Origin of the sequence: Ferrovibrio sp., assembly GCF_025869515.1 — a bacterium.
Taxonomy (GTDB): domain Bacteria; phylum Pseudomonadota; class Alphaproteobacteria; order Ferrovibrionales; family Ferrovibrionaceae; genus Ferrovibrio.
In genome coordinates this window covers 1-53084 of record NZ_JAOZVR010000082.1, presented here as the reverse complement: position 1 = coordinate 53084, position 53084 = coordinate 1, and the positions used below count along the sequence as shown (strand labels likewise).

At 64.6% G+C, this 53084-nt stretch carries 59 protein-coding genes; 48 read left to right on the top strand and 11 right to left on the bottom strand.

Translation table 11 applies throughout. The features are described 5' to 3' along the window. Positions 1–83: 83 nt before the first annotated feature. From rpsJ to rplQ, 27 genes are all read left to right on the top strand, one after another. Positions 84–392: a 30S ribosomal protein S10 gene (gene rpsJ / locus OJJ21_RS13230; protein ID WP_297687003.1), complete on the top strand. Its 309-nt coding sequence runs from the start codon at positions 84–86 to the stop codon at positions 390–392. 14 nt (positions 393–406) lie between these two features. After that, on the top strand, positions 407–1087 hold the full coding sequence (gene rplC / locus OJJ21_RS13225; protein ID WP_297687001.1) for a 50S ribosomal protein L3: 681 nt from the start codon (positions 407–409) through the stop codon (positions 1085–1087). A 24-nt stretch (positions 1088–1111) separates the two neighbouring features. After that, a complete protein-coding gene (gene rplD / locus OJJ21_RS13220) occupies positions 1112–1732 on the top strand; it encodes a 50S ribosomal protein L4 (RefSeq protein ID WP_297687008.1) in 621 nt (206 codons plus the stop codon). Beyond that, on the top strand, positions 1729–2022 hold the full coding sequence (locus tag OJJ21_RS13215) for a 50S ribosomal protein L23 (protein WP_297686999.1): 294 nt from the start codon (positions 1729–1731) through the stop codon (positions 2020–2022). Before rplD ends, OJJ21_RS13215 begins: the two co-directional genes overlap by 4 nt. A 4-nt stretch (positions 2023–2026) precedes the next feature. Beyond that, positions 2027–2863 (top strand): 50S ribosomal protein L2, encoded by an 837-nt coding sequence (gene rplB, locus OJJ21_RS13210; RefSeq protein ID WP_297686997.1) that lies wholly within the window; start codon positions 2027–2029, stop codon positions 2861–2863. A 19-nt stretch (positions 2864–2882) separates the two neighbouring features. Next, positions 2883–3161, top strand: a complete 279-nt coding sequence (gene rpsS / locus OJJ21_RS13205; protein WP_297686995.1) for a 30S ribosomal protein S19 — start codon at positions 2883–2885, stop codon at positions 3159–3161. A gap of 2 nt (positions 3162–3163) precedes the next feature. Then, on the top strand, positions 3164–3628 hold the full coding sequence (gene rplV, locus OJJ21_RS13200; protein ID WP_297686993.1) for a 50S ribosomal protein L22: 465 nt from the start codon (positions 3164–3166) through the stop codon (positions 3626–3628). Next, complete coding sequence (rpsC, locus tag OJJ21_RS13195; protein WP_297686991.1) at positions 3628–4335, top strand: 30S ribosomal protein S3; 708 nt, start codon at positions 3628–3630, stop codon at positions 4333–4335. The genes rplV and rpsC overlap by 1 nt, the downstream gene beginning before the upstream one ends. Before the next feature lie 16 nt (positions 4336–4351). Then, entirely contained in the window at positions 4352–4771 is a 420-nt protein-coding gene (gene rplP, locus OJJ21_RS13190) for a 50S ribosomal protein L16 (protein WP_297686989.1), read from the top strand. Positions 4772–4774: 3 nt separating this feature from the next. Next, entirely contained in the window at positions 4775–4975 is a 201-nt protein-coding gene (rpmC, locus tag OJJ21_RS13185) for a 50S ribosomal protein L29 (protein WP_297686987.1), read from the top strand. A gap of 11 nt (positions 4976–4986) precedes the next feature. Beyond that, positions 4987–5223 (top strand): 30S ribosomal protein S17, encoded by a 237-nt coding sequence (gene rpsQ, locus OJJ21_RS13180; protein WP_297686985.1) that lies wholly within the window; start codon positions 4987–4989, stop codon positions 5221–5223. A 34-nt stretch (positions 5224–5257) separates the two neighbouring features. Continuing rightward, entirely contained in the window at positions 5258–5626 is a 369-nt protein-coding gene (gene rplN / locus OJJ21_RS13175; protein ID WP_297686983.1) for a 50S ribosomal protein L14, read from the top strand. A gap of 3 nt (positions 5627–5629) precedes the next feature. Then, entirely contained in the window at positions 5630–5953 is a 324-nt protein-coding gene (rplX, locus tag OJJ21_RS13170; RefSeq protein WP_297686981.1) for a 50S ribosomal protein L24, read from the top strand. An 11-nt stretch (positions 5954–5964) separates the two neighbouring features. After that, complete coding sequence (gene rplE / locus OJJ21_RS13165; RefSeq protein ID WP_297686979.1) at positions 5965–6510, top strand: 50S ribosomal protein L5; 546 nt, start codon at positions 5965–5967, stop codon at positions 6508–6510. Positions 6511–6530: 20 nt separating this feature from the next. Then, positions 6531–6836 (top strand): 30S ribosomal protein S14, encoded by a 306-nt coding sequence (rpsN, locus tag OJJ21_RS13160; protein WP_297686977.1) that lies wholly within the window; start codon positions 6531–6533, stop codon positions 6834–6836. A 12-nt stretch (positions 6837–6848) separates the two neighbouring features. Next, positions 6849–7244, top strand: coding sequence for a 30S ribosomal protein S8 (gene rpsH / locus OJJ21_RS13155; protein WP_297686958.1), 396 nt, complete (start codon positions 6849–6851; stop codon positions 7242–7244). 10 nt (positions 7245–7254) lie between these two features. After that, positions 7255–7788, top strand: a complete 534-nt coding sequence (rplF, locus tag OJJ21_RS13150) for a 50S ribosomal protein L6 (protein ID WP_297686956.1) — start codon at positions 7255–7257, stop codon at positions 7786–7788. A gap of 29 nt (positions 7789–7817) precedes the next feature. Further along, positions 7818–8171: a 50S ribosomal protein L18 gene (gene rplR, locus OJJ21_RS13145; RefSeq protein ID WP_290817390.1), complete on the top strand. Its 354-nt coding sequence runs from the start codon at positions 7818–7820 to the stop codon at positions 8169–8171. Positions 8172–8187: 16 nt separating this feature from the next. Then, positions 8188–8763, top strand: coding sequence for a 30S ribosomal protein S5 (gene rpsE, locus OJJ21_RS13140; protein WP_297686954.1), 576 nt, complete (start codon positions 8188–8190; stop codon positions 8761–8763). Positions 8764–8768: 5 nt separating this feature from the next. Then, entirely contained in the window at positions 8769–8978 is a 210-nt protein-coding gene (rpmD, locus tag OJJ21_RS13135) for a 50S ribosomal protein L30 (protein WP_297686951.1), read from the top strand. A 47-nt stretch (positions 8979–9025) separates the two neighbouring features. Beyond that, a complete protein-coding gene (gene rplO, locus OJJ21_RS13130; protein WP_297686949.1) occupies positions 9026–9541 on the top strand; it encodes a 50S ribosomal protein L15 in 516 nt (171 codons plus the stop codon). A gap of 83 nt (positions 9542–9624) precedes the next feature. After that, entirely contained in the window at positions 9625–10971 is a 1347-nt protein-coding gene (secY, locus tag OJJ21_RS13125) for a preprotein translocase subunit SecY (RefSeq protein ID WP_297686947.1), read from the top strand. Continuing rightward, positions 10971–11621 carry an adenylate kinase gene (locus tag OJJ21_RS13120; protein WP_297686945.1) on the top strand — a complete coding sequence of 217 codons (651 nt, stop codon included), beginning with the start codon at positions 10971–10973 and terminating at the stop codon, positions 11619–11621. The genes secY and OJJ21_RS13120 overlap by 1 nt, the downstream gene beginning before the upstream one ends. 187 nt (positions 11622–11808) lie before the next feature. Then, a complete protein-coding gene (gene rpsM / locus OJJ21_RS13115) occupies positions 11809–12186 on the top strand; it encodes a 30S ribosomal protein S13 (protein ID WP_297686943.1) in 378 nt (125 codons plus the stop codon). Positions 12187–12222: 36 nt separating this feature from the next. After that, on the top strand, positions 12223–12615 hold the full coding sequence (gene rpsK, locus OJJ21_RS13110; RefSeq protein ID WP_144257922.1) for a 30S ribosomal protein S11: 393 nt from the start codon (positions 12223–12225) through the stop codon (positions 12613–12615). Positions 12616–12757: 142 nt separating this feature from the next. Then, positions 12758–13774 carry a DNA-directed RNA polymerase subunit alpha gene (locus OJJ21_RS13105; RefSeq protein WP_297686940.1) on the top strand — a complete coding sequence of 339 codons (1017 nt, stop codon included), beginning with the start codon at positions 12758–12760 and terminating at the stop codon, positions 13772–13774. A gap of 35 nt (positions 13775–13809) precedes the next feature. Continuing rightward, entirely contained in the window at positions 13810–14232 is a 423-nt protein-coding gene (gene rplQ / locus OJJ21_RS13100) for a 50S ribosomal protein L17 (RefSeq protein WP_297686938.1), read from the top strand. 66 nt (positions 14233–14298) lie between these two features. Here the strand turns inward: rplQ and OJJ21_RS13095 are convergent, their stop codons facing one another. Further along, positions 14299–14736: a PAS domain-containing protein gene (locus tag OJJ21_RS13095; protein WP_297686936.1), complete on the bottom strand. Its 438-nt coding sequence runs from the start codon at positions 14734–14736 to the stop codon at positions 14299–14301. A 102-nt stretch (positions 14737–14838) separates the two neighbouring features. On the opposite strand from OJJ21_RS13095, the gene OJJ21_RS13090 reads away from it, so the two are divergent. From OJJ21_RS13090 to OJJ21_RS13070, 5 genes are all read left to right on the top strand, one after another. After that, a complete protein-coding gene (locus OJJ21_RS13090; RefSeq protein ID WP_297686934.1) occupies positions 14839–16281 on the top strand; it encodes a Do family serine endopeptidase in 1443 nt (480 codons plus the stop codon). A 65-nt stretch (positions 16282–16346) separates the two neighbouring features. Further along, entirely contained in the window at positions 16347–17636 is a 1290-nt protein-coding gene (locus tag OJJ21_RS13085) for a replication-associated recombination protein A (RefSeq protein ID WP_297687005.1), read from the top strand. A gap of 142 nt (positions 17637–17778) precedes the next feature. After that, positions 17779–18159 (top strand): hypothetical protein, encoded by a 381-nt coding sequence (locus OJJ21_RS13080; protein ID WP_297686932.1) that lies wholly within the window; start codon positions 17779–17781, stop codon positions 18157–18159. Positions 18160–18191: 32 nt separating this feature from the next. Continuing rightward, positions 18192–19175, top strand: a complete 984-nt coding sequence (locus OJJ21_RS13075; protein WP_297686930.1) for an RluA family pseudouridine synthase — start codon at positions 18192–18194, stop codon at positions 19173–19175. Beyond that, positions 19160–20488: a DUF3422 domain-containing protein gene (locus tag OJJ21_RS13070; RefSeq protein WP_297686928.1), complete on the top strand. Its 1329-nt coding sequence runs from the start codon at positions 19160–19162 to the stop codon at positions 20486–20488. The genes OJJ21_RS13075 and OJJ21_RS13070 overlap by 16 nt, the downstream gene beginning before the upstream one ends. Here OJJ21_RS13070 and OJJ21_RS13065 read toward each other — a convergent pair. Further along, on the bottom strand, positions 20485–21354 hold the full coding sequence (locus OJJ21_RS13065) for a LysR family transcriptional regulator (RefSeq protein WP_297686926.1): 870 nt from the start codon (positions 21352–21354) through the stop codon (positions 20485–20487). The genes OJJ21_RS13070 and OJJ21_RS13065 overlap by 4 nt on opposite strands. A 79-nt stretch (positions 21355–21433) precedes the next feature. Between OJJ21_RS13065 and OJJ21_RS13060 the strand changes: the two genes are divergently transcribed. Further along, positions 21434–22039 (top strand): cysteine hydrolase family protein, encoded by a 606-nt coding sequence (locus OJJ21_RS13060; protein ID WP_297686925.1) that lies wholly within the window; start codon positions 21434–21436, stop codon positions 22037–22039. Positions 22040–22043: 4 nt separating this feature from the next. Here the strand turns inward: OJJ21_RS13060 and OJJ21_RS13055 are convergent, their stop codons facing one another. Both OJJ21_RS13055 and queF read right to left on the bottom strand, forming a co-directional pair. Beyond that, positions 22044–22832 (bottom strand): hypothetical protein, encoded by a 789-nt coding sequence (locus OJJ21_RS13055; protein ID WP_297686923.1) that lies wholly within the window; start codon positions 22830–22832, stop codon positions 22044–22046. 7 nt (positions 22833–22839) lie between these two features. Beyond that, a complete protein-coding gene (gene queF / locus OJJ21_RS13050) occupies positions 22840–23352 on the bottom strand; it encodes a preQ(1) synthase (RefSeq protein ID WP_297686921.1) in 513 nt (170 codons plus the stop codon). Between the two features lie 150 nt (positions 23353–23502). Between queF and OJJ21_RS13045 the strand changes: the two genes are divergently transcribed. The 10 genes from OJJ21_RS13045 to OJJ21_RS13000 all read left to right on the top strand — a co-directional run bounded on the left by OJJ21_RS13045 (position 23503) and on the right by OJJ21_RS13000 (position 38197). Next, entirely contained in the window at positions 23503–23844 is a 342-nt protein-coding gene (locus OJJ21_RS13045) for a hypothetical protein (protein WP_297686919.1), read from the top strand. 133 nt (positions 23845–23977) lie between these two features. Further along, positions 23978–24700, top strand: a complete 723-nt coding sequence (locus tag OJJ21_RS13040) for an HAD-IA family hydrolase (protein WP_297686917.1) — start codon at positions 23978–23980, stop codon at positions 24698–24700. A 12-nt stretch (positions 24701–24712) separates the two neighbouring features. Next, positions 24713–26797, top strand: coding sequence for an AsmA family protein (locus tag OJJ21_RS13035; protein WP_297686915.1), 2085 nt, complete (start codon positions 24713–24715; stop codon positions 26795–26797). 22 nt (positions 26798–26819) lie between these two features. Beyond that, the gene (locus OJJ21_RS13030; RefSeq protein ID WP_297686913.1) at positions 26820–27521 is read left to right on the top strand and encodes an ATP12 family protein; all 702 of its coding nucleotides are present in this window, start codon (positions 26820–26822) and stop codon (positions 27519–27521) included. A 115-nt stretch (positions 27522–27636) separates the two neighbouring features. Then, positions 27637–28872, top strand: coding sequence for a pentapeptide repeat-containing protein (locus tag OJJ21_RS13025; protein WP_297686911.1), 1236 nt, complete (start codon positions 27637–27639; stop codon positions 28870–28872). A 173-nt stretch (positions 28873–29045) separates the two neighbouring features. Further along, the gene (locus tag OJJ21_RS13020; RefSeq protein WP_297686909.1) at positions 29046–30578 is read left to right on the top strand and encodes an acyl-CoA carboxylase subunit beta; all 1533 of its coding nucleotides are present in this window, start codon (positions 29046–29048) and stop codon (positions 30576–30578) included. A gap of 11 nt (positions 30579–30589) precedes the next feature. After that, complete coding sequence (locus tag OJJ21_RS13015) at positions 30590–32590, top strand: acetyl/propionyl/methylcrotonyl-CoA carboxylase subunit alpha (RefSeq protein ID WP_297686907.1); 2001 nt, start codon at positions 30590–30592, stop codon at positions 32588–32590. A gap of 195 nt (positions 32591–32785) precedes the next feature. After that, positions 32786–34252 carry a caspase family protein gene (locus tag OJJ21_RS13010; protein ID WP_297686904.1) on the top strand — a complete coding sequence of 489 codons (1467 nt, stop codon included), beginning with the start codon at positions 32786–32788 and terminating at the stop codon, positions 34250–34252. Then, positions 34249–35742: a caspase family protein gene (locus tag OJJ21_RS13005; RefSeq protein WP_297686902.1), complete on the top strand. Its 1494-nt coding sequence runs from the start codon at positions 34249–34251 to the stop codon at positions 35740–35742. The genes OJJ21_RS13010 and OJJ21_RS13005 overlap by 4 nt, the downstream gene beginning before the upstream one ends. A gap of 211 nt (positions 35743–35953) precedes the next feature. Continuing rightward, a complete protein-coding gene (locus tag OJJ21_RS13000; RefSeq protein ID WP_297686900.1) occupies positions 35954–38197 on the top strand; it encodes a methyl-accepting chemotaxis protein in 2244 nt (747 codons plus the stop codon). Positions 38198–38415: 218 nt separating this feature from the next. Here OJJ21_RS13000 and recG read toward each other — a convergent pair whose 3' ends face one another. Further along, positions 38416–40527, bottom strand: coding sequence for an ATP-dependent DNA helicase RecG (recG, locus tag OJJ21_RS12995; RefSeq protein ID WP_297686898.1), 2112 nt, complete (start codon positions 40525–40527; stop codon positions 38416–38418). A gap of 108 nt (positions 40528–40635) precedes the next feature. Between recG and OJJ21_RS12990 the strand changes: the two genes are divergently transcribed. Next, entirely contained in the window at positions 40636–40902 is a 267-nt protein-coding gene (locus tag OJJ21_RS12990; protein WP_297686896.1) for a succinate dehydrogenase assembly factor 2, read from the top strand. 4 nt (positions 40903–40906) lie between these two features. Then, positions 40907–44443: a transcription-repair coupling factor gene (gene mfd, locus OJJ21_RS12985; protein WP_297686894.1), complete on the top strand. Its 3537-nt coding sequence runs from the start codon at positions 40907–40909 to the stop codon at positions 44441–44443. Here mfd and OJJ21_RS12980 read toward each other — a convergent pair. Beyond that, the gene (locus OJJ21_RS12980; RefSeq protein WP_297686892.1) at positions 44440–44967 is read right to left on the bottom strand and encodes a PAS domain-containing protein; all 528 of its coding nucleotides are present in this window, start codon (positions 44965–44967) and stop codon (positions 44440–44442) included. The genes mfd and OJJ21_RS12980 overlap by 4 nt on opposite strands. A gap of 2 nt (positions 44968–44969) precedes the next feature. Further along, entirely contained in the window at positions 44970–45617 is a 648-nt protein-coding gene (locus tag OJJ21_RS12975) for a DsbA family oxidoreductase (protein ID WP_297686890.1), read from the bottom strand. Positions 45618–45728: 111 nt separating this feature from the next. Here OJJ21_RS12975 and OJJ21_RS12970 point away from each other — a divergent pair, with 111 nt between their 5' ends. Genes OJJ21_RS12970 through kefC form a run of 3 tightly spaced genes read left to right on the top strand, consistent with a single transcriptional unit; the run spans position 45729 to position 48925 of the window. Next, positions 45729–46490 carry an SDR family oxidoreductase gene (locus OJJ21_RS12970; RefSeq protein WP_297686888.1) on the top strand — a complete coding sequence of 254 codons (762 nt, stop codon included), beginning with the start codon at positions 45729–45731 and terminating at the stop codon, positions 46488–46490. 22 nt (positions 46491–46512) lie between these two features. Beyond that, positions 46513–47118, top strand: coding sequence for an NAD(P)H-dependent oxidoreductase (locus OJJ21_RS12965; RefSeq protein WP_297686886.1), 606 nt, complete (start codon positions 46513–46515; stop codon positions 47116–47118). Position 47119: 1 nt separating this feature from the next. Continuing rightward, the gene (gene kefC, locus OJJ21_RS12960) at positions 47120–48925 is read left to right on the top strand and encodes a glutathione-regulated potassium-efflux system protein KefC (protein ID WP_297686885.1); all 1806 of its coding nucleotides are present in this window, start codon (positions 47120–47122) and stop codon (positions 48923–48925) included. A gap of 18 nt (positions 48926–48943) precedes the next feature. Here the strand turns inward: kefC and OJJ21_RS12955 are convergent, their stop codons facing one another. The 4 genes from OJJ21_RS12955 to OJJ21_RS12940 are packed head-to-tail and all read right to left on the bottom strand — an operon-like array spanning position 48944 to position 52987. Next, on the bottom strand, positions 48944–49621 hold the full coding sequence (locus OJJ21_RS12955) for a hypothetical protein (protein WP_297686883.1): 678 nt from the start codon (positions 49619–49621) through the stop codon (positions 48944–48946). Between the two features lie 56 nt (positions 49622–49677). Further along, positions 49678–51201, bottom strand: a complete 1524-nt coding sequence (locus OJJ21_RS12950; RefSeq protein WP_297686881.1) for an AMP-binding protein — start codon at positions 51199–51201, stop codon at positions 49678–49680. After that, positions 51198–51758, bottom strand: a complete 561-nt coding sequence (locus OJJ21_RS12945; RefSeq protein WP_297686879.1) for an ureidoglycolate lyase — start codon at positions 51756–51758, stop codon at positions 51198–51200. Before OJJ21_RS12945 ends, OJJ21_RS12950 begins: the two co-directional genes overlap by 4 nt. Beyond that, complete coding sequence (locus OJJ21_RS12940; RefSeq protein ID WP_297686877.1) at positions 51755–52987, bottom strand: MFS transporter; 1233 nt, start codon at positions 52985–52987, stop codon at positions 51755–51757. The genes OJJ21_RS12945 and OJJ21_RS12940 overlap by 4 nt, the downstream gene beginning before the upstream one ends. Positions 52988–53084 lie beyond the last annotated feature (97 nt).

The window sequence follows — 53084 nt, the reverse complement described above, 5'->3', positions numbered from 1 at the left end:
CGCGAAGGCGGCCGTACCGTCGGCGCCGGCGTCGTCGCCAAGGTCATCGCGTAAGTACCGAGCGTCAGACAGGACACAGGACAATGGATAGTCAGAATATCCGCATCCGCCTCAAGGCGTTCGATCATCGGGTGCTCGATCAGAGCACAAGCGAGATCGTCTCCACCGCCAAGCGCACTGGTGCGCGCGTGCGTGGCCCGATCCCGCTGCCGACCCACATCGAGCGGTTCACCGTGAACCGTTCGCCGCACATCGACAAGAAGTCGCGCGAGCAGTTCGAGATCCGCACCCACAAGCGTTTGCTCGACATCGTCGATCCGACGCCGCAGACCGTGGACGCGCTGATGAAGCTCGACCTCGCCGCCGGCGTGGATGTCGAGATCAAGCTGTAAGGGGAATTGGACCCATGCGGACCGGATTGGTTGCACGCAAGCTGGGGATGACCCGGCTGTTCTCGGAGGACGGCACACATGTGCCCGTCACCGTGCTGAAGGTGGACAATTGCCAGGTGGTGGCGCAGCGCACCGCTGAGAAGGATGGCTACACGGCTCTCCAGCTCGGCGTCGATGCCGCCAAGCCGAAGAATGTCACCAAGGCCCTGCGCGGCCACTTCGCCAAGGCGAATGTCGAACCCAAGCGCAAGCTTGTAGAGTTCCGCGTTCCGGCCGAGGCGCTGGTGGAAGTCGGTGCCGAACTGTCGGTGGAGCATTTCATCGTCGGCCAGTTCGTCGATGTGACGGGCACGACGATCGGCAAGGGCTTTGCCGGTGTCATGAAGCGGCACAATTTCCGCGGCCTCGAAGCCAGCCACGGCGTGTCGGTCAGCCATCGTAGCCACGGTTCGACCGGTCAGCGCCAGGATCCGGGCAAGGTGTTCAAGGGCAAGAAGATGGCCGGCCATATGGGCGACCGTCAGCGCACCCAGCAGAACCTGCAGATCGTGCGCACGGACGCTGATCGCGGCCTGATCATGGTCAAGGGCAGCATTCCCGGCTCCGAGGGTCAGTATGTGGTGGTCCGTGACGCGGTGAAGAAGCCGCGCGCCAAGGATCTGCCGATGCCGGCCGCTCTCAAGGCCGCCAAGTAAGGGTAGATGATCATGGCTGAGACAATCGAAGTCGCCGTGACGACGCTGGAGAACAAAGACTCGGGCAAGCTCGCGCTGTCCAAGGACGTGTTCGGCCTGCCGCCGCGCGCCGACCTGCTGCAGCGCTACGTGATCTGGCAGCTTGCCAAGCGCCAGCAGGGCACGCACAAGACCAAGACCTATGGCGAAGTTGCAGGCTCGACCCGCAAGATCGTCAAGCAGAAGGGGTCGGGCGGCGCCCGCCACGGCGGTGTTCGCGCTCCGCAGTTCCGCGGCGGTGGCAAGGCTTTCGGCCCGGTGCCGCACAGCCACGCCATCGACCTGCCGAAGAAGGTCCGCAAGCTGGCGCTGAAGACCGCGCTGTCGACCAAGCTGGCCGAAGGCAAGCTGAAGATCGTCGATAACGCCGTTCTCTCGGTCGGCAAGACCAAGGAGCTGGCCGGCAAACTGAAGGGCATGGGCCTGGAGAGCGCGCTGGTCATCGACGGCAAGGTGCTGGACGAGAATTTCGCCCGCGCCATCCGTGCGATCCACAACGTCGACGTTCTGCCGGAGCAGGGCGCCAACGTGTACGACATCCTGCGCCGTGACACCCTGGTTCTGACCAAGGCCGCGGTCGAGGCTCTGGAGGCTCGCCTGAAATGACCAACGTGAACCACTATGATGTGATCCTCGCGCCGGTGATCACCGAAAAGGCGACCCGTACTTCCGAGTACAACCAGGTCACCTTCAAGGTGCCGCTGACCGCCACCAAGCCGCAGATCAAGGCCGCCGTCGAGGCGCTGTTCAAGGTCAAGGTGAAGGCTGTCAACACGCTCCGCAGCAAGGGCAAGGTTAAACTGTTTCGTGGCGAACCGGGCCAGCGCTCGGATTGGAAGAAGGCGATGGTTACCCTCGCCGACGGCCACAAGATCGACGTGACGACGGGGATCTAAAGCCATGGCGTTGAAGACTTACAAGCCAGTTACGCCGTCGACCCGCGGCCTCGTGCTCATCGACCGTTCGCAGCTCTACAAGGGCCGTCCGGTCAAGGAGCTGACCGAGGGCCTGAAGAAGACGGGTGGCCGCAACCATTTCGGTCGTATCACGACCCGTCACATCGGTGGTGGCCACAAGCGCCGCTACCGCATGATCGACTTCAAGCGCCGCAAGTTCGATATCGGCGCCGTGGTCGAGCGGATCGAGTATGATCCGAACCGCACCGCCTTCATCGCGCTGATCAAGTACGATGACGGTGAGCTCGCCTACATCATCGCCCCGCAGCGCCTGAAGGCCGGCGACCGCGTGGTGTCGGGCGAGAAGGCCGACATCAAGCCGGGCAATGCGATGCCGCTGAAGTCGATCCCGGTCGGCACCATCATCCACAATGTGGAGATGAAGCCGGGCAAGGGTGGCCAGATGGCCCGTTCGGCCGGCAGCTTCGTGCAGCTGGTCGGCAAGGATCAGGGCATGGCCCTGGTGCGCCTGGCTTCGGGTGAGCAGCGTCTGGTGCAGGCCGAGTGCATGGCCACCATCGGCGCCGTGTCCAACCCGGACAACCAGAACACCAAGCTTGGCAAGGCTGGCCGCAAGCGCTGGATGGGCGTTCGCCCGACCGTTCGCGGCGTCGCCATGAACCCGATCGACCATCCGCATGGTGGTGGTGAAGGTCGCACTTCTGGCGGTCGTCATCCGGTGACCCCGTGGGGCAAGAACACCAAGGGTAAGCGCACGCGTAACAACAAGCGGACGCAGAATATGATTCTGCGCCGTCGCCCGCCGGGCAAGCACAGCTGATCGGGCTAGGAGGTACATCGTGACTCGTTCTGTCTGGAAAGGCCCGTTCGTTGACGGGTATCTGCTGAGCAAGGCCGACAAGGTTGCGTCGTCGGGCCGCAAGGAGGTCATCAAGACCTGGTCGCGGCGTTCGACGATCATGCCGCAGTTCGTCGGCCTGACCTTCGGCGTTCATAACGGCAACAAGTTCATCCCGGTGAACGTGACCGAGGATATGGTCGGGCATAAGTTCGGCGAGTTCTCGCCGACCCGTACCTTCCCTGGTCACACCGCCGGCGACAAGAAGGCGAAGAAGTAACCATGAGCAAGCAGGCGCGCGAAACCCGCCTCGGCGAGAACGAGGCCATGGCCGTGGGGCGCAACATCCGTGTTAGCCCCCGGAAGCTTGGTGTGGTGGCCGGTCTGATCCGCGGCAAGCGGGTCGAGGCGGCCCTGTCCGAGCTCACCTTCTCCAAGCGTCGTATCGCCCAGGATGTCCGCAAGGTCCTCCAGTCGGCGATCGCCAATGCCGAGAACAATCATCAGCTCGACGTCGACCGCCTGGTCGTCGCCGAAGCCAGCGTCGGCAAGGGCCTGGTGATGCGGCGTTTCCACGCCCGCGCCCGCGGTCGCGGCGCGCCGATCCTGAAACCGTTCAGCCACATCACCATCGTGGTGCGCGAGCGCGAAGAAGAGAAGAAGGCTCCGGCCAAGGCCAAGTCGAAGGGCGCCAAGTCGGCCCCGAAGGCTGACACGGCTGAAGTGCAGAGCGGGGAGCAGGCGTAATGGGTCAGAAAGTCAATCCGGTCGGGCTTCGTCTCGGCATCAATCGCACCTGGGATTCCCGCTGGTATGCCAGCGACAAGGAATACGCAGGCCTGCTGCATGAGGATCTGAAGATCCGCAAGTATCTCGAGCAGCGCCTGGCCCAGGCCGGCGTCGCCCGCATCGTCATCGAGCGTCCGGCCAAGAAGGCCCGCATCACCATCCACTCGGCGCGTCCGGGCGTGGTGATCGGCAAGAAGGGCGCCGACATCGAGAAGCTGCGTTCCGACCTGGCCAAGATGACCAAGTCGGAAGTGCACCTGAACATCGTCGAGATCCGCAAGCCGGAACTCGATGCCAAGCTGGTGGCCGAGAATATCGCCCAGCAGCTGGAGCGCCGCGTGGCGTTCCGCCGCGCCATGAAGCGCGCCGTGCAGTCGGCGATGCGTCTGGGCGCCGGCGGCATCCGCATCAACTGCGGCGGCCGTCTCGGCGGCGCCGAAATCGCCCGCGTTGAGTGGTATCGCGAAGGTCGCGTGCCGCTGCATACGCTGCGCGCCGACGTCGATTTTGCCCGCGCCACCGCCAAGACTGCCTACGGCAGCTGCGGCGTGAAGGTGTGGGTGTTCAAGGGCGAGATCATGGCTCATGACCCGATGGCCCAGGACAAGCGCCTGGCCGAGCAGACCCAGGGTCACCAGGGTCATCAGGGCGGCCGTCAGGGCTGACCGGGAGTAACGAGAGATGTTGCAACCGAAGCGTACCAAGTTCCGCAAGGCCTTTAAGGGCCGTATCAAGGGCGTTGCCAAGGGTGGCACCGACCTCAATTTCGGCGCCTTCGGCCTGAAGGCGCTCGAGCCGGCGCGCGTCACCGCGCGCCAGATCGAGGCCTGCCGCCGTGCGATCACCCGCCACATCAAGCGCCAAGGGCGCATGTGGATCCGCGTGTTCCCGGATGTGCCGGTGTCGAAGAAGCCGGCCGAAGTCCGCATGGGTTCCGGCAAGGGCGCGCCCGAATTGTGGGTGGCCCGCGTCAAGCCCGGCCGCATCATGTTCGAACTCGACGGCATCCCGGCGAATCTCGCCAAGGAAGCCTTCCTGCTCGGCGCCGCCAAGCTGCCGATCAAGACCAAGGTCGTCACCCGCCTGGGTGAGGGAGCATAAGCCATGAAGAGCAGTGAACTGGTCGGTAAGACCAAGGACGAGCTGAACACCAAGCTTGTCGACCTGAAGAAGGAGCAGTTCAACCTGCGCTTCCAGAAGGCGACGGGTCAGCTGGAGAACACCGCGCGCGTCAAGCAAGTGCGCCGCGACGTCGCCCGAGTGCGCACCGCCCTGCATAAGCAGGCCGGCGCCAAGAAGGCGTAAGGAGAAATAGGATGCCGAAGCGCGTATTGCAGGGCGTCGTGGTGAGCAACAAGGGCAACAAGACCGTCGTCGTGAAGGTTGAACGACGCATCATGGACCCCGTCTACAAGAAGTTCATCCGTCGTTCGAAGAACTACCATGCCCATGACGAGAGCAATTCTCGGAAAGAGGGCGAGGTTGTGTCGATTCAGGAATCGAAGCCGATCTCCAAGCTTAAGCGCTGGATCGTCGTCGAAAACGCCTCCTGAACCGCACATAGATAGTTAGCGAGGTACAGGTCCAATGATCCAAGTGGAAACCAATCTCGACGTCGCCGACAATTCGGGCGCGCGCCGAGTCCAGTGCATCAAGGTGCTGGGTGGGTCCAAGCGTAAGACGGCCCAGGTCGGCGATGTGATCGTCGTGTCCGTCAAGGACGCGATCCCGCGCGGCAAGGTCAAGAAGGGCGACGTGCATCGTGCCGTCATCGTCCGCACGGCGAAGGAAATCCGCCGCGCCGATGGCAGCGCCATCCGCTTCGACCGCAACGCCGCCGTCCTGATCAACAAGCAGGAAGAGCCGATCGGCACCCGTATCTTCGGGCCGGTCACCCGCGAGCTGCGCGGCAAGGGCCATATGAAGATCATTTCGCTGGCGCCGGAGGTTCTGTAAGCCATGGCCGAAGCTATGAAGATCAAGAAGGGCGACAAGGTCGTCGTTGTGTCGGGCCGCTCGAAGGGCGTGGCCGGCGAGGTGCTGAGCGTCAGCCGCGAGACCAATCGCGTGACCGTCGCCGGCGCCAACAAGGTGACCAAGCATGTGAAGCCGAGCCGCACCGCGACCGGCGGCATCGAGCAGCGCGAAGCCCCGCTGCATGTCTCCAACGTGATGCTGGCCGATCCCAAGGACGGCAAGCCGACCCGCGTTGGCGTGAAATTCCTTGATGATGGCCGCAAGGTGCGCTTTGCCAAGCGCTCCGGCGAAGTCATCGATCGCTGATGGAGGCTGATATGGCCAATCTGCGTATGAAAGACATCTACGAACAGCAGGTCCGCAAGCAGCTGACCGAGAAGTTCGGCTACAAGAACTCCATGGAAGTGCCGAAGATCACCAAGATCGTCGTCAACATGGGCGTGGGCGAAGCGGCTCAGGATTCCAAGAAGATCACGGCTGCCGCTGCTGAAATGGCTGCGATCACCGGCCAGAAGCCGATCCTGACCAAGGCCCGCAAGGCGATCGCGAATTTCAAGCTGCGCGAAGGCCAGGCGGTCGGCTGCAAGGTGACGCTGCGCCGCGACCACATGTATGAGTTCCTGGACCGCCTGATCAACATCGCCCTGCCGCGCGTGCGCGACTTCCGCGGTGTGAACGGCAAGAGCTTCGACGGCCGCGGCAACTACGCGCTCGGCCTGAAGGAGCAGTTCATTTTCCCGGAAATCGATTACGACAAGGTCGATTCAGCCCGCGGCATGGACATCATCATCTGCACCACGGCGAAGACGGATGAGGAAGCCAAGGCCCTGCTGGCCGGTTTCCGCATGCCGTTCCAGAGCTGAGCCGAGAAGGGACACCGGATATGGCTAAGACCAGTGCTGTTGAAAAGAATGAGCGTCGCCGCAAGATGTCGGTGCAGTTCGCCGCTAAGCGCGCGAAGCTGAAGGCGACGATCAAGAACAAGAGTGTCACCCCGGAAGAGCGTTTCGAAGCGGCCCTGAAGCTGGCCGAACTGCCGCGCAACTCCGCAAAGATCCGTGTGCGCAACCGCTGCGAACTGACCGGCCGTCCGCGCGCCGTGTATCGCAAGCTGAAACTGTCGCGCAACATGCTGCGTGAACTGGCCTCGAGCGGCCAGATCCCGGGCATGACAAAGTCTAGCTGGTAAGGAGAGCAACAGATGGCTCTGACCGATCCCCTGGGCGATATGCTTGCCCGCATTCGTAACGGGCAGCAGGCGGGTAAGGCGGCAATCGCCTCCCCGGCTTCGAAGCTGCGTATGAACGTGCTCGAAGTGCTCAAAAAGGAAGGCTATATCCGCGGCTACGAGCTGCAGGAAGATGGCAACAAGCGCAACCTGCGCATCGAGCTGAAGTATTTCGAGGGCGAGCCGGTCATCAAGACCATCGATCGTGTCTCGAAGCCAGGCCGTCGCGTGTATTCGGCAATCAAGGACCTCGGCAAGGTGCGTGGCGGTCTCGGGATCTCGATCCTGTCCACCCCGCGCGGCGTGATGTCCGACACTGAGGCTCGTTCCGCCAATGTTGGCGGCGAAGTCCTCTGCCGCGTGTTCTAAGGAGCTGATCATGTCGCGTATCGGCAAGCATCCGGTTCCCGTGCCGCAGGGCGTGCAGGTCCAGTTGGCCGGCCAGACCCTGACCGCCAAGGGCCCGAAGGGCGAGCTCAAGCTCACCATCGTGGAAGATCTCGACGTCACGCTGGTTGACGGCAAGATCACCGTCAAGCCGCGTCAGGTCACCCGCCGCGCCCGCTCCATGTGGGGCATGCAGCGCACGCTGGTGAACAACCTGGTCAAGGGCGTCAAGGACGGCTTCAACGAGGAGCTGGAAATCAACGGCGTCGGCCTGCGTGCGGCGATGCAGGGCAAGAACCTGCAGCTGAACATGGGCTTCAGCCACGAAGTCATCTATCCGATCCCGGCCGGTATCGAAATCAAGGTGGAAAAGCCCACCTCGATCAAGATCTCGGGCGCGGACAAGCAGTTGGTCGGCAAGGTCGCCGCGGACATCCGCGGCATCAAGCCCCCGGAGCCCTACAAGGGCAAGGGCATCAAGTATGCCTCCGAGACCATCCTGCGCAAGGAAGGCAAGAAGAAGTAAGGGATGCCGCTATGAGCCAGAAGACTCGCCTGAACGCTCTGAACGAGCGCCGCAAGCAGCGCAACCGCACCAAGATCGTTGCCGCCGCGCATGGTCGTCCGCGTCTGAGTGTGCATCGCTCGTCGCGTTACATCTACGCCCAGGTCATCGACGACGTGAAGGGTGTCACCGTTGCTGCTGCCTCGTCGCTGGAAGCCGGCCTGCGCGGCTCGCTGAAGACCGGTGCCGACAGCAAGGCGGCCTCCGAGGTCGGCAAGCTGATCGCCGAGCGCGCCAAGGCCGCCGGTGTCACCGATGTGACCTTCGACCGCGGCGCCTATCTCTATCACGGCCGCATCAAGGCGCTCGCGGAAGCGGCGCGTGAAGCCGGTCTGAAATTCTAAGAAAGGTTTGGGTACAATGGCTGCTACTCAACGGGGTGAACGAGACGGACGCGATCGCGGCGACCGCGGTGGTGACCGCGACCGCGGCGAGAACGATCTCGTCGACAAGCTGGTCAGCATCAATCGCGTCGCCAAGGTGGTGAAGGGCGGTCGTCGCTTCGGTTTCGCTGCTCTCGTCGTCGTCGGCGATCAGAAGGGCCGCGTCGGTTACGGTTCGGGCAAGGCCCGCGAAGTGCCGGAAGCGATCCGCAAGGCGACCGAACATGCCAAGCGCAACATGATCCGCGTCAACCTGCGCGAAGGCCGCACGCTGCATCACGACATCGAGGGCCGTCATGGCGCCGGTAAGGTTGTGCTGCGTACGGCTCCGGCCGGTACCGGCATCATCGCCGGCGGTCCGATGCGCGCGGTGTTCGAAACCCTCGGCGTTGCCGACGTGGTGACCAAGTCGCTCGGCTCTTCGAACCCGCACAACATGGTGAAGGCGACCTTCGAGGCCCTCAAGGGCCTGAACGCCCCGCGCCATATCGCGTCCAAGCGCGGCAAGAAGGTGTCCGACCTGCTCGGCCGCAAGTCCGAGACTGAGGAGTAAGCCCCATGGCTGCAGCTAAGAAGACGGCCAAGGCGGCCGGCAAGACCGTGAAGGTCACCTGGATCCGTTCGGCCAACAAGCGCACTGCTGACCAGCAGGGCACGCTGGTCGGTCTGGGTCTGCGCAAGCTGCATCAGACCCGCGAGCTGGAGGATACCCCCTCGGTGCGCGGCATGATCGCCAAGGTGCAGCACCTGCTGCAGGTCGAAGGCTAAGGATCACAGGGCTGGCTCAGGCCGGCCCGAGCGGAAGGGTTAGGAACATGCGTCTCAATCAGATTGCCGACAACGAGGGCGCCCGCAAGAACCGCATGCGCGTCGGTCGCGGCATCGGTTCCGGCAAGGGCAAGACCTCTGGCCGTGGCGTCAAGGGTCAGAAGGCCCGCACCGGCGTCAGCATCAATGGCTTCGAAGGCGGTCAGACCCCAATCTATCGTCGTCTGCCGAAGCGCGGCTTCAATCCGCTGAATCCGGTCTCTTTCGAGACTGTGAATATCGGCCGGCTGCAGGCTGCCATCGACAAGAAGAAGATCGACGCGGCGCAGCCGATCGACGAAGCGGCGCTGAAGGCGGCCGGCCTGTGCTCGCGCAAGGCTGGCGGCGTGCGTCTGCTCGGCACCGGCGAGCTGAAGGCCAAGATCACCATCACCGTCAGCGGCGCCTCGGGCACCGCCAAGGCGGCGGTGGAGAAGGCCGGCGGCAGCATCACTACGCTGATCGCGGCGAAGGCCGATGCCGAACCGAAGGCCGAGAAGAAGGCCAAGGGCAAGAAGAAGTAAGACAGACCGTTCAGGTCCGTCGGCGGGGCTCAACAGCCCCGCCGGTGTTTTCAGTTCACGCGGTCGGATTTTAGGGCTCGCACATGGCATCGGCAGCGGAACGCATGGCAGGTAGCCTCAATCTCGGGGCGTTTGCCAAAGCGACCGAATTGAAGAAGCGTATCTGGTTCACGATCGGTGCCCTGATCGTGTACCGGCTTGGCACCTATATTCCGCTGCCTGGCATCGATCCGCAGATCATGGCCGATATCTTCCGCCAGCAGGCTGGCGGCATCCTCGGCATGTTCAACGTGTTTGCCGGCGGCGCGCTGGAGCGCATGACCATCTTCGCGCTCAACATCATGCCGTATATCTCGGCCTCCATTATCGTGCAGCTGCTGACGGCGGTGACGCCGCAGCTCGAAGCGCTGAAGAAGGAAGGCGAGTCCGGCCGCAAGAAGCTCAACCAGTACACCCGCTACGGCACCGTCTTCCTGGCGCTGGTCCAGTCCTACGGCATCGCCGTCGGCCTTGAGGGCATGACCGGCAGCCGCGGTGGGGCCGTGCTCGATCCGGGCATGTTCTTCCGCCTGACCACCGTGGTGACGCTGACCGGCGGCACGCTGTTCCTGATGTGGCTGGGCGAGCAGATCACCCAGCGCGGTGTCGGCCAGGGCATCTCGCTGATCATCTTCGCCGGCATCATCGCCGAATTGCCGCGTGCGCTTGCCGCCACGCTGGAACTCGGCCGCACCGGCGCGCTCAGCACCTTCTTCATCCTGTTCCTGCTGGTGATGATCGTGGCCGTGATCACCTTCATCGTGTTCATGGAACGCGCCCAGCGCCGCATCCTGGTGCAGTATCCCAAGCGACAGCAGGGCGCCCGCATGTTCGGCGGCGAAAGCTCGCATCTGCCGCTGAAGCTGAACACCTCGGGCGTGATTCCGCCGATCTTCGCTTCGTCGCTGCTGCTGATGCCGGCGACCGTGGCGCAGTTCACCGCCAGCTCCGGCGCGCCCGGCTGGGTCACCACCGTCACCACCATGCTCGGCCACGGCCAGCCGCTGTACATGGTGACCTATGTCGCATTGATCGTCTTCTTCTGCTTCTTCTATACCTCGGTCGTGTTCAATCCGAACGAGACGGCGGATAACCTGAAGAAGTACGGCGGCTTCGTGCCGGGCATCCGTCCGGGCCAGCGCACGGCCGAATATTTCGACTACGTGCTGACGCGTCTGACCGTGGTGGGTGCAATCTACATCGCCGGCGTCTGCCTGCTGCCTGAATTCCTGATTTCCCAGTACTCGGTCCCGTTCTACTTCGGCGGCACCTCGCTGCTGATCGTGGTCAGCGTGACCATGGATACCGTTGCCCAGATCCAGTCGCATCTGCTGGCACACCAGTATGAGGGCCTCATCAAGAAGGCCAAACTGAGGGGAGCGCGGAAATAATGAGGCTGATCCTGCTCGGACCGCCGGGTGCCGGCAAGGGCACCCAGGCCCAGCGCCTGACTGCCAAGCATGGCCTGGTCCAGCTTTCGACGGGCGACATGCTGCGCGCCGCCGTCAAGGCCGGCACCGCCATCGGCCTGAAGGCCAAGGCGATCATGGACAGCGGCGCCCTGGTGTCGGACGAGATCGTGGTCGGCATCATCGCCGACCGGATCGACCAGCCGGACTGCCGCAAGGGCTTCATCCTGGACGGCTTCCCGCGCACCACCAAGCAGGCCGAAGCGCTGGACAAGATGCTGGCCGAGCGCAAGCTCAAGCTGGATACCGTGATCGAGATGCAGGTCAACGACTCCGTTCTGGTTGAGCGGATCACCGGCCGATTCACCTGCGCCAAGTGCGGCGCGGGTTACCATGACAAATTCCAGCCGACCCAGAAGCCGGGTGTATGCGACCGTTGCGGGTCGACCGAATTCACCCGCCGGGCGGACGACAAGGCCGAAACCGTGGTGCCGCGTCTGAAGGCCTATCACGAGCAGACGGCGCCACTTCTCCCATATTACGAGGGGCGGGGCATCCTGCGGAAGGTTGACGGGATGGCGGAAATCGATGAAGTGACGCAGCAGATCGAGGAAGTTCTGGCCTCGCTTTGAGCCCACTTAAGTAGTTGACTGAGTGAAGGAAGTTTCTATAATCGCGCCCCTTGGCAACGGGCGCGAGCGAAAATTAAGGCTGCGAATCCCGACGTAAGTCATTGACTGCGTTGGTTTTCTGTATGTCTTAACGGTGCCAAGGTGAACGCTTCGGCCGTGCCGGAGCGGGTGATTCGAGGAGAAAAACGTGGCGCGTATCGCTGGCGTGAACATTCCGACCAACAAGCGGGTCGAGATCGCACTGACCTACATCTACGGCATCGGCCGGGTGAAGGCGAAAGAAATTTGCGAGAAGGTTGGCCTTCCGCGGGAGCGTCGGGTCAATCAGCTGACCGATGCCGAGGTGCTGCAGATCCGTGAAACCATCGATCGCGACTACAAGGTCGAAGGCGACCTGCGTCGTGAAATCGCCATGGACATCAAGCGTCTGATGGATCTGGGCTGCTACCGTGGCCTGCGTCATCGCAAGGGCCTGCCGGTTCGTGGCCAGCGTACCCATACCAACGCCCGTACCCGCAAGGGCAAGGCGGTCGCCATCGCCGGCAAGAAGAAGGCCGCGCGCTAAACCGTTAGCCCCCGTTTTAAGGACTGCAGGACACCCATGGTCAAGGACAAGGCCGCGCGCCCCCGGCGCAAGGAAAAGAAGAACATCACCTCTGCTGTTGCGCATGTGAATGCTTCGTTCAACAACACGATGATCACCATCACCGACGCCCAGGGCAACACCATTGCCTGGTCGTCGGCCGGCAGCCAGGGCTTCAAGGGTTCGCGCAAATCGACCCCGTATGCCGCCCAGGTCGCCGCCGATACCGCCGGCCGTCGCGCCGCCGAGCACGGCGTGCGCACGCTGGAAGTCGAGGTGAAGGGTCCGGGTTCGGGCCGCGAGTCAGCCCTGCGTGCGCTGCAGGCTGTCGGCTTCGTCATCACCAGCATCCGCGACGTCACGCCGATCCCGCATAACGGCTGCCGTCCGCCGAAGCGTCGCCGCATCTAAACGGTCCGCGTCGGATTCAGGTCCGGCGCAGAAAGAATAATGAGGCCGGCCGCCACCCAAATACGTATAGGGGCGGCCGTTGCCGCACCCGAGGTGGTCTAGGCGGAGTGTCCGCACCCGCCGCAACCGAACGAGGTTACAGGTGATCCAGAAGAATTGGACCGATCTGATTAAGCCGAACAAACTGGTTATCGAGCCGGGCGCCGTGCCGGGCCGGACTGCTACCATTGTCGCCGAACCGCTGGAACGCGGCTTTGGTCTTACCCTGGGCAATGCGCTGCGCCGCGTGCTGCTGTCGTCGCTGCAGGGCGCTGCCGTCACCTCCATCAAGATCGATGGCGTGCTGCATGAATTCTCGTCGATCCCCGGCGTGCGTGAAGACGTCACCGACATCGTCCTGAACATCAAGTCGATGGCGCTGAAGATGCACGGCGAAGGCCCGAAGCGCATGCATCTGAATGCGCAGGGTCCGTGCGAAGTCACCGCCAAGATGATCGAGACCGGCCATGACATCGAAGTCATGGATCCGAACCATGTGCTGTGCACGCTCGATGCCGGCGCCAACATCCGCATGGAGCTGACAGTCGAGACCGGCAAGGGCTATGTGCCGGCGTCGGCCAACCGTCCGGAAGATGCGCCGATCGGCCTGATCCCGGTCGATGCGCTATATAGCCCGGTGCGCAAGGTCTCCTACAAGGTCGAGAATACCCGCGAGGGCCAGATTCTCGACTATGACAAGCTGACCGTCCAGCTCGAGACCAACGGCGCGATCAAGCCGGAAGACGCGGTGGCTTATGCCGCCCGTATCCTGCAGGACCAGCTGCAGCTCTTCATCAACTTCGAAGAGCCGAAGGCTGAAAGCCGCGAGAAGATCACCAGCGAGCCGGAATTCAATCCGAACCTGCTGCGTCGCGTCGACGAACTGGAACTCTCGGTGCGTTCGGCCAACTGTCTGAAGAACGACAACATTGTCTATATCGGCGATCTGATCCAGAAGACCGAGGCGGAGATGCTGCGGACCCCGAATTTCGGCCGCAAGTCGCTCAACGAGATCAAGGAAGTTCTGGCGCAGATGGGCCTGCATCTGGGTATGCATGTCCCCAACTGGCCGCCGGAGAATATCGAAGAACTGGCGAAGAAACTGCAGGATCAATACTGATCCTGTCCGCCTAAAGAAGATCGAGGAGAGTCCCTATGCGTCACCGCAATGCCGGCCGCAAACTCAATAAGACCAGCGCTCATCGCCGTGCGATGTTCGGCAACATGGCTGCGTCGCTGATCAAGCACGAGCAGATCACCACCACGCTGCCGAAGGCCAAGGAGCTGAAGCCGCTGATCGACAAGCTGATCACGCTCGGCAAGCGCGGCGATCTGCATGCCCGTCGCCAGGCGCTGTCTTTCCTGCCGGAGAAGGCAGCAGTGGACAAGCTGTTCTCGACGCTGAACACCCGTTACGCCGATCGCAAGGGCGGCTACAGCCGCGTGCTGAAGGCCGGCTTCCGCTATGGCGATGCCGCGCCGATGGCCGTGGTCGAGCTGGTGGATCGCGATCCTGCCGCCAAGGGCCTGGATTCGGGTCCGGTGCAGGAAACGGCCGAGGCCGAAGCAGCAGCCTGATCGGCTGAAGCAACCATCCTTTGAAGCGGCGGTCCGGTTTCCGGACCGCCGTTTTCTTTTTTGCGATCAGGGATCCTGACCGGTGGGGGTGAACACCACGCCGGCCATCAGCATCTCAACCCGGCTGCCGCCCAGTGGCAGGATCAGCGACTGGTGGTCGACATACTGGTCGTTGATCAGGCCGTGACGCCGGATCAGGGCCGGGTTGCCGCTGTCGATCACCTCGATATAGGTCTTGCGCGCCTGGGCCGCGAGTTCAGGCCAGGGATGCTGATCGAGATACTTGCCGGTCATGTCGAAGCCCTGGCGCTGGGCGATGTCGGTGCCGAACAGGCGGTAGCGGAAGCGGAGTGGCATCGGTTCGACATCCACTAGGATGAGGCTGCCGATGATGAAGCGCAGCTCCAGCGGATCGATATCCGCGCGCTCCGGATAGGGGCGGCCGGCACGTTTCTTATCCCAGTACACCTGCAGTTGCTGCAGGGCCGGCTGATCGAGCTTCATTCCGGCAGAATTGCCACCAAGCGGTGAATACTAGGTTAATCAATTCCCGATGCCTGCCGCCCATTGAAAACACTTGGGAAACATCCCTATCTAACCCTCATCATGGCACGTTCATTTCAGACAGTCCTGACACTCGTTTTTACCGCCCTGATGGCGGCGATCCTGCCTGTCATGGCGTCGGCGCAGCCGGCCCAGAGTCAGGCGCAGGGCAGATTGCCGGCCAGCCGCAGCGAGATTCAGCTCAGCTTTGCTCCGCTGGTGCAGCGCGCCGCGCCGGCCGTGGTCAACGTCTATACCCGCCGGGTCGAGAAGGTGGCGCAGCCGGCATCGCCGCTGTTCGACGATCCGTTTTTCCGTCGCTTTTTCGGCGATCAGGCGCCCTTCGGCCCGCCGCGTGAACGGGTCGCGCAGTCGCTCGGCTCGGGTGTGATCGTCGAGGCCGAGGGAGTGATTGTCACCAATAATCATGTGATCGACGGTGCCACCGAAATCGTGGTGGCGCTGAGCGATCGCCGCGAATTCGAGGCCAGGGTGATTGCCGCCGATCCGCGTTCCGATCTGGCCGTGCTGCGCATCGACACGCGCGGCGAGACGCTGCCGTATCTGGAATTCCGCGATTCCGATGAGCTGCAGGTCGGCGACCTGGTGCTGGCGATCGGCAATCCCTTCGGCGTCGGCCAGACCGTGACGCAAGGCATCATTTCCGCGGTCGGCCGCGCGATCTCCGACGATCTCACGGCGCAATCTTTTATCCAGACCGATGCGGCGATCAATCCGGGCAATTCGGGCGGTGCGCTGCTTGGCATGGACGGCAAGCTCGTCGGCATCAACACCGCGATCTTTTCGCGCTCGGGTGGCTCCATCGGCATCGGCTTCGCCATCCCGGCCAACCTGGTTTCCTCAACGGTTGCCAGCGCAATGGCGGGCAAGGGCATCAAGCGGCCCTGGTTCGGTGCCAGCGGTGAAGTGGTGACCAGCGAGATTGCCCAGGGTCTCGGCATGGCCCGGCCCAATGGCGTGCTGGTGGGCGAAGTCTATCGTGGCGGGCCGGCCGACCGTGCCGGTCTGCGCACCGGCGACGTGGTGTTGGCCATCGACGGCCGCGAGGTCAACGATCCACAGGCTCTGCGCTTCCGCATCGCCACCCGCAAGCTGGGGGAAACCGCTGCTGTCGATGTACAGCGGCGCGACCAGCGCGTGACCCTCAGGATCGCATTGCAGGATGCGCCTGAAACGCCGCCGCGCGATCTGACCCAGTTGAGCGGCAACCAGCCGCTGGCCGGTACCACGGTCGGCAACCTGTCGCCGGCCTTTGCCGAGGAACTGGGCGTCGATACGCTGACGCGCGGTGTCATCGTCACCGAGATCGTGGCGGGTTCGCCGGCCAACCGGCTGCGCGTGCGTCCGGGCGACGTGATCGTCAAGATCAACGACCGCGACGTGCCGGATGTGAAAAGCCTGCAAAGCCTGCTGCGTGGCACCAGCCAGTGGACCGTGACGCTGCGGCGGAACAAGCAGCTGCTGTCCTTCACGGTGCGGGGCTGAGCATGGCCAAGCGTGGCATGCCTGATGCGGGCGGCACCGGTGAGAGCCTGTTTGCGGCGGCCGGTATGGATGCCTCTGCAGTCGCGCCGCTGGCGGATCGGCTGCGGCCGCAATCGCTGGCGGATGTGATCGGGCAGGATCATCTGCTGCAGGGCGAGGGGCCGCTCGCCCGCATGGTGCAGGCAAAGAAACTGTCCAGCCTGATCCTCTGGGGACCGCCGGGCACCGGCAAGACGTCGATCGCGCGCCTGCTGGCCGATGCCACCGGACTTGAATTCGCACCGCTTTCCGCCGTGTTCTCCGGCGTGGCCGATCTGCGAAAGGTATTCGAAACGGCGCGCGCACGCCGCGCCACCGGCAAGGCGACGCTGCTGTTCGTGGACGAAATCCATCGCTTCAATCGCGCCCAGCAGGATGGCTTCCTGCCCTATGTGGAAGACGGCACCGTCGTCCTGGTCGGTGCCACCACCGAGAATCCCAGCTTCGCGCTCAACTCGGCGCTGCTGTCGCGCGCCTCCGTTGTGGTGCTGCATCGCCTGGACGATGCAGCACTGGAATCCCTGCTTCTGCGTGCCGAGGCAGTCGAGAACCGCACGTTGCCGCTGACCGCCGAGGCGCGCGCCGCACTGCGCGCCATGGCGGATGGCGACGGGCGCTACCTGCTGAACATGGCCGAACAGATTTACACCCTGCCGGCCGACACCGTGCCGCTCGATCCCGCGCGGCTGGCCGAGACGCTGCAGAAACGCGCGCCGATCTACGACAAGACGCAGGATGAGCATTACAACCTGATCTCGGCGCTGCATAAATCGCTGCGCGGATCCGATGTCGATGCGGCGCTCTACTGGATGGCGCGGATGCTGGCTGGCGGCGAGGATCCGCTCTATATCCTGCGTCGCCTGGTGCGCTTTGCGGCCGAGGATATCGGCATGGCCGATCCCAATGCACTGCTGCAGGCGCTGGCCGCCAAGGACATGTACGATTTTCTCGGCTCGCCCGAAGGCGAACTCGGGCTGGTGCAGGCGGTGATCTATCTCGGCACGGCACCCAAATCGAACGCGGCTTACAAGGCCGAGAGCGGCGCCAGGCGTGCGGCGCGCGAGCATGGTTCGCTGATGCCGCCGATGCATATCCTGAATGCGCCGACCAAGATGATGAAGCAGATGGGCTACAGCGCCGGCTATGCCTATGACCACGACGCTGCCGATGGCTTTTCGGGGCAGAACTATTTCCCCGACGGCATGGATCGGCAGCATTTCTACCGGCCGGTCGAGCGCGGCTTCGAGCGTGAGATCATCAAGCGACTCGACTACTGGCAGAAGCTGCGCGCCAAGCGTCAGGATGATGACGCGTGAACGAAGAAGACCGACCTCGTACCCGCAGCGCGGGCAGCGTTAACCAAGCTATGACGCTGACCCGGGCCTAAATCTGGTGTAAATTGTTTCCATGGCATCGCCCCTCAGCAGAACCTCGGCCAAAACGCCATTGGCCTTATTCATGGAGCGTTTCTCCGTGCTGCAGCGGCTGAGTTTCTTCGGAATCGTTGCACTTCTGCTCCTCGTCGGCGCGGGAGTGTATACCTTTTTCATCAGCATGCCGCGGGAACAGGCTTTCTATACGCCCGGTACCGTGCCCAGCCGCGACGATTGCTTCTACGGCAAGCTGGCGCAGTTCAAGAATGTGACGCGGCAGATCATCTTCCAGGCCGCGCAGGAATGCGAGATCGAAGTACAGTCGCTCGAAGGTCATGAACAGAAGCGACTGGAATGGATCGAACGTCAGGCTGAACGGGCGCGCCAGCGCGTCGCCGAGCCGCAACCGGCTGCCGTGCCGGAAGAACCCAAGGAAAAGGACACCGTGCGCCGCGTCTGGCGCTGACAGGTCGATCCTCCCGCTTTAGAGTGCCCCCCATGTCTCAGGTTACCACCCGTACCGTCAAAGCCGACGAAGCCGAGTTGCGCCTCGATCGCTGGTTCAAGCGTCACTTCCCCTGGCTCGGCCATGCCAAGCTGGAAAAGCTGCTGCGCACCGGCCAGGTCCGCATCGATGGCGGTCGTGCCAAGGCCGCCACCCGGCTGGAAGTCGGTCAGGAAATCCGGATTCCCCCGCTGGGTGATCCGCCCAAGGACGATGAGCCACGGATCTCCAAGCCGGCCAGGGCCAGCCCGGAGCGCATCGCCGAACTGGAAGCCGCCGTGCTGCACAAGGACGATGCCGTCATCGTGCTGAACAAGCCGGCCGGCCTGGCCACCCAGGGCGGCACCGGCCTGACCGAGCATCTCGACGGCCTGCTCGGCTTCCTGAAATTCGGCAATGCCGAACGCCCGCGTCTGGTGCATCGCCTCGACAAGGATACCTCGGGTGTCCTGCTGCTGGCGCGCAGTGCATCGGCGGCGGCCAAGCTGGCCGAAGCCCTGCGCAAGCGCGATGCCCACAAGCTCTACTGGGCTTTGGTGATGGGCGTGCCGATCCAGCGCATGGGCAAGATCGAACTGGCGCTCTCCAAGCTGCCTGGCGCGGCCGGCGAGCGCATGGTGGCCGATGAGGAAGACGGCAAAAATGCCGTGACGCTCTACCGCACCATCGAGACGGCGGGCCGCCGCGCCGCCTGGCTCGGCATGGCGCCGCTGACCGGCCGCACCCATCAGCTGCGCGTGCATGCCGCCGCCATCGGCACGCCGATCGTCGGCGACGGAAAATACGGCGGCGCCGAAGCCTTTCTCACCGGCGGTGTCAGCCGCAAGCTGCATCTGCATGCGCGCGGCATCAGGCTGGCGCATCCCGATGGCGGCAAGCTGGAAATCCGCGCGCCGCTGCCGCCGCATATGGCGGCAACCTGGGATTTCCTCGGCTTCACCCTCGACAAGGATGCCGACGCATGGTTGGAGGAGTAGGCGGGCCGCTGCTGCCTGACGACCTGCGGCAGCGCGCGCATCCGCTGCGCGCGGCATTGGCCGCGGAGGTGCATGCCCGCCCGCCGCTGCCGCTGGCGGCGCCCGCCCGCGTGCTGCATCTCGCGCTGCTGCTCAAGCCGGACGATGCCGCCGCCGAACATGCCCATCTGGTGACGCTGTGCCGGAGCTGCGATGCCGACGAGCCGCCGTCCGGCAGCAAGCATGTCGCCGTAGAACTCTCCGGCGCCGGTCATCTGATCTGGGAGCGGCGCACCGAATTCTCCACCTATACGCTGTATCTGCCACGCGCGGTCGCCACGCCGCTGGATCGGCCATCGCACGAACTGCCGCTGCCGGCCGGCTGGCTCGACACCCTGCCGGGCCGGCTGATGGTGGCTGCCGATGTCACCGTGCTGGGGGCCGGCGAGGCCATGCCCACGACGGTGCAGCTCGAAACCATCTTCGATGGCCCCGCCATGGTCGCGAGCCAGGTGGCCAGCGGACGCGCCACGGTGTGGACCGACTTCCATCTCGGTGCCGACGATGCCGTGCGCTTTGTCGTCCATGGCGGCGACCTGACCGATGCCCAGCGCGGCCGCCTCGTCATGCGGCTGCTGGATATCGAGACCTATCGCATGATGGCCCTGCTGGCGCTGCCGCTGGCCCAGCAGGTGGCGCCGCGCATCACCGCGCTGGAGCAGGGGCTGGCAAAGCTGTCCGGCCGCATGGTCGATGTCGAGCATGAAAGCGAACAGAGCCTGCTCCTGGAGCTGGCCGGGCTGGCTGCCGAGGTCGAGACCCTGGCGGTGGAAACGCCGTATCGCTTCGGCGCCGGGCGGGCCTATCACGCGCTGGTCGAACGCCGCATCGCCGAGCTGCGCGAAACGCGGATCGAGGGCCTGCCGACCATCGGCGAATTCATGGAGCGGCGCCTGTCGCCCGCCATGCGCACCTGCACCACCATGGCCGAGCGCATCGAAGGGCTGTCCCGGCGTGCCACCCGCATGGCCAACCTGCTGCGGACCCGCGTCGATGTCGCGCTGGAGCGGCAGAATGTCGGGCTGCTCGATACGATGAACCAGCGGTCGCGGCTGCAGCTGCGCCTGCAGGAAACCGTTGAGGGCCTGTCGGTCGCCGCCATCACCTATTACGTCGTCGGCCTGGTCGGCTATGCCGCCCAGGCGCTGCATGCCGTCGGGCTTCCGGTCGACAAGGAAATCGCCATCGGCGTGGCGATCCCGGTGGTCGCCGCGCTGGTCTGGTGGGGTCTGCGTCGCTTCCGCCGTTCGCTGCAGAAGGAAGGCCTGCACTAAGCCGCGCTGCGCAGCAGCCGCTTGATGCCATCCGACAGATAGTCCGCCACCACGCGCACCCGCGGCGTGTTGCGCAGGTCGCGGTGCAGCACCAGCCACAATTCGCGCGTCACCGGTGACTTGCCCGGATCGGGCACCAGCTCCGGATACTGGCGGCCGATATACTCCGGCAGCAGCACGGCGCAGGCGCCGGCGCGGGCGGCGGCCACCAGCGGCAGCATGCTGTTGCTGCGGATCGCCTGCGTGAGTCCGGATTTTTTCAGCCACAGCGATTCCGGCAGTTCGGCCAGGCTTTCATCGAAGGCGGCGACGGCGCTGCGGTCCACGGCGGCCGGATTGCGGAACAGCCGATAGGGCACGGCACCGAGCCGGCTGGCAAACAGCTCGCCGGTCTTCGGCCGGGCCCAGCGGATCGCGATATCGGCCTCGCGCCGCGCCAGGCTCAGCGAGCGGTGTTCGACCGCGATCTCGATCTGCAATCCCGGCCAGCGCTGCCGCAGGCCGGCCAGTTGCGGCGCGATGGTGTGGCTGGCCACGCCCTCGGTGCAGGTGATCCGCACGGTGCCGGAAACCTGCTCGCCGCGGCGGACATCGCCCAGGCGGCCGAGCCGCAGCAGCGGCGCCTCGATCTGTTCGGCGGCGGCGAGCACGGGTGCCGCGGCCGCGGTCAGGCGGTAACCGCGCGCGCGGCGCTCGAACAGCGTCAGGCCCAGGCTGGCCTCCAGCGCGGCGATGCGCCGGGATACCGTTGCGTGATTGACGTTCAGAAAACGGGCGGTGGCCGACAGGCTGCCATGACGGGCCAGCGCCAGCACGTAGCGCAGGTCGTTCCAGTCCAGATCGTCTGTGCGTTTTTGCAGAGCCATCGCGCGATCTTATGGAATATGCACAGAGGGCGCCAGCGGCTATTTCTGGCAGCGGTAACCGTCATCATGGAGTTATGTCATGTCGCGTCCGAAGACCCTGCTGGAAATGGCCGGCGCCGCCGGTATCCCGGTGCTGTGGGAGAAGTCGACCCTGCTGCTGGTCGATCACCAGAACGAATACCTGGCCGATGGCGGCCTGCCGCTCACCGGTATCGACGCTGCCGTGGCCGAGATCGGCAGGCTGCTCGCTGCTGCCCGTGCCAGCGGCGCGCCGGTCGTGCATGTGCGCCACCATGGCCGGCCGGGCGGTGCCCTGTTCAATCCGGAAAGCCCGAAAGCGGAGTTCATCGCCGGGGTGCAGCCGCGCGAGACGGAGCGCATCGTCACCAAGACGCTGCCCAACAGTTTCGCAAAAACCGATCTGGATGCAGTGCTGAAGGAACTGGGCCGCAGCGAACTGATCATCGCCGGCTTCCAGACCCATATGTGCATCAGTGCCACGGCGCGCAGCGCCATCGACCATGGCTATCGCGGCGTGGTGGTCGCCTCGGCCTGTGCCGACCGCGACCTGCCCGATCCGACCGGCACCGGCACGATTGGCGCGGCGGAGATGCACCGCATCACGCTGGCGGCGCTGAACGACCGGTTTGCACTGGTGGTGCCGAACGCTGCCGCTATCGCGTAAGAGTCTACCGTGTCGGGGGCAGCGGCGTAGCATTGACGCCGCTGCGCGGCGCGGCATCCATCGCGGGCACCGGCGCAACGCCGCCGGTGGTCGCCGATGGCCGCGTCCGCGTGCGGCGGTCGATCGGCAGGGTTTCCCACATGCGGTCGGCTTCGGCCACATTCAGCTTCTGATCGCCCGGCCGGCAGGCGCGGCTGCGATACAGCACGCTGCGGCCGGGAAAGAAGCACCAGGAGGCTTCGGCCAGCTGCGCGCGCTGCAGCAGCTCGGCTTCCTCGCTGTTGATCCAGCGGCTGCCCTTCGGGCAGCTCGGCGCCTCGAAGACATGACCCGCGCTGTCGTTATAGCAGAGCGCGAAAATGCCTTCGCCGACCCGGGCCTCGTTGCTGGGATAGGGCGTGACGGCTGCGCCGCCTGGCCCTGACGGCGGCACATTCGACTGCGGCACCGCGCCCAGCGTGCCCGCCGGTCGTGCCGGCAGCGGCGCAATCTCGGGCGCACCGCGGCCGGTGACAGGGGCGCGTTGCGTCGAGGCCTGGAATTGCTGCATGGCCTGATCGGTGCCGATCGCGGCATAACCCGGGGCACAGCGTCCGGTCTGGCTGGTATAGAGCAGACCGGTTTCGGCGCTGAAGCAGGGCGTGCCGACACTGCTGCTGGTGCTCTCGACCGGTCGGCCGCGGGTTTCGCCGCCCAGTCCGCGATACAGGCTGCGGTTCAGGTCGCGCATGCTGTCGCAGGCCGACAGGCTGGCGGCAATAATGATCAGCGCGAGAATGCCGCCGCGCCGCATCGCTGTTTCAGCCGCGGCCGCGATAGGAGGCCACGCCTTGCTCGGGCAGCCACAGGCCGGCCGGCGGCTTGCCGGTCTGGTAGAACACGTCGATCGGCATGCCGCCGCGCGGATACCAGTAGCCGCCGATGCGCAGCCAGCGCGGCCGCATCGCCGCCACCAGGCGCTGGGCGATGCTCACGGTGCAGTCTTCGTGGAAGGCGCCGTGGTTGCGGAAGCTGTTGAGGAACAGCTTGAGCGATTTCGATTCGATAATCTGCCGGTTTGGCACATAGTCGATCACCAGATGGGCGAAGTCCGGCTGGCCGGTCATCGGGCAGAGACTGGTGAATTCCGGCTGGGTGAAGCGGATCAGATAGGTGACGCCCGGTTGCGGATTGGGCACGGTTTCCAGCATGGCCTGGTCCGGGCTTAGCGGCTGGGCAGCGGCATGGCCGAGCTGGGCGAGCGCCTTGGGTGAGGCGGCGTGCCGGGTCAATCCGGATTTGGCGGGAGCGGGGGTCTTCTTCGGCGTTTTCATGGTGTCCTATCTGCCACAACAATACCTTGTTTGCATCCCTGCGCTGCCACGATCCGGCATCAGTGTAAGTTCCGTACCGGCCCGGAGGCATCCGCCCAAGACACCCGGACGGGCGCTCCGGCCGGTACTTTTGCCCCAAGGAGGCATGCAATGACCACGCGTTTCAAAACTCTCGCCACCGCCGTCACCTTTGCCAGCGTGCTGAGCCTGGGTTCTGTCAGCGGCGCCTTCGCCCAGGCGACTCCCGCGACGCCCGCCACCCCGGCCCAGCCCGGCGTAACTGCGCCGGCAACCCCGGCCACGCCGGCCAGTCCCGCGGTCGGCCAGACCAGGAAGACCGAACACAACAAGGCTGACGAGCTTAAGGCGGATGCCAAAAAAGCTGAAAAGAAGGCCGATGCGAAAAAGGCCGAGGTGAAGAAGGACCAGGCCAGGCAGGATCAGGCCAAGAAGGACCAGAAGGCACGCGACGCAAAGAAGGCTGCCAACTGACGGACGGAAGCCGGTTCGGCACAGGACGAGGCCCTCGCTGCATGGCGGGGGCCTTTTTCATTGGTTTTCCAGAATATTTCAAAAAGCGGGCAGGCGGTTGAGGCCGGGCGCCAGCCATGCGATTCTGGTGGGTATGATCCGCTCCGTTTCTGTCTCGGGCCCCGGTTTCGAGCCGCCCCGCTTGGTGATTTTCGACTGCGACGGCACCCTCGTCGACAGCCAGCACCATATTGTCAGCGCCATGCACAGCGCCTTTGCAGCCAATGGCCTCGGCCTGCCCGAAGCTGATAGCGTCCGCCGCACCGTCGGCCTGCCGCTTGAGGTCGCCATCGAACGCCTGCTGCTGCCGCTGGGCGCCGGCACGCTGGGTGCCGTGGTCGAAGCCTACAAGGTGGCGGCGCTGGCCCAGCGCCTCGAACCCGACCACGAAGAACCGTTGTTCCCCGGTCTGGTGCCGGTGCTGGACCGGCTGGAAGCCGACGGTTTCCTGCTTGGCGTTGCCACCGGCAAGGCGCGGCGCGGGCTGAATTTCACGCTGAACACCCATGGGCTGGCAGACCGCTTCGTCACGCTGCAGACCTGCGATGTTGTCGCTGTCGGCAAGCCGGCGCCCGACATGGTGCTGCAGGCCATGGCCGAGACCGGCGCCGTGCCGGCCTCGACAATCGTGGTCGGCGATACCACTTACGACATGGAGATGGCCCGGAATGCCGGTGTGGCCGCCATTGGCGTGGCCTGGGGCTACCATGACGAAGACATCCTGCTCAGAACCGGAGCAGCAAGGATAATCAAAAGCTTTGGGGAACTTCCTGATCTGGTCATTGAGCTGATGGCCAGATCCTCGTCGGCAGCCTGAAGGAGGTACCGCATGCGTATTCTGAAATGGGCGCTGGTCGTTCTGGTGCTGCTGGTGGCGGCTGCCGTGGTGGCGGTACTGACGGTCGATGTGAACCGCTTCAAGCCGCAGATCGTCGCGGCCGTGGAGGAGGCCACCGGGCGCAAGCTCGACATTGCCGAGGACATGAAGCTCAGCCTCTGGCCGCTCGGCATCGGGGTGAAGCGGGTCAGCTTCGCCAATGCTGCCTGGGGCAGCCGGCCGCAGATGGCCACGATCGGCGAATTCACCGCCCAGGTGGATCTGATGGCCCTGATCCGCAGTCAGGTGAAGATCGACAGCCTGGTGCTGAATGATGTCGACCTGCTGCTGGAGAAGGATCGCCAGGGACGGGCCAACTGGGATTTCGCCGGCCAGAAACCGGCCCCGCAACAGCAGCCTCAAAGCCAGTCTTCGGCGCCGGCGACGCAATCCGGCGGCGGCAACATTCCCGCCATCGAGAATGTCTCGATGAAGAATGTGAAACTCGTCTACCGCGACGCCCAGACCAATGCTCATAACGATGTCACGCTGACCGAACTGTCGGTGAAGCAGGGCAGCGGCGGGCTGCTCGCCACCAGGCTGGTGGCCACCGTGGATGGCAATGCCATCACGGCCGATGGCACGCTGGGCAGCCTGGATGAACTGATGGCGCCGAGCCGGCCCTGGCCGATCAAGATGACGGTTACGCTGCCTGATGCCAAGGCCAGCGTGGAGGGCAGTGTTGCCCAGCCGATGCAGGCCAGGGGCCTGACGCTGAAGCTGACCGCCGAGGCGGCCGACCTGTCCAAGCTGGCCGCACTGGCGGGCGCTGCCGCGCCGGCCGTGCCGCTCAGCCTGCAAGCCGACGTGAAGGATCTGGGGCCGCAACGCTACGCACTCGCCAATATCGTGGCCAAGATTGCCGACAGCGATCTGTCCGGCAGCGGCGAGATCAATCTGGCCGGCGCGAAGCCGGCGGTGAAATTCGACCTCGCCTCGAAATCGATGGACGTCACCAGGCTGATGCCGAAAGACAGCGGCGCCAAGCCGGCGTCCGGATCGTCCGGTGGCGACGCGGCCGGCAAGCCGGCCGGCGGCGCCCAGTCCTCCGATGGCCGGCTGTTCAGCAAAGATCCGCTGCCGCTCGATGGCCTGAATGCCGTGGATGCCGTGCTCGCTTACAAGGCAGAGCAGTTCAGGGCGCCGATGCTGGATGCGCAGGGCGTGGTGCTGAACCTGACGCTGAAGGATGGCGTGCTGAATCTGAAGCCGGCAATCGCGAACCTGTCCAATGGCAGCCTGAACGGCGACGTCACGCTGAACGGCAAGGCCAAGTCCATCTCCGCCAGGCTCGATGGCAAGGGCGTGGTGCTGAGCGAGTATCTGCAGAAGAATGGCATCAGCGATATCGTGCGTCGCGGCGGGCCCACCGATCTGGCGCTGGATGTCACCAGCAGCGCAGTCTCCGTGCGCCAGATGATGGCGGGCCTGAATGGCAAGCTGGTGCTGAAGGTGGGCGAGGGCGAGCTGAAGGAGGAATACATCCGTCAGTTCCTGCCCGGCCTTGCCCGCGCGGTTTCGGCGCTGGATCGCGCCACGGCAAAGACCAAGCTGCATTGCGTGGTCAGCGGTCTCGATTTCAAGAACGGCGTCGTGATGCCGAAAGCGATCCTGGCCGAGACCGGCAGCATGACCATGACCGGCGACGGCACGGCCAATCTGGGCACCGAACAGCTCGACCTGCGACTGGTGCCATCCTCGCGCGATACCGGGCTGGCGGCGGCGTTGCCGCCGGTGAAGGTCCGCGGCAGCTTCACCGATCCGAGCTTCACGCCGGATACCGCGGCGCTGGCCAAAGGCATCCTGGGCACGGCCGCAGGCGTTGCCGCGCTCGGTCCGCTGGCGCTGCTGTCGCCGGCCATGGGCTCGGGCGGCGACGATGCCGCCACGGCCTGCGCCAAGGCGGTGGCGCTGGCCGAAGGCAGGCCGGTGCCGCAATCGGCACAGCCGGCCGCCGGCGGGACGCAGGCCCAGCCGCAGGAGCAGAAGCCGCTCGACAACCTGCGCAAGGGGCTGGGCAACTTGCTGGGGCGCTGAGCGGTCGCTATAAGCCGCCACGATGAAGCGTTTCTACAAGACCGTGACGGCAGAGCCCGATGGCGACGGCGCCGTCATCCGCCTCGATGGCCGGCTGCTCAAGACGCCGGCCAAGGCCGACATGCGGCTGCCCAGCCTGGCGCTGGCGCAGGCCATCGCCGAGGAATGGCAGGCGCAGCAGGACGAGATCCGGCCGACAACCATGCCGCTGACCCAGTTGGCCGCCACCGCGATCGATCGCGTGGCCGCCGATCCGCGCTTTGCGACGGAAGAGGTGGTGCGGTATGGCGGCACGGATCTGCTGTCTTACCGGGCCGATGAGCCCGCTGCGCTGGCTGCGCGCCAGGCGGCCGAATGGCAGCCGCTGCTCGACTGGTTCCGCGACCGCTATGATGTGCAGCTCAATGTCACCACCGGGATCATCGCGGTGGCACAGCCGGCGGAATTGCTGCCAAGGCTGGAACGCGTCTGTGTTGGGCTGGATGCCTATGCCCTGACCGCCCTGCACTGGGCGACGACCAATACCGGTTCGGTCGTGATCGGGCTTGCCCTGCTGGATGGCCGCCTGGATGCCGAGGCGGCATGCCGGACTGCCCTGATCGACGAACTGCATCAGTCCGCCAAGTGGGGCGAGGATGCCGAAGCGGCGGCCCGGCGGGCCGGATTGCTGGCCGACCTGCAGGCAATAGGCCGGTTTCTCGGCTTGTTACGCGCCCGTAACTGATCCTGCTACCGCTGGCTGCGAACATGATTCGCAAGCGAAGCTTTGCTACCGCAATGCGAAACGGCTTGCTATACTGATTTGACACTGGGATTCAGTGTCGGCCGGGGGGGCCGACATGGCAGGCATGGACACATCCAAGCGCCAAAGGCCGAAGGTGGGATACGGCGAGTTGCTGGCCACCATCGCCGATCATGAGAAATACCGCCAGCGGCTGCCTGGCGGTAAACGGGCGATCTTTCAGTTTCGCGACCTCTCGCATCTGACCATGGCGGGCGCCGACCTCGCTGGTGCCGATTTCACCGGCTGCAATCTGCAATCGGCGAATTTCTCCGACAGCAACCTCAGCAATGCCGTTCTCTATGGCGCCGACCTGCGTGGTGCCGTGATGCATGGCGCGCGTCTGGACCGTGCCGATCTGCGTGGCGCCAGCCTGCGCGGCGCCGATCTGACCGGTGCGCGCCTGCAGGATGCCGACATGCGCGACGGCGTGATCGCCGAACGCGATATCAGCGGCAACATGCAGCTCAAGAAACCTGATTACGATGCGGTCGATCTGGGCGGTGCGCGTCTGGTTGCCGCCGATCTCACCGGTGCGAACATGACAGGCGTTGCGGCCGGCCGCACCGATTTCACCGATGCGTTGCTGGTCAACTGTGTGCTGACCCGCGCCAATCTGACGGCGGCGCGGCTCGACGGCGCCAACCTGTCCGGTGCCGATCTCACCGGCGCCAATCTGAAGGATGCGCAATTGCGCGGCGCCGTGCTGGTCGGCGTCAAGCTCGAGAATACGATGATGGCCGGCGCCGATATAAAGGACGTGCTGGATGACAAGCCGCGCGGCCGGCCGCTGGCCGAACTCGGCGTGCCGATCGAGGAGGCCTTCCGGCTGTATCGCCTGTGGGTCGAAACCGGCGGGCGGCAGGGACGCCTGTTCGATTTCAGCCGCCTCGATCTGCGCCATATCGGCGCGCGGCCCGGCCTGGTGCTGACCGGGGCGGTGATGGACGGTGTGATCCTGCAGGGCCTGGATTTGCAGCGCGCCTCATTCCAGGGCGCCAGGCTTGCCGATGCCGATCTGCGCGACTCCAATCTGTGCGGTGCCGATCTGCGCGGCGCCAATCTCTCCGGCGCCCTGCTGGTGCGGGCCGATCTGCGCGATGCCGATCTCGGGCCGCTGATGGTGAGTGGCAACCGTGCCTTCCCGGTCAACCTGATGCGCAGCCTGTTGCGCAGCGCCGATCTGCGCGGCGCCCGGCTGAACCAGGCCTGGCTCGACGAAGCCGATATGTCCCGCGCCCTGCTGGAAGGCGCCGACCTGTCGGATGCGCGCCTGCCGTTACGCCAGGGTTGAGTCACCTGGGCTGAAGCGCCCTGGGGATAACCTGCAACTGATATATCAGCCCCGATAAATCCTGCTTATGCCGGGATTTTCGCACTGCAGCGCAGACTATTTTGCCCCGCCGCGCGATGTGCTATGGCCAATGTCATGGCTCAGTCATAAGCGGCCCGCAAACGGGGAGTTGCATGCAGGACATCATCCGGCAATTGGAAGAAAAGCGCGCCCAGGCCCGCGTTGGCGGCGGCGCGAAACGCATCGAGGCCCAGCATGCCAAAGGCAAGCTGACGGCGCGCGAGCGCCTCGAATTGCTGCTCGATCCCGACTCCTTCGAGGAGTGGGACATGTTCGTTGAGCATGACTGCACCGATTTCGGCATGGCCGAGCAGAAAGTGGCGGGCGACGGTGTCGTCACCGGCTACGGCACCATCCACGGCCGCCCCACCTTCGTGTTCAGCCAGGACTTCACCGTGTTCGGCGGTTCGCTGTCGGCCAGCCATGCCGGCAAGATCTGCAAGATCATGGACACCGCGATGAAGGCCGGCGCGCCGGTGATCGGCCTCAACGATTCCGGCGGCGCCCGCATCCAGGAAGGCGTCGACTCTCTCGCCGGCTATGCCGAGGTGTTCCAGCGCAACGTGCTGGCGTCCGGCGTGGTGCCGCAGATTTCCGTCATCATGGGCCCTTGCGCCGGCGGCGCGGTCTATTCGCCGGCGATGACCGACTTCATCTTCATGGTGAAGGACAGCAGCTATATGTTCGTCACCGGCCCCGATGTGGTGAAGACGGTGACGCAGGAGGTGGTGACGCAGGAACAGCTCGGCGGCGCCATCACGCATACCACCAAGTCGTCCGTCGCCGACAACGCTTATGAGAACGACGTCGAGGCGCTGGCGCAGACGCGCCGCCTGTTCGATTTCCTGCCGCTGAACAACCGCGAGAAGGCGCCGCATCGCGAGAGCTGGGATCCGGTCAATCGCCAGGAAGCCTCGCTCGACACGCTGGTGCCGCCCAATCCGAACAAGCCCTACGACATGAAGGAGCTGATCGAGAAGGTGGTCGACGAGGGCGACTTCTTCGAGATCCAGCCGAACTACGCCAAGAACATCCTCACCGGTTTCGCCCGCATCGGCGGCCAGACCGTGGGCATCGTCGCCAACCAGCCGATGGTGCTGGCCGGCTGCCTCGATATCGACTCCAGCCGCAAGGGCGCGCGCTTCGTGCGCTTCTGCGACTGCTACGACATTCCGATCGTCACCTTCGTCGACGTGCCCGGCTTCCTGCCCGGCACGGCGCAGGAATACGGCGGCATCATCAAGCATGGCGCCAAGCTGTTGTTCGCCTATGCCGAGGCGACCACGCCGAAGGTCACGGTGATCACGCGCAAGGCCTATGGTGGCGCCTATGACGTGATGGCCTCCAAGCATCTGCGCGGCGACGTCAATTACGCCTGGCCCTCGGCCGAAATCGCGGTGATGGGCCCCAAGGGCGCGGTGGAGATCATCTTCCGCGGCGAGATCGGCGATGCCGAGAAGATCGCCGCGCGGACGGAAGAGTACCGCCAGAAATTCGCCAATCCCTTCGTCGCCGGGCATCGCGGTTTCATCGACGACGTGATCATGCCGCACAATACGCGCTTCCGGATTGCCCGCTCGCTCGCCATGCTGCGCGACAAGAAGCTGGAAAATCCCTGGAAGAAGCACGACAACATTCCGTTGTGAGATCAGAGATCATGGCCACCAAACTGTTCGACAAGATCCTGATCGCCAATCGCGGCGAGATCGCCTGCCGCGTCATCAAGACCTGCCGCAAACTGGGCATCAGGACCGTGGCGGTCTATTCCGATGCCGACGATGGCGCGCTGCATATGCGCATGGCGGATGAAGCCGTGCATATCGGCGCCGCCGCGGCCGCCGAAAGCTATCTGGTGATCGAGAAGATCGTCGCCGCCTGCAAGAAGACCGGCGCCCAGGCGGTGCATCCGGGTTATGGCTTCCTGTCGGAGAACCGCAAATTCGCCGCCGCGCTGAAAGACGCCGGCATCGCCTTCATCGGCCCCAATCCCGACGCGATCTACGCCATGGGCGACAAGATCGAATCCAAGAAGCTCGCCAAGCAGGCCGGCGTCTCGACGGTTCCCGGTTATCTGGGCGCGATCGCCACGACCGACGAGGCCGTGAAGATCGCCACCGAGATCGGTTTCCCGGTGATGATCAAGGCCTCGGCCGGCGGCGGCGGCAAGGGCATGCGCATCGCGCGCTCGGCCGACGAGGTGGCGCAGGGCTTTTCCTCGGCCACCAACGAGGCGAAGAATTCTTTCGGCGACGACCGCGTCTTCATCGAGAAATACATCGAGCAGCCGCGCCATATCGAAATCCAGGTGCTGGGCGACAAGCACGGCAACGTGATTTACCTGCATGAGCGCGAATGCTCGATCCAGCGCCGCCACCAGAAAGTGGTGGAAGAGGCGCCGAGCCCGTTCCTCGACGAGAAGACCCGCAAGGCGATGGGCGAACAGGCTGTCGCGCTGTCGAAGACCGTGAACTACGACAGCGCCGGCACGGTGGAATTCATCGTCGGGCCCGACCGCAGCTTCTACTTCCTGGAAATGAACACCCGCCTGCAGGTCGAGCATCCGGTCACCGAGCTGATCACCGGCATCGATCTGGTCGAGCAGATGATCCGCGTCGCCGCCGGCGAAAAGCTGAGCATCGCGCAGCCGGACGTGCAGCTGAACGGCTGGGCCGTCGAGGTGCGCATCTACGCCGAAGATCCGCTGCGCGGCTTCCTGCCCAGCACCGGCCGCCTGGCGCGCTGGCGCACCGCCGATGAATCCGCCGTCATCCGCAACGACACCGGCGTGGTCGAGGGCAGCGAGATCAGCATGTTCTACGATCCGATGATTTCCAAGCTTTGCAGCTTCGGCAAGGATCGCGCCGAAGCCATCTCGACGTTGTCGGCGGCGCTGGACGAAACCTGGATCGCCGGCATCGGCCATAACGTCAATTTCCTCTCGGCCGTGCTCGATCATCCGCGTTTCCGCGCGGGCGACATCTCGACCAACTTCATCGCCGAGGAATGGCCGGCCGGCTATGGCGGCACGGTGCTGCCGGAAGGTCGCCAGAATGCCATGCTGGCGGTGGCGACGCTGATCCATATCCGCAACGAGCTGCGCGCCCGCCATCTCGGCGGCAAGCTCGGCCTGCCGGAATGGGAGCCCGATGCCGACTGGGTGGCGACCCTCAACAAGGTGCAGTACCCGCTGCAGGTCAGCGATGCCGAGGGCGGCTGCGACGTCAAGGTCGGCAAGCACAAGCTTCTCAAGGTGCGCAGCGCCTGGAAGCCCGGCCAGCCCTTCTTCCGTGGCACAGTGAATGGCCAGACGGTGGTTGCGCGGGTGTCGCTGCGACCCGATGGCGTTCGCGTGGTGCATGGCGGCGCCGAACTGGATATCGCCGTGCGCACGCCGCGCGCCGCTGAGCTGGCGCGGCTGATGCCGGAAAAGCTGCCGCCCGACATGTCACGCTTCCTGCTCTGCCCGATGCCGGGCCTGGTGGTGTCGATCGCCGTGGCGGAAGGCGAGCCGGTGAAGGCCGGTCAGGCGCTTGCCGTGGTGGAGGCCATGAAAATGGAAAACGTGCTGCGGGCCGAGCGCGATGGCACGGTCAAAAAGGTTAATGCCAAGAAGGGCGACAGCCTTGCGGTGGACCAGGTGATCCTCGAATTCGCTTGATCCTCCCCGAGTTGTGTTTTTACTCTGTTCTTTACTGCGAGTTGCGTTTCCGATAGTCTCCCGTCACTCCCTGTAGGTATGGCAGGGGTGGTAATTCGACGTTGCAGCAGGCGTCGTGCAGGGGGATGAATGACGGGTCGGGTCGATAGCGTTGCCGCGTTTCGTCTGCGCACCCGACATGTTGGTGAGCCGGGGATGCTGCGCCTGTTCGCTCTCACTCTGCTGCTGGTATTCGGCGGGCTTTCGCCGACGACGGCGCTGGCGGAACGTCGGGTCGCTCTGGTCATCGGCAACAGCGCCTATCACGAGGCGCCGCTGCGCAATCCGGTGAACGACGCGCGCGCCATGGCGACGACTCTGCGCGAACTCAACTTCGACGTCACTTTGCTGGAGAATGCCGACCGCACGGCGATGCAGCGTGCGGCGCTCGAATTCGGCCGCAAGCTCAGCGAGGATGTGGCCGGGCTGTTTTACTTCTCGGGCCATGGCATGCAGGTGCGCGGTGCGAACTACCTGGTCCCGATCCGGGCCTCGGTCACCAGCGAGGAGGAAGTCGAGGTCGAGGCGATGGATGTGAACTATATCCTGGCGCGCATGGCGATTGCCAAGAACCGCTTCAACATCGTGATCCTCGATGCCTGCCGCAACAATCCCTTCGAGCGCAGTTTCCGCTCGGCCGCAGGCGGCCTTGCGGCTATCAGTGCGCCGCGCGGCACCCTGATAGCCTATGCGACGGCGCCGGGTTCGGTGGCCGCCGACGGGCAGGGCACGAACGGGCTATACACCGGCGAACTGATCTCGGCCCTGAAGGCGCCGAATCTCACCATCGAGCAGACCTTCAAGCAGGCGCGTGCCGAAGTGGTGACGAAATCCAGCGGCAAACAGACGCCCTGGGAGTCGTCCTCGGTGATCGGCGATTTCGTCTTCCGTCCGCAGGCCGCCGCGCCGGTAGTGGGGACAGCCGACGCCACCTTCTGGACGGCGGTGAAGGACAGCAGCAATCCTTCCGACTATCAGGCCTATCTGAAGGCCTATCCGCAGGGCTTCTATGCCGCACTGGCGCAGAGCCGTATCAGCATCCTGACCGCCGTGCGCGACGCCGAGATTTCGCGTGTTGCCCGCGATGCCGCCGACAAGGCTGCCCGCGAGGCGCTGCTGCAGGCGCAGCAGCGGGAAGCTGAAACGGCCCGGGCCAACCAGCCGGCCCAGGCGCAGACCCAGGCACAGGCTCCGGTGCAGATGGCATCCCTGTCATCGCCGTCGCAGCCCTCCACTGCCAAGCCGGCGTCGGCGCTAGATATGAAGGCGAACTGGCCGGCCATCGAACAAGCCGTGCGCGCGCATTTCGCCGACCCGGAGAATGCGTGGTTCTACAACAGCCATATCAGGGCGCCGGCGGCGAACTCCCTGACCCTGAACGGGGTGAACTACTACGATCCGGTCACCGTGACGGCAGCCGGAATCGAAGCGGTGTTCGTATTGCAGGGCAGCTTCCCCTTCGCGCGTAATATTTATACCGGCGGTTTCCAGCCGTTCACGGCCAACGTCAAATATATCCTGCAGCAGCAGGGCAGCGGGTATGTCATTAGGGAATTCCTGCCGGTTTCGGCCCAGGCGATGCGGCCGAAAGAAACCCCTGATCAATCCCGTGTGACCCCATGACCTGCATATCCTCGACCGACGGCCGTGCGATGCTGGGGCGCCTGTGGCGAGGGCTTTATGCATCGCTGGCCATAGTCCTCGTTCTGGTCATTTCCGGCACTGCAGATGCGGCGGCCGAGCGTCGTGTTGCCCTGGTGATCGGCAACAGTGCCTATGCCGAGGCACCGTTGCGCAATCCGGTGAACGACGCGCGTGCCATGGCGGCAACCCTGCGCGAGCTGAATTTCGATGTGATGCTGCTGGAGAACGCGGATCGCACCCGCATGCAGCGCGCGGCGCTGGAATTCGGCCGCAAGCTGAGCGAGGACGTCGCCGGCCTGTTCTATTTTTCCGGCCACGGCATGCAGGTGCAGGGCATCAACTATCTCATTCCGATCAATGCCCAGGTGGCCAGCGCAGAGGAGGTCGAAGTTGAGGCGCTGGATGTGAACTATATCCTGGCCCGCATGGCGACGGCGAAGAACCGCTTCAACATCGTGATCCTCGATGCCTGCCGCAACAATCCTTTCGAACGCAGCTTCCGCTCTGCCTCCAGCGGACTTGCCGCGATCAGCGCGCCGCGCGGCACCCTGATCGCCTACGCAACGGCGCCGGGCTCGGTTGCTGCCGACGGGCAGGGCGCGAACGGCCTCTATACCGGCGAACTGGTGGCGGCCTTGAAGGTGCCGAACCAGCCGCTCGAACAGACCTTCAAGCAGGCACGCTCCGAAGTGGTGACGAAATCCAGTGGCAAGCAGACTCCCTGGGAATCGTCCTCGGTGATCGGCGACTTCATATTCCGCCCGCAGGTCAAGCCGGGCCCGATCGCCACACCGCGTTCGGAGAATGCCGAAGCGGCGCTCTGGGCTGCGGTGAAGGACAGCCAGGCGGCGTCCGATTACCATGCCTATCTCGATGCCTTCCCCAATGGCGTATACGCGCCGCTTGCACGTCGCCGGATCGAAGGTCTGGCGGCGCCGCAGGGCAAGCCGGCGGTCGCCGCCGCGGCAACCGCACCACAATCGGCACCGGCTGCGAAAAAGACGGACCCCGTGGTGTCGGACGCCAAGCAACCGGCACCGTCGGCCGGAACCCAGGTTGCGGCGCTGATGCCGCCAGCGGGCCGCACGGAACCCAGGCAGCTGCAGGATTATGCCCTGTCGAACTGGCCGGCAATCCAGGCGGCGATCAGGAAGTTTTTCGCCGATCCGGATAATCTCTGGTATCTCAGCGCGCAGAGTGCGCAACGCGACACCACCCGCGTACAGATTCATTCTGTCGATTACCACAGCGCCCTGTCGCATAGCGACGCGGGACTGGAAGTGGTTGCCCTGCTGAAGGGGCAGGTGCCTTCGACAATCATTACGGGGTCGTTGACCGGGTATTCCTCCTACACCAAGGTCCTTGTCGACGTGGAGAACGGCCAGTTTGTTGTGCGTCAGTTTGCCGTCATTCCCAAGCATACAATGTCGCAGAAAGAGAAGCCGGATCAGTCCAAGGTCACGCCGTAACGGCAATGACCGCCGAGGTGCCGGCGGCAAAACATGCAGGCCGACTTCTCGTCGTAAGAGCATCGACATCATTCAATCACCGGAATTGCCCGCCCGAACCGGCGGGCATTTTTCTGTGTACATCTCGACAAATCTTGCAGTTGTCACTGCGCTGTCATCCACGGCCGCTAGGGCTATGTCACAAAAAAAACGACAGGCCCCGGACCGGATTATGCGTATCTCCATCGCCCATCGCATCGGCGCCATTATTCTTGGTGCCGTATTGGCCATTGCAGTCGCTATCGCGGCGGCTTTTTACGAACGGCGTGCCGTGGCCGAGGTCGAGCAAAGAGTGCAGGCGGCGGCGGTACTGCAGTTGACGGCAGAGCGCCTGGACAAGCGTTTTCTTGCCCTGCAGCAGGTGGCTGAACGCTTGGTCACCGGTCAGGATGCGACGCTGGCCGGTCTCCTGACGGAGGAAGGCAAGGTCATCGTCACTGCGCTGGCACAGGCTCGCGGCGGCAGCAGCGGAGTGATTGCAACGCGTTTCGCGGAACTGGAAAGCAAGGCCGTCCTGCTGCAGGGCGTCAGCCAGCGCTTGATCGACGCCCGGAGAAACCTAGGTTTCGACAATGACACGGGCGCCCGCGGTGCATTGCTGCAGGCCGGACGTGCCTTTCAGGCCAAACTGGAGGACATTCGCAGCAAGGCGATGGGCATGACCTTCGATATCGCCAATCAGTTGACGATCACCATGTTGCAGATGCGCGGATATGAAGTTGCATACGCCCTGAGCCGCGACCGACAGGTATTCGAGGCCGATCTGGAGCGGGCCTCCGGCGAATTTCTGGCCACACTGAAATCCGCGCCCTTCTTCGATACGGTGAAGCAGGAGGTGCGCGACCTGCAGGCGGCGTATCTTTTGTCTGCCAGGGAATACGTTATTGCCAGCGAGGCATTGGCCGGCATCGAGGCCGAGGCCCGTCAGATTCGCGATGATATGGCACCGCTGCTTGCCGCATTGGTGCAGGACGCGACCTTGACCGAGTCCGCCGAACGCGCCGAGGCGCAGGCCACACGCAGCCGCATCGCCATGATCTCGGCAGGCCTCACTGCGGCGATGGTGCTGGCGATCCTGATTGCCAGCGTTTTCGTTGCGCGCGGTATCCTGCGGCCGATCGGCCGCATGACCGAGGCGATGAAAGGCCTGGCCGAAGGACAGCTGGATATCGCCAGTCCGGATGCCGTGCGGCAGGACGAGATCGGCGCCATGGCGCGGGCCTATGAGGTCTTCCGCAGCCATGAGGCCGAGCGGCGCGAGATGGCAGCCGCCGAACAGCGCCGGGAACGCGCCCATATGGCCGAGCAGCAGGCCCAGCGTGAACGCGAAGCCGCGATGGCAGCCGAGATCGCGGCCCTGTCGCGCGCGGTATCGGCCGGCGATCTGGAGCGCCGCCTTGATCTTGGCGGCAAGGATGGCGATTTCCGCGAAGTCAGCCTCAGCATCAACCAGCTCACGGATACCCTGGCCACGGTGATCGGCGAATTGTCGGCGGTGCTGCATGCTCTGGCGGACGGAGATGTCGGCTGCAGCATGCAGGGTGAATACAGCGGCGTTTTCGCCGAGCTGAAAACCGCCGTGAATGGTCTGGCGCATCGCATGCGGGATTTTGCCGGCAGACTCGGCACCGCGACCCATGCGGTGCGCGACGCCTCCGGCGAGATTTCCGGCGGCGCCGAGGATCTGGCGCACCGCACCGAGGGACAGGCGGCGGCGCTTGAGGAAACCGCCGCCGCCATGCATCAGGTGACGGCAACGGTGAAGCAGAATGCAGAGAATGCCCAGGATGCCGACCGGCTGGCGAATGCGGCGCGTGTGAATGCCGAACGCGGCGGCGAGGTGGTGGCCCAGGTGGTCGAGGCGATGGACCGCATTGAGCAGGGCGCCCGCAGGATTTCCGAAATCATGGGGCTGATCGACGAGATCGCGTTCCAGACCAACCTGCTGGCGCTGAATGCCGCCGTCGAAGCCGCCCGGGCCGGCGATGCCGGCAAAGGTTTTGCCGTGGTGGCGCAGGAAGTCCGCGCTCTCGCGCAGCGGTCGGCCAATGCGTCGAGGGAAACCAAGCTGCTCATTTCATCATCGAATGCCGAGGTGAAGAAGGGGGCCGGCCTGGCCCATGAGGCGGGTGCCAGCCTGGGCGACATCGTTCAGTCGATCCGCCAGGTTTCCGTGATCGTGGCCGAGATTGCCGGCGGCAGCCGCGAGCAGTCCAAGGGGCTGGACCAGATCAACGATGCCATTGCCGGCATGGACGATACCACCCAGCGCAATGCCGCCTTGGTCGAGGAGACACATGCCTCGGCCCGCGCCTTAAGCGGCCAGGCGCAGGAACTGGCGGAACTGGTCGGCTTCTTCCGGTTGCCGCAGCGCCGCGGCGCCGCTGCGGTGCTGTTGCCTGAAGCCGCGGAGTAGTCGCGTCTAGTTCAGGTCGCGGCGCTGGCTGCGACCCTGGAATTTTCGCCATGTCGCCCTATCTGGGAAAATAGGGAGCCGTCCGGCGGTGGCTGCCGAGTTTCGGCGGGCTGCCACGGGCTGTTATTGGCGCGCGTTGGCCAGGATTGGTTCCCGTTGGCTCGAATTGGCTCCGCGCTGGCCCGGGCTGGTGTTTTACAGGCGGCCGCCGGACCGCTTCAGCCCGATTGCAGATACTGGATGGCGGCGTCGCGTTCGAACAGATAAAGCAATGTCAGCAAGGCCTTGCCGCGTTCGCTGGCCAGTTTGGGGTCGCGCTCCAGGATCAGCCGGGCATCGTCGCGGGCGGCCACCAGCAGGTCGGCATGGGCAGCGAGGTCGGCGACACGGAAGTCCGGCAGGCCGCTCTGGCGCGTGCCCAGCACCTCGCCGGCGCCGCGCAGGCGTAAATCCTCCTCGGCGATGCGGAAGCCGTCATCGGTCTCGCGGATGATCTTGAGCCGGGCTTTCGCCGTCTCGCCCAGCGGCCCGGTATAGACCAGCAGGCAGGCGCCGGGCTTGCCGCCGCGTCCAACGCGGCCGCGCAGCTGGTGCAGCTGCGCCAGACCGAAGCGCTCGGCATGCTCGATCACGATCAGCGTGGCATTGGGCACGTCAACGCCGACCTCGATCACCGTGGTGGCGACCAGCAGCTTTGACCGGCCGGCCGAGAAGGCCTCCATCGCGGCATCTTTTTCGCCCGGCGTCATCTTGCCGTGCACCAGCCCGATGCTGCCGTCGCCCAGTTCCGCCTCCAGCGCCAGTTTCAGCGCTGAATGCCGTTCGGCGGCAGCGGCCAGGTCGAGCTGCTCGTTTTCCTCCACCAGCGGGCAGACCCAGTAGACCTGCTCGCCGGCCCTGATCTTGCGCATCACCGCCGCGACCACATCGAGGTAGCGGTCGGCGGCAATGGTGCGGGTGTCGACCGGGCTGCGGCCCGGCGGTTTCTCGGTCAGCATGGACACGTCCATATCGCCATAGGCGGTGAGCGACAGGGTGCGCGGGATCGGCGTTGCCGTCATCACCAGGATATCGACGCCGCCCTTGTCGCGCTGACCTTTCGCGGCGAGGCTGAGCCGCTGGCTGACGCCGAAACGGTGCTGCTCGTCGATCACCGCCAGCGCCAGGTCCCGGAACACCACATCGTCCTGGAACAGCGCATGGGTGCCGATCAGGATATCGATCTCGCCGGCGGCCAGCCGCTGCAGCAGGGCGGCGCGCGCCTTGCCCTTGTCGCGGCCGGTCAGCAGCGCCAGCCGCACACCCAGCTTGCTGCAATAGGGCTCCAGCGTCTCGGCATGCTGGCGGGCGAGGATTTCGGTCGGTGCCATCAGGGCGGCCTGCGCACCGCCCTCGCCGCAGAGCAGCAGCGCGTTGAGCGCCACCATGGTCTTGCCGCTGCCCACGTCGCCCTGCAGGAGGCGCAGCATGCGGCGCTCGCTCGCCATGTCGCCGGCGATCTCGGCATTGGCCTGCTTCTGCGCATTGGTCAGCGGCCAGGGCAGCAGCTTTTCCAGCGCATCGCGCAAGCGGCCATCGCCGGTGATGGTGCGGCCGGTCTGGCGCTTCAGCCGGCGCCGCACCAGCAGCAGGGCCAGCTGGTTGGACAGCAGCTCGTCGAACGCCAGCCGCTGCCGCGCCGGCGTGTCTTTTTCGATATCAGCCATGCGTTCCGGCCGGTGCGCGGTCAGCAAAGCCTCACGCCAGCCGGGCCAGCCTTCGCGTTTCTGGTAGGCCGGATCGAGCCATTCCGGCAGGTCCATCACCTTGGCCAGCGCGCCATCGATGATCTTGCCCAGCGTGCGTGGCGCCACGCCGGCGGTGAGCGGATAGACCGGCTCGACGGCGGCCATCTGCTCGATCTCTTCCAGGGTGCCGAAGCGGTCCGGATGCGTCATCTGCACCTGGCCGTCGAACAGTTCGACGGTGCCGCTGACCACGCGGGTTTCGCCCTCGGGCAGGCTGCGCCTGAGGAAATCTTCCCGGCCGTTGAAGAACACCAGGGTCAGCCGCCCGCTGCCGTCATGGCAGAGAATCTTGTAGGGCAGGCGCGGCGTGCGCGGCGGGATATGGCGCTCGATGGTCACCTGCAGGGTGGCGATGCGTCCCGGCTCGGCCTCGGCCACGGTCGGGCGATAGCGCCGGTCGATCAGGCCGCTGGGCAGGTGCCACCACAGGTCCAGCACCCGGCCGCCGCCGACCAGCTTTTCCACCAGCGGCGCCAGCTTGGGGCCGCAGCCTTTCAGGCTGGTGATCGGAGCGAAGGCGGGAAACAGCGATTCCGGGCGCATGGGGTCGGGAAATTTCCGGGTAAACCTTGAGAATCCGAGGGTTGGCGTACTATATCCTGCCCTAGTTCCGGAAACACCCCCAGTACGCTCAGGCAGGGTACCCCAGAGATGGCCGAGGATATCGAGATCCGCCGCAAGCGGCTGCTGCATCGCAGTCTGTATACCGGCATGAAGGAGGTCGACATCCTGCTGGGCAGTTTTGCCCGCCGGCATCTGCAGACCTTCACCGAGGTCGAGCTCGACCAGTATGAGGCCCTGCTGGAGAATTACGACGACCCCCAGATTTATGCCTGGGCGATCGGTCGCGATCCGGTGCCGCCGCATCTCGATACCGGAGTGATGAAACTGCTGAAAGCGTACAAGTTACAGTTCTGACGCCATGACATTCGTGCTGCCGGATATCCTGACCCGGCCGGGCCGCTGGGCATTGGCCGGCAGCCCGGAAGGGCAGGATGCGCGCCTGCTGGTGGCACTGGCCGCCCGGCAGAAGGGCCGTGGCGTGCTGCATGTCTGCCGCGACGATGCCCGCATGGCGACGCTGGAAGCGGCGCTGAAATTCTTCGCCCCCGAATTGCCGGTGCTGACCCTGCCGGCCTGGGACTGCCAGCCCTACGACCGCGTCTCGCCCAATGCGGAAATCGCCGCCCGGCGCATGGATACGCTCAATCGTCTAGCCGGGGAACGGCCGGATGTGCCCTGGCTGCTGCTGACCACGGTGAATGCCGCTCTGCAGCGCCTGCCGCAGCCGGACTGGTTCGCCGGCACCGGCTTCCGCGCTGCCAGGGGCAGTCGTATCAAGCCCGAAGTCCTGATCTCCTATCTGAGCCGCAACGGCTACAGCCGCGTCTCCACGGTGAACGAGCCGGGCGAATATGCCGTGCGCGGCGGCCTGGTCGATCTTTATCCGCCCGGCACGGACGCGCCTTACCGGCTGGATTTCTTTGGCGACGAGGTGGAAAACATCCGCCGCTTCGATCCGGCGACCCAGCGCACCATCGATACCGTGACCGAGCTGTCGCTCACGGCCATGAGCGAAGTACCGATGGATGAGGAGTCCATCGCGCGCTTCCGGGGCGGTTATCGCGAGCTGTTCGGCACCGTGACCAAGGAAGACCCGCTGTATGAGGCGGTGTCGGCCGGCCGGCGCCAGATCGGCATGGAACACTGGCTGCCGCTGTTCTTCGATAAACTGGCCACCGTGTTCGACTATGTACCGCAGGCGGCCGTGGTTCTGGATCACCTGACCGGCGATGCCGTCGATGAGCGGTTCAAGGCGGTTGCCGATCACTACGATGCCCGCAAAGCGGCGATGAAGCGCGGCCTGGAAGAGGGTGGTGCGCCCTACAAGCCGCTGCCGCCCGACCGGTTGTATCTCACGGCCGGCGAATGGGGCGGAAAGCTCGAACGCGTGCCGCTCGGCCTGCTGTATCCCTTCGATGCGGTCGGTGGTCCGGAGGTGAAAGTGGTCGATCTCGGCGGCCGGCCGGGCCGCGATTTCGCGCCCGAACGCACCCAGGTGGCGCAGGCGGCGGAAAAGAAAACGGCGGTGGTCAGCGTCTATGAGGCGCTGGGCGGTCATCTGGCCAAGCAGGTGAGCCAGGGCCGGCGGGTACTGTTCGCGACCTTCTCGGTCGGTGCGCGCGACCGTTTGGCGCTGGTGCTGAAGGACCACGGCCTGCCGGCGCCGCAGATCATCGAAGTGGCGAACGACATCGAGACAGTGCCGAAAAGTGTGCCGGCAATTGCCGTGCTGCCGATCGAGCATGGTTTCGAGGCGGGCGATCTCTGCGTTGTCGCGGAACAGGACATTCTCGGCGACCGCCTGGTGCGGCCGCGCCAGAAAAAGCGCCGGGCCGAGAATTTCATCGCCGAGGCGAGCGCCCTGCAGCCCGGCGACTATGTCGTGCATATCGACCACGGCATCGGCCAGTACAAGGACCTGGTGACGCTGGACGTGGCCGGCGCGCCGCATGACTGCCTGCTGCTGCATTACGACGGCGGCGACCGGCTGTATCTGCCGGTCGAGAATATCGAGATGCTGTCGCGCTACGGTTCGCCCGAAGCCGAGGTGACGCTCGACAAGCTCGGCGGCGTCGGCTGGCAGAACCGCAAGGCGCGCATGAAGCAGCGCCTGAAGGACATGGCCGGCGAGCTGATGAAGATCGCGGCCGAGCGCGAGCTGCGCCAGGGCGAACGGGTGATCCCGCAGGAGGGCCTGTACGAGGAATTCTGCGCCCGTTTCCCCTATGACGAAACCGACGATCAGGCCCGCGCCATCGAGGAAACGCTGGATGATCTGTCCAGCGGCAAGCCGATGGACCGACTGATCTGCGGCGATGTCGGTTTCGGCAAGACTGAAGTGGCACTGCGTGCGGCTTTCGCGGCTGCCATGTCGGGCCAGCAGGTGGTTCTGGTCTGTCCGACCACGCTGCTGTGCCGCCAGCATTATCGTACTTTCTTCGAACGCTTCCGCGGCCTGCCGCTGCGGATCGAACAACTGTCGCGCATGGTCACGGCGAAATCGGCCACCGAGACCAAGAAGGGCCTGGCCGACGGCACCGTGGATATTGTCATCGGGACCCATGCGGTGCTGTCGAAAAGCATCGAGTTCAAGCGTCTCGGTCTGCTGATCATCGACGAGGAGCAGCATTTCGGCGTCAAGCACAAGGAGCGGCTGAAGCAGCTCAAGGCCGAGGTGCATGTGCTGACCATGTCGGCCACCCCGATCCCGCGTACCCTGCAGCTGGCGCTCTCTGGCGTGCGCGAACTCAGCCTGATCGCCACGCCGCCGGTGGATCGTCTGGCGGTACGCACCTTTGTCACGCCGTTTGATACGGTGGTGATTCGCGAGGCGCTGCTGCGCGAGCATTTCCGTGGCGGCCAGAGTTTCTTTGTCTGTCCGCGCATCGAATATCTCGATACCGCGATGGCCTTCATCCGCGACCATGTGCCGGAACTGAAGGCGGTGGTGGCACATGGCCAGATGGCGCCGACCGACCTGGATGACGTGATGAACGCCTTCTACGACCGGCGCTATGATGTGCTGGTGGCGACCAATATCGTGGAAAGCGGTCTCGACATTCCATCCGCCAACACGCTGGTGGTCTATCGTGCCGACCTGTTCGGTCTGGCGCAGATGTACCAGCTGCGCGGCCGTGTCGGCCGGTCTAAGCTGCGCGCCTATTCCTATTTCACCTACCAGGGTGGCCGGCTGCTGAATACTTCGGCCGAGCAGCGCCTGCGCGTATTGCAGAGTCTCGACACGCTGGGTGCGGGCTTCACGCTGGCCTCGCACGATCTTGACCTGCGCGGGGCCGGCAACCTGCTGGGCGAGGAGCAGTCGGGCCATATCCGCGAGGTCGGCTTTGAGCTGTATCAGGAGATGCTGCAGGAGGCGATTGTGGCGGCACGGGCTTCAGCGCGTGGGGATACCAGTGCGCTGAGCGAGAAGTGGTCGCCACAGATCCAGATCGGCACGGCCGTGCTGATTCCCGATACCTATGTGGCCGACCTGAATCTGCGCATGCAGCTCTATCGCCGTGTCGCCGATCTGGATGGCCGCGCCGATATCGATGCCTTTGCCGCCGAGATGATAGATCGCTTCGGCCCGTTGCCGGAAGAGGTGCATCACCTGCTGGACATCGTGGCGATCAAGAAGTTCTGCATCGAGGCAAACATCCTGAAGATCGAGGCCGGGCCGAAAGGCGCGACACTCACCTTCCGCGACAACAAGTTTGCTGACCCGGCCGGCTTGGTGCTGTTCATCCAGTCGGAACGGGGCGCCAAGCTGCGGCCCGATCACAAGGTGGTGCTGATGCGCGACTGGCCGGAGCCGACGGATCGCCTGAAAGGCGTGCTGCATGCGGCCTTGCGGCTGGCCGAGATCGCAGGCAAGGCGAAGAAGAAAGTCGCCTAGCTCAGGCGTGTGCCAGGGCTTTCCAGTTTGCCCGGTGGAAAGCTCTGGCCGGCGCCGATATAGGCGACAGTGCCGTCCGGACCGAGCAGCGGCACGGCAATCACTTCCAGCAGCCAGTCTTCGCCCAGCGTTCTGGCCTTCACATGCCCGTAAACCGGCATGGCGGCATGATGAACCATGGTAGCCCCTTTGACGAGGAAGGGGCGCAGCGCCGGGTCGGGATGCTCATCCAGCCATTTGCCCGTCAATTCATGGCCCAGACGCTCGACGATATCTGTGCCGACCAGTCGATAGCGGAAGCGCAGCGGGTCGTGATGCACTTCCAGCAAAGAAAGCGACCCGAGCAGGAAGCGCAGCCGGATCGGATCGAGGAAATCCTTGCCCGGCGCCCGCTCATCCATATGGGCATCCTGCCAGAGCTGCAGGAACTGCCGCACATTGTCGTCCCGGATATTGTCGGGGTCGGAAATGAATTCCAGCATTGGAAGTCCCTGCGGGGCGATCGAGAGGCCCGGCAATTCCATGATCAGGCCTCGACAGCGGCCGGCGGTTCGGTGACGACCTTGTCGATCACCTGCAGCAGCACATCGGGCGTCTGCGCACCCGATACGCCGTATTTGCGCTCGAAGATGAAGAAGGGCACGCCTGTGATGCCCAGTTCGCGCGCCATCATGTCTTCGTTCTGGATCACATCGGCATCGCGGCCTTCATCCAGCAGCTGTTTCACCAGGGTACCGTCCATGCCTTCGGCGGCGGCGGCATCGGCCAGCACCTGGTGGTCGCCGATATCGCGGCCTTCGAGGAAATACAGGCGGAACAGCCGCTCCTTCAGTTCGCTCTGCACGCCGGCGGTGAGGGCCCAGCGCAGCACGCTATGGGCGGCCAGCGTGTTGGGGGTGCGCTTGATACCCTCGAAGTCGAATGGAATGCCCTCCTTGGCGCCTTCGGCAGAGACGCGGGCATAGATTTCCTTCGCCCGGGCCGGGCCGCCGAATTTGGCTTCGAGATAGCTTTTGCGGTCGGCGCCCTCGCGCGGCATGTCCGGATTGAGCTGGAACGGCCGCCAGCCGATCTCGAACTCGATATCCGGCCGCTGGGCGAGGGCCTGTTCGAGCCGGCGCTTGCCGATGAAACACCAGGGGCAGATGACGTCGGAGACGATTTCGATACGCATGCTGTAACGGTAGCGCAGCCATGGCGTTCAGGCCAGCCCCCAGGTGGCGGGCCTTGACCGCACGGCCCTGCGCGACCAGCATCCAAGTTACGGAAAATCTGGGAGGATTCGATGAGTACAGGGATCAGCCTCAAGGGCAAGGTGGCAGTGGTGACCGGGGCCAGCAGCGGCCTGGGCGAAAGGTTTGCCGAACTTTTGAGCGGGGCGGGGGCCTCGGTGGCCCTGGCGGCGCGCCGGACCGACCGGCTCAAGACCCTGGCCGACAGGATCACGACCGCCGGCGGCACCGCGATCACGGTCAAGCTGGATGTGAATGACTATGACAATATCCAGGGTGCGTTTGCCGAGATTGCCGGCAAGCTGGGCGGCGTGGATGTTCTGATCAACAATTCCGGCGTCAACAAGCAGGGCCGCATCGTGGATGTGACGCCGGATGACTTCGATTTCGCCATGAACACCAATGCCAAGGGCGCCTTCTTCGTCGCCCAGGCCGCCGCCAGGGACATGATCGCCCGCAAGGCGGAGGGGCGGATTATCAACATCGCCTCGGTTGCCGGCCTGAAAGTGCTGAGCCAGCTTTCGGTCTACTGCATGTCGAAGGCGGCAGTGGTGCAGATGACCAAGGCGATGGCGCTGGAATGGGCGCGCTATGGCATCAATACCAATGCGATCTGCCCGGGCTATATCGAGACCGAGATCAACCGCGATTACTGGGGCACCCCGGGCGGCAAGAAACTGGTCGAAATGCTGCCGCGCCGCCGGGTCGGCGAGCCGAAGGATCTCGACGGCCTGATCCTGCTGCTGGCCTCGAACGAGGCGCGCTTCATCAATGGGGCGATCATTGCAGCCGATGACGGTCTGACGGTAACCTAGGCTTTCTGGCGATGAGGATGGCGTGACGGACCTGCAGGACACGGAAAAGCCGAAAATCCTGGTGCTGTTTGCGCATCCCTATCCGCACCTGTCGCGCGTGAACCACGCCATGGCCGATGCGGTCCGCGACCTGCCGCATGTCACGCTGCATGACCTCTACGAGACCTATCCCGATTTCCACATCGATGTGAAACGTGAACAGGCACTGCTGGACAAGCACGATGTGGTCGTGATGCAGCATCCGATTTACTGGTATTCCTGCCCGTCGCTGCTGAAGGAATGGATGGACAGCGTGCTGGAATACGGCTGGGCCTATGGCTCCGGCGGCGTGGCCCTGCAGGGCAAGGAACTGGCACAGGCGGTATCGACCGGCGGCCCGGACGACGCTTATCGTGCCGATGGATATAACGGCATGACAATGGCTGAATTGCTGCGGCCCTTCGAGCGTTCGGCGGCGCTCTGCGGCATGACCTATCGCACGCCGTTCCTGCTGCAGGGGGCACGACTGAAGAAACCGGCCGAGGTGACGGCCCATGTCGCAGCTTACCGGCAATGGCTGACCGATTATCCGCATCCGAAACTCTGCCCCGGCTGCGACGTGCCGACGGTGCCGGCCACGGATCGCTGACATGGACGGACTGCTGCTCAATGCGGTGATCTATCTGGCGGCAGCCGTGATCGCCGTGCCGATCGCCAAGCGGCTCGGCCTTGGCTCCGTCCTGGGCTACCTGATCGCCGGGGTCGTGATCGGGCCATGGGGCCTGAAGCTGATCACCGATGTCGAGGCGATTCTGCATTTCTCTGAATTCGGCGTCGTGCTGCTGCTGTTTGTCATCGGGCTGGAACTCAATCCGCGCCGGCTGTGGCAGATGCGCTGGCCGATTCTCGGGCTCGGCGGCGGCCAGGTGGCAGGCTCCACGCTGGCGCTGACGGCGCTGGGCATATTGCTGGGCTGGCCCTGGCCGGTGGCGCTGGCGGCCGGCCTCGGCCTGTCGCTGTCGTCCACCGCCATTGCGCTGCAGCCGCTCACCGAACGCAACCTGCTGACCACGCCGGGCGGGCGTTCGGCTTTCTCGATCCTGCTGTTCCAGGATATCGCGGTGATCCCGATGCTGGCCTTGCTGCCGTTGCTGACCTTCGGGCCGCTGGCCGCCGAACAGGGCGAGGGCTGGGTCGGCGCCGCCAAGGCGGTGGCGGCGATCGGTATCATCATTTTCGGCGGCCGGTTTCTGACACGGCCGCTGTTCCGCATGGTGGCCGATACCAACCTGCGCGAAATCTTTACCGCCGTGGCGCTGCTGCTGGTGATGGGCATTGCCCTGCTGATGCAGTTGGCCGGCCTGTCGATGGCACTCGGCGCCTTCCTGGCCGGCGTGCTGCTGGCAGAGTCGGAATACCGTCACGAACTGGAAACCGATATCGAACCCTTCAAGGGGTTATTGCTGGGCCTGTTTTTCACCGCGGTCGGCATGTCGGTCGATTTCGGCCTGCTGTTGAGCCAGCCGGTCAGGGTGCTGGCCATGGTGCTCGGGCTGATTGTTGCGAAGGCCATCGTGCTGCTGGCGATTGCCCGCTTCGCGCGACTGCAATGGAGCCAGACCTGGCTGTTCGTCTTCCTGCTGGCGCAGGGCGGCGAATTCGCCTTCGTGCTGTTCGGCTCGGCGGCCAGCTTCGGCATCATGGATGCCGAAACGGTGGCATTGCTCACCGTGGTGGTGGCGCTGTCGATGGCCACCGCACCGCTGCTGGTGGTGCTGAACGACAGGCTGATCGAGCCGCGGTTCGTGCAGGTCAGCGACCGGCCGCATGATATTCCGGAAGATGAAGGCAATCCGGTGATCGTCGCCGGCTTCGGCCGTTTCGGCCAGATCGTCGTGCGCCTGCTCTATGCCAACCGGATCGGCGTCACCATTCTGGATCACGATTCCGAAATCATCGATACGCTGCGCCGGTTCGATTTCAAGGTGTTTTACGGCGATGCCACCCGGCTCGACCTGCTGGAAGCGGCCGGTGCCGCCAAGGCGAAAGTTCTGGTGGTGGCGGTCGACAGCCAGGAGGCATCGCTTCAGCTGGTCGACCTGGCGCAGAAGCATTTTCCGCATCTGAAAGTCATCGCGCGGGCGCGCGATCTGCCGCATGCGATGGAGCTGATGAACCGCAAGGTACCGGTGATCGAACGCGAAACCTTCCGCTCGGCCCTGCATCTCGGCGAGGAAACCCTGAAGGCGCTTGGTCAGCCGGCCTATGCGGCACGCCAGAAAGCGCTGATGTTCAGGCAACATAACCAGGCCCTGCTGGAGCAGCTGCATGCCCATTGGGACGAGGATATGGACAAGCGCGTCACGCTGCAGCGGCAGGCGCGCGCGCGTCTGCAGCAGAATCTGGAAGCCGACGAGAAAGCCCAGGAAGCCGCGCGCGGCCTCGGCTGGGACTGACAGGGCTGGGATTAGCGGTTACGACAGGCCCATGCGGCGCAGCATCTGCTGGCTTTCCGCCACCTCGGTGCTGGGACCGAAAGTGATGCGGCCGCTGAACATGCTGATCATTTTGTCCATCAGCGTGCTGTAGCGGTTCCACAGCGCGGTGCGTTCGCCATCGGTCTTGGCGGCATTCCAGTCCTTCACATAGGCGGCGCCGGCCTGCATCAGTGTCAGCTGGTCGTTCTGGGCGGCGATGCTGCGATAGGCCTCGGCCAGCACCGGATCGTCGCCGAACAGCTTGCTGATCTCGGCGGCCCTGGGGTGGCTGTTATCGACGATGATCCGGCCGCCGGCGCCGGTGCTCAGCTCGACCGGAATGTTCGGATCGATGCCATGGGCGGCGAGGGCCTGCTTCAGCTGCCCGGCAAATTCTGCCGTGCTCTTCTGGGCCTCGGCGGCAATTTTCTCAAGCCGGACGGTCTTGGTTTCGGGGTCGTAAGCTGTGCCGAACAGCACCTTGGCAAGCTGTTCCGGTGTTGGGTGCCGGCCCGGGGTCACGCTCGGAAGCTTGCCTGCACCCTGCTTTTCTTCAAGGTAATCCGCGAATTTCGTCGCGGCCATCGTTGCCGGCGTGTTGCTCGCCACGGTCTGGTGGGCGGTCAGCAGATCGCCGAAGACAGACTTGGCGGAAGCAGAAGCAATGGCACTCATCACAAACCCCATCGGTTGGTCCAATGAGGAAATTGCAAGGGCAGTGCCACATTGTTTCAGGCTGGCGGCAGCGCCAGTTTCTTGCGCTGCACCTTGCCGTTGGCGGTGCGCGGCAGGGCCGTGACGAAGCGCCATTCACGCGGGCATTTATAACCGGCCAGCCGGCCCTCGGCGAAGGCTGACAGCTCGGCCGGATCGGCGGTCATGCCCTCGCGCAGCACGATGAAGGCCGCCACCACCGAGACATCGGCGCGGACCTTCAGTTCGGTGACCGCCACCTCGGCCACGGCCGGGTGCTCGGCGATGGTCATCTCGACCTCGACCGGCGACACGCGATAGCCCATCGCATTCATCACGTCGTCGTTGCGGCCGTGATGCCAGACATAGCCGTCGGCATCCAGGCTGGCGAGGTCGCCGCCGCAGAACCACTCGCCGCGATAGACCAGGGCTTCTTCTTCCGGGCGGTGCCAGTAACCCAGCATCATCGAGGGATCGCTGCGATGCACGGCGAGCAGGCCGGTCTCGCCCTGCGGCAGCGGCGCGGTACTGTCGCTGTCCGGGGACAGGATGGCGATGCGACGGCCGGGCTGCGGCTTGCCGGGGCTGCCCGGTTTGATGGTCATGCCGGGGCCGGTGGAAATGTAGGTCGAGATCTCCGACATGCCGAGTGCCTCGTAGAGCGGCTTGCCGGTGCGGCTCTGCCATTCCTCCAGCAGGCCGGGCGGCAGGGCCTCGCCGGCGGTGGCGCCATGGCGGAGCGCTGACAGGTCGTGTGCTGCGAGATCGCAGTATTTCAGGATCTGGCGATACAGCGTCGGCACGGCGGCGAAGATGGTGGCACGGTGGCGCGCCATCAGCTGCGGCCAGACCTGGATGTCGCGATGGCCGTTATACAGCACCGTGGTGGCACCGACCGCCCAGGGATCGACCAGACCGACGCCCAGCGTATAGGTCCAGTTGAACGCGCCGGCATGCAGCATCACATCGCTGTCCTGCAGGCCGAGCCAGCCCTTGTGCATCGGCCGGCGACCCCAGGCGGCACGATGGGCATGCAGCACGCCTTTCGGTTTTCCCGTGGTGCCCGAGGTATAGACCAGGTAGGCCGGATCATCGGCCGCCGTATCGGCATAATCGGGTAGAGGTGCAGTCTGCTTCAGCGCCTGCAACTTCACGGGATCGAGCAACAGCACGCCGGCCGGCAAAGCCAGGTCGGCGGCCAGTTCGGCGCTGGCGGCGACAGCGGCGGCGCCGGAATTCTCCAGCAGGTAGGCGGCTTCGGCAGGTGTGAGCTGCGCGCTGGAGGGCAGGGCGACATAGCCGGCGGCCATGGTGGCGAAGTAAGTCAGCGCGTAATCCGCGTCATTGGCCATGCGAATCATGATGCGGCTGCCGGTCGGCAGGCCCAGGCTGCGCAGGCCGGCGGCCAGCCGCCGCACGGCAAGATCGGCCTCGGCGAAGCTCATGCGGAATTCGCCGGTCTCGCCGACCAGGATCATCGCGGTCTTGTCAGGACGCAAACGGGCGTTGTCAGCCAGGCAGTAGCGCGCAAGATTGAAGCGGGCGGGAACGGGTTCGGTCATCGGTCAAGCTGAAATCTGTTGATATCGAGAAGCCTGGACTCGGTGGCGGGAACGCCCCGGGTCAGGTGAGAGACAAGATCGGCGGTCGTTGAACCGCGGGTCAGCATCATGCATGTCGCTTCCTGCCCGCCGGTCCGCGTGGCGTGCCAGACGCTGGGCCGCATGCAGATTCCGCTGCCGGGAAAAATCGAAAAGGCGCGTAGTGTTGCGAGATCGGGCGCACCGCTGCCGTCGCTGACGGCGACAATCTGGATAATGTTTCCGACAAGAGGAATGACTGCCTGCTCGGTCAGGTGGTGCGTTTCGAGCCGGTCGATCGACGGCGTTGAGACGCGATACTTCACCCACAGAATTTCATGCTCGCCGCCGGCGCCGGGATTGAAGGCATGCTCATGCCAGAAATCGCTGCCGGCGCTTGCATAGGCCGCTGCATCCCCCTTGCCGGGAAAAGGCTTGCCCAGCATCCAGCCGAATAGCGTAAATGCTTCCGCAGTCAGAACTTCCACAGGAAGCGGCGTAACAGGCGGGGCAGGCATATTGCGGCTGTTGGCCATCATGCCACCGGTTTCGGCCTGGCGTCGGGCGCGCGCAGATAGAACAGCAGCGCCGAGAGCAGGATGACGAACTGCACGCCGAACAGGATGCGGTAATCGGTTTCGGTCGGCACCTGACCCCTCGGAGCGAGCCGGCCCATCAGGAAGCCGGTGAGAATCTGCTGGAAGGCGCCGCCGCCCATCGTGCCGATATTCAGCGTGGTGATGGCACGCCCGGCCATTTCGGCGGGAAATACCGAACTGGCATGGGCAAAGATCATCACGATGCAGCCGTTCATCACGCCCATGAAGGTGAAGAGCGCGGTGATGACGAAAACGCTCAGGCCCGGCATGGCGATGATGACGGCGAGGCAGGCCAGTTGCGAGCCGAGCCCCACGGCCAGCAGCCATTTCCGGGTGTTGAAGACGCGATCCAGCGGGCCCCAGATGAAGTAGCCGCCGGCGGCACCCAGCGCCATGAAGATCAGCACATTGCCGCGCGCCTTGGCATCCATGCCATGCACATCATGCAGATACGGACCGCCCCAGAGGCCGAGGATGGTGATGAAAGTGGCGTAGGCACAGAAGATGATGGCGAAGAGATTGGGAAAAGCCGGATGGCGGATGATGGCGCCAACCCCGCGCAGGGCCTGTCCGAGGCTTTCCGTTTTTCCCGGGCGTGCCTTTGCCGAATCCGGGTGATCCTGAAGCGCCCAGAACGACAGGCCGATCAGGCAGACCGTGATGCCGGCGGTGAGATAAAACGCCGTGCGCCAGCCGTAAGCGGCGGCGAGCCAGGCCAGCGGCGCGGTCGAAGCCACGACGCCGAGATTGCCTATGGCGATCAGGATGCCGGACATGGTGGCGAAACGGTCGGCCGGGAACCAGCGCGAGAACAGGACCATCGGGCCGGTCAGCAGCGCGGCGCAGCCAAAACCGAGCACCACGCGGGCCAGACTGAGCTCCAGCAGGTTGCGGCCGAGCGCAAAGGCCAGCGCGCCGATAAAGGCGATCACCAGCGTGGTGATGATGGTGCGGCGCGGGCCCCAGCGGTCGAGCGCGATGCCGACCGGCAACTGGCTTACCGAGAAGGTGAGGAAGAAGGCGCCGGTGAGGATGCCAAGGTCTTCCGGCGTCAACGCCAGTTCGGTCATCAGGTCGGGACCGATGACGGCGTTGGCCGAGCGGTAGAACTGACTGATCGTGTAACTGAGGCAGGCGCAAAGCAGAATGCGCCAGGCAACGGGTATCATGGCTCTGCTACTTGTTCATGAGCGCATTCGGCAGCCAGGTGGCGATCTCCGGAAAAATGCAGAGGAGCAGCATGGCGACAACCATGCAGAGCATGAA

Excerpts from the sequence above, each read along its gene's own strand:
- rpsJ (WP_297687003.1), top strand. The coding sequence starts at position 84 with ATGGATAGTCAGAATATCCGCATCCGCCTCAAGGCGTTCGATCATCGG.
- rplC (WP_297687001.1), top strand. The coding sequence starts at position 407 with ATGCGGACCGGATTGGTTGCACGCAAGCTGGGGATGACCCGGCTGTTC.
- OJJ21_RS13215 (WP_297686999.1), top strand. The coding sequence starts at position 1,729 with ATGACCAACGTGAACCACTATGATGTGATCCTCGCGCCGGTGATCACC.
- rplB (WP_297686997.1), top strand. The coding sequence starts at position 2,027 with ATGGCGTTGAAGACTTACAAGCCAGTTACGCCGTCGACCCGCGGCCTC.
- rplV (WP_297686993.1), top strand. The coding sequence starts at position 3,164 with ATGAGCAAGCAGGCGCGCGAAACCCGCCTCGGCGAGAACGAGGCCATG.
- rpsC (WP_297686991.1), top strand. The coding sequence starts at position 3,628 with ATGGGTCAGAAAGTCAATCCGGTCGGGCTTCGTCTCGGCATCAATCGC.
- rplP (WP_297686989.1), top strand. The coding sequence starts at position 4,352 with ATGTTGCAACCGAAGCGTACCAAGTTCCGCAAGGCCTTTAAGGGCCGT.
- rpmC (WP_297686987.1), top strand. The coding sequence starts at position 4,775 with ATGAAGAGCAGTGAACTGGTCGGTAAGACCAAGGACGAGCTGAACACC.
- rpsQ (WP_297686985.1), top strand. The coding sequence starts at position 4,987 with ATGCCGAAGCGCGTATTGCAGGGCGTCGTGGTGAGCAACAAGGGCAAC.
- rplN (WP_297686983.1), top strand. The coding sequence starts at position 5,258 with ATGATCCAAGTGGAAACCAATCTCGACGTCGCCGACAATTCGGGCGCG.
- rplX (WP_297686981.1), top strand. The coding sequence starts at position 5,630 with ATGGCCGAAGCTATGAAGATCAAGAAGGGCGACAAGGTCGTCGTTGTG.
- rplE (WP_297686979.1), top strand. The coding sequence starts at position 5,965 with ATGGCCAATCTGCGTATGAAAGACATCTACGAACAGCAGGTCCGCAAG.
- rpsN (WP_297686977.1), top strand. The coding sequence starts at position 6,531 with ATGGCTAAGACCAGTGCTGTTGAAAAGAATGAGCGTCGCCGCAAGATG.
- rpsH (WP_297686958.1), top strand. The coding sequence starts at position 6,849 with ATGGCTCTGACCGATCCCCTGGGCGATATGCTTGCCCGCATTCGTAAC.
- rplF (WP_297686956.1), top strand. The coding sequence starts at position 7,255 with ATGTCGCGTATCGGCAAGCATCCGGTTCCCGTGCCGCAGGGCGTGCAG.
- rpsE (WP_297686954.1), top strand. The coding sequence starts at position 8,188 with ATGGCTGCTACTCAACGGGGTGAACGAGACGGACGCGATCGCGGCGAC.
- rpmD (WP_297686951.1), top strand. The coding sequence starts at position 8,769 with ATGGCTGCAGCTAAGAAGACGGCCAAGGCGGCCGGCAAGACCGTGAAG.
- rplO (WP_297686949.1), top strand. The coding sequence starts at position 9,026 with ATGCGTCTCAATCAGATTGCCGACAACGAGGGCGCCCGCAAGAACCGC.
- secY (WP_297686947.1), top strand. The coding sequence starts at position 9,625 with ATGGCATCGGCAGCGGAACGCATGGCAGGTAGCCTCAATCTCGGGGCG.
- OJJ21_RS13120 (WP_297686945.1), top strand. The coding sequence starts at position 10,971 with ATGAGGCTGATCCTGCTCGGACCGCCGGGTGCCGGCAAGGGCACCCAG.
- rpsK (WP_144257922.1), top strand. The coding sequence starts at position 12,223 with ATGGTCAAGGACAAGGCCGCGCGCCCCCGGCGCAAGGAAAAGAAGAAC.
- rplQ (WP_297686938.1), top strand. The coding sequence starts at position 13,810 with ATGCGTCACCGCAATGCCGGCCGCAAACTCAATAAGACCAGCGCTCAT.
- OJJ21_RS13095 (WP_297686936.1), bottom strand. The coding sequence starts at position 14,736 with ATGAAGCTCGATCAGCCGGCCCTGCAGCAACTGCAGGTGTACTGGGAT.
- OJJ21_RS13090 (WP_297686934.1), top strand. The coding sequence starts at position 14,839 with ATGGCACGTTCATTTCAGACAGTCCTGACACTCGTTTTTACCGCCCTG.
- OJJ21_RS13085 (WP_297687005.1), top strand. The coding sequence starts at position 16,347 with ATGGATGCCTCTGCAGTCGCGCCGCTGGCGGATCGGCTGCGGCCGCAA.
- OJJ21_RS13080 (WP_297686932.1), top strand. The coding sequence starts at position 17,779 with ATGGAGCGTTTCTCCGTGCTGCAGCGGCTGAGTTTCTTCGGAATCGTT.
- OJJ21_RS13075 (WP_297686930.1), top strand. The coding sequence starts at position 18,192 with ATGTCTCAGGTTACCACCCGTACCGTCAAAGCCGACGAAGCCGAGTTG.
- OJJ21_RS13070 (WP_297686928.1), top strand. The coding sequence starts at position 19,160 with ATGGTTGGAGGAGTAGGCGGGCCGCTGCTGCCTGACGACCTGCGGCAG.
- OJJ21_RS13065 (WP_297686926.1), bottom strand. The coding sequence starts at position 21,354 with ATGGCTCTGCAAAAACGCACAGACGATCTGGACTGGAACGACCTGCGC.
- OJJ21_RS13060 (WP_297686925.1), top strand. The coding sequence starts at position 21,434 with ATGTCGCGTCCGAAGACCCTGCTGGAAATGGCCGGCGCCGCCGGTATC.
- OJJ21_RS13055 (WP_297686923.1), bottom strand. The coding sequence starts at position 22,832 with ATGCGGCGCGGCGGCATTCTCGCGCTGATCATTATTGCCGCCAGCCTG.
- queF (WP_297686921.1), bottom strand. The coding sequence starts at position 23,352 with ATGAAAACGCCGAAGAAGACCCCCGCTCCCGCCAAATCCGGATTGACC.
- OJJ21_RS13045 (WP_297686919.1), top strand. The coding sequence starts at position 23,503 with ATGACCACGCGTTTCAAAACTCTCGCCACCGCCGTCACCTTTGCCAGC.
- OJJ21_RS13040 (WP_297686917.1), top strand. The coding sequence starts at position 23,978 with ATGATCCGCTCCGTTTCTGTCTCGGGCCCCGGTTTCGAGCCGCCCCGC.
- OJJ21_RS13035 (WP_297686915.1), top strand. The coding sequence starts at position 24,713 with ATGCGTATTCTGAAATGGGCGCTGGTCGTTCTGGTGCTGCTGGTGGCG.
- OJJ21_RS13030 (WP_297686913.1), top strand. The coding sequence starts at position 26,820 with ATGAAGCGTTTCTACAAGACCGTGACGGCAGAGCCCGATGGCGACGGC.
- OJJ21_RS13025 (WP_297686911.1), top strand. The coding sequence starts at position 27,637 with ATGGCAGGCATGGACACATCCAAGCGCCAAAGGCCGAAGGTGGGATAC.
- OJJ21_RS13020 (WP_297686909.1), top strand. The coding sequence starts at position 29,046 with ATGCAGGACATCATCCGGCAATTGGAAGAAAAGCGCGCCCAGGCCCGC.
- OJJ21_RS13015 (WP_297686907.1), top strand. The coding sequence starts at position 30,590 with ATGGCCACCAAACTGTTCGACAAGATCCTGATCGCCAATCGCGGCGAG.
- OJJ21_RS13010 (WP_297686904.1), top strand. The coding sequence starts at position 32,786 with ATGCTGCGCCTGTTCGCTCTCACTCTGCTGCTGGTATTCGGCGGGCTT.
- OJJ21_RS13005 (WP_297686902.1), top strand. The coding sequence starts at position 34,249 with ATGACCTGCATATCCTCGACCGACGGCCGTGCGATGCTGGGGCGCCTG.
- OJJ21_RS13000 (WP_297686900.1), top strand. The coding sequence starts at position 35,954 with ATGCGTATCTCCATCGCCCATCGCATCGGCGCCATTATTCTTGGTGCC.
- recG (WP_297686898.1), bottom strand. The coding sequence starts at position 40,527 with ATGCGCCCGGAATCGCTGTTTCCCGCCTTCGCTCCGATCACCAGCCTG.
- OJJ21_RS12990 (WP_297686896.1), top strand. The coding sequence starts at position 40,636 with ATGGCCGAGGATATCGAGATCCGCCGCAAGCGGCTGCTGCATCGCAGT.
- mfd (WP_297686894.1), top strand. The coding sequence starts at position 40,907 with ATGACATTCGTGCTGCCGGATATCCTGACCCGGCCGGGCCGCTGGGCA.
- OJJ21_RS12980 (WP_297686892.1), bottom strand. The coding sequence starts at position 44,967 with ATGGAATTGCCGGGCCTCTCGATCGCCCCGCAGGGACTTCCAATGCTG.
- OJJ21_RS12975 (WP_297686890.1), bottom strand. The coding sequence starts at position 45,617 with ATGCGTATCGAAATCGTCTCCGACGTCATCTGCCCCTGGTGTTTCATC.
- OJJ21_RS12970 (WP_297686888.1), top strand. The coding sequence starts at position 45,729 with ATGAGTACAGGGATCAGCCTCAAGGGCAAGGTGGCAGTGGTGACCGGG.
- kefC (WP_297686885.1), top strand. The coding sequence starts at position 47,120 with ATGGACGGACTGCTGCTCAATGCGGTGATCTATCTGGCGGCAGCCGTG.
- OJJ21_RS12955 (WP_297686883.1), bottom strand. The coding sequence starts at position 49,621 with ATGAGTGCCATTGCTTCTGCTTCCGCCAAGTCTGTCTTCGGCGATCTG.
- OJJ21_RS12950 (WP_297686881.1), bottom strand. The coding sequence starts at position 51,201 with ATGACCGAACCCGTTCCCGCCCGCTTCAATCTTGCGCGCTACTGCCTG.
- OJJ21_RS12945 (WP_297686879.1), bottom strand. The coding sequence starts at position 51,758 with ATGATGGCCAACAGCCGCAATATGCCTGCCCCGCCTGTTACGCCGCTT.
- OJJ21_RS12940 (WP_297686877.1), bottom strand. The coding sequence starts at position 52,987 with ATGATACCCGTTGCCTGGCGCATTCTGCTTTGCGCCTGCCTCAGTTAC.